Source organism: Nostoc sp. UIC 10890 (assembly GCF_054786515.1).
The window spans coordinates 2,030,686-2,088,356 of sequence record NZ_JBSGKF010000001.1 but is presented as its reverse complement, the minus strand read 5'-3'; the positions used below and the strand labels follow the sequence as shown (position 1 = coordinate 2,088,356).

At 41.2% G+C, this 57,671-nt stretch carries 50 protein-coding genes and 1 pseudogene (2 of these 51 only partly in view); 28 read left to right on the top strand and 23 right to left on the bottom strand.

Translation table 11 applies throughout. The annotated features are described in order from the left end of the window. The 3 genes from ACWATR_RS08350 to trpE form a co-directional block, all read left to right on the top strand. Window positions 1-40: the 3' end of a DICT sensory domain-containing protein gene (locus ACWATR_RS08350; protein WP_460331325.1), read on the top strand. 1,970 nt of this gene lie to the left of the window's left edge; the window shows 40 of its 2,010 coding nt (coding positions 1,971-2,010); its start codon lies beyond the left edge, outside the window; the stop codon is at window positions 38-40. Between the two features lie 222 nt (window positions 41-262). Beyond that, complete coding sequence (locus tag ACWATR_RS08345) at window positions 263-685, top strand: photosystem I reaction center subunit II PsaD (RefSeq protein ID WP_460331323.1); 423 nt, start codon at window positions 263-265, stop codon at window positions 683-685. A 216-nt stretch (window positions 686-901) separates the two neighbouring features. Next, window positions 902-2,431 carry an anthranilate synthase component I gene (gene trpE / locus ACWATR_RS08340; RefSeq protein ID WP_460331320.1) on the top strand — a complete coding sequence of 510 codons (1,530 nt, stop codon included), beginning with the start codon at window positions 902-904 and terminating at the stop codon, window positions 2,429-2,431. Between the two features lie 632 nt (window positions 2,432-3,063). Here trpE and ACWATR_RS08335 read toward each other — a convergent pair. Both ACWATR_RS08335 and ACWATR_RS08330 read right to left on the bottom strand, forming a co-directional pair. Then, on the bottom strand, window positions 3,064-3,300 hold the full coding sequence (locus tag ACWATR_RS08335; RefSeq protein WP_460331317.1) for a hypothetical protein: 237 nt from the start codon (window positions 3,298-3,300) through the stop codon (window positions 3,064-3,066). A gap of 65 nt (window positions 3,301-3,365) precedes the next feature. Continuing rightward, on the bottom strand, window positions 3,366-3,569 hold the full coding sequence (locus ACWATR_RS08330; RefSeq protein ID WP_460340289.1) for a high light inducible protein: 204 nt from the start codon (window positions 3,567-3,569) through the stop codon (window positions 3,366-3,368). 472 nt (window positions 3,570-4,041) lie between these two features. On the opposite strand from ACWATR_RS08330, the pseudogene ACWATR_RS40415 reads away from it, so the two are divergent. From ACWATR_RS40415 to ACWATR_RS08315, 4 genes and pseudogenes are all read left to right on the top strand, one after another. Next, window positions 4,042-4,203 (top strand): annotated as a pseudogene (locus ACWATR_RS40415) (hypothetical protein); the annotation flags it as partial. 116 nt (window positions 4,204-4,319) lie between these two features. Next, entirely contained in the window at window positions 4,320-5,282 is a 963-nt protein-coding gene (locus tag ACWATR_RS08325) for an orange carotenoid protein N-terminal domain-containing protein (RefSeq protein WP_460331315.1), read from the top strand. A gap of 302 nt (window positions 5,283-5,584) precedes the next feature. Then, window positions 5,585-6,205 (top strand): pentapeptide repeat-containing protein, encoded by a 621-nt coding sequence (locus ACWATR_RS08320; RefSeq protein ID WP_460340286.1) that lies wholly within the window; start codon window positions 5,585-5,587, stop codon window positions 6,203-6,205. Between the two features lie 291 nt (window positions 6,206-6,496). Next, the gene (locus tag ACWATR_RS08315) at window positions 6,497-7,084 is read left to right on the top strand and encodes a Uma2 family endonuclease (RefSeq protein ID WP_460331313.1); all 588 of its coding nucleotides are present in this window, start codon (window positions 6,497-6,499) and stop codon (window positions 7,082-7,084) included. A 2-nt stretch (window positions 7,085-7,086) separates the two neighbouring features. On the opposite strand, the gene ACWATR_RS08310 is transcribed toward ACWATR_RS08315, so the two are convergent. The 3 genes from ACWATR_RS08310 to purS all read right to left on the bottom strand — a co-directional run bounded on the left by ACWATR_RS08310 (window position 7,087) and on the right by purS (window position 10,338). Continuing rightward, on the bottom strand, window positions 7,087-9,021 hold the full coding sequence (locus tag ACWATR_RS08310; protein ID WP_460331310.1) for a hypothetical protein: 1,935 nt from the start codon (window positions 9,019-9,021) through the stop codon (window positions 7,087-7,089). A 260-nt stretch (window positions 9,022-9,281) separates the two neighbouring features. Beyond that, the gene (gene purQ / locus ACWATR_RS08305) at window positions 9,282-9,959 is read right to left on the bottom strand and encodes a phosphoribosylformylglycinamidine synthase subunit PurQ (RefSeq protein WP_460331308.1); all 678 of its coding nucleotides are present in this window, start codon (window positions 9,957-9,959) and stop codon (window positions 9,282-9,284) included. Between the two features lie 100 nt (window positions 9,960-10,059). Continuing rightward, a complete protein-coding gene (gene purS, locus ACWATR_RS08300) occupies window positions 10,060-10,338 on the bottom strand; it encodes a phosphoribosylformylglycinamidine synthase subunit PurS (RefSeq protein ID WP_181931074.1) in 279 nt (92 codons plus the stop codon). A 144-nt stretch (window positions 10,339-10,482) separates the two neighbouring features. Here purS and ACWATR_RS08295 point away from each other — a divergent pair, with 144 nt between their 5' ends. Next, window positions 10,483-10,887 carry a Fur family transcriptional regulator gene (locus ACWATR_RS08295; protein ID WP_069068179.1) on the top strand — a complete coding sequence of 135 codons (405 nt, stop codon included), beginning with the start codon at window positions 10,483-10,485 and terminating at the stop codon, window positions 10,885-10,887. A gap of 262 nt (window positions 10,888-11,149) precedes the next feature. Here the strand turns inward: ACWATR_RS08295 and ACWATR_RS08290 are convergent, their stop codons facing one another. The 3 genes from ACWATR_RS08290 to ACWATR_RS08280 form a co-directional block, all read right to left on the bottom strand. After that, entirely contained in the window at window positions 11,150-11,719 is a 570-nt protein-coding gene (locus tag ACWATR_RS08290; protein WP_460331304.1) for a Uma2 family endonuclease, read from the bottom strand. A gap of 133 nt (window positions 11,720-11,852) precedes the next feature. Then, window positions 11,853-12,860, bottom strand: a complete 1,008-nt coding sequence (locus ACWATR_RS08285) for an SPFH domain-containing protein (RefSeq protein WP_460331301.1) — start codon at window positions 12,858-12,860, stop codon at window positions 11,853-11,855. A gap of 98 nt (window positions 12,861-12,958) precedes the next feature. Continuing rightward, window positions 12,959-13,393, bottom strand: a complete 435-nt coding sequence (locus tag ACWATR_RS08280) for an NfeD family protein (protein ID WP_069068182.1) — start codon at window positions 13,391-13,393, stop codon at window positions 12,959-12,961. A gap of 232 nt (window positions 13,394-13,625) precedes the next feature. Here ACWATR_RS08280 and ACWATR_RS08275 point away from each other — a divergent pair, with 232 nt between their 5' ends. After that, on the top strand, window positions 13,626-15,629 hold the full coding sequence (locus ACWATR_RS08275; RefSeq protein WP_460331298.1) for a protein phosphatase 2C domain-containing protein: 2,004 nt from the start codon (window positions 13,626-13,628) through the stop codon (window positions 15,627-15,629). 15 nt (window positions 15,630-15,644) lie between these two features. On the opposite strand, the gene ACWATR_RS08270 is transcribed toward ACWATR_RS08275, so the two are convergent. Next, on the bottom strand, window positions 15,645-15,941 hold the full coding sequence (locus tag ACWATR_RS08270; RefSeq protein WP_460331295.1) for a hypothetical protein: 297 nt from the start codon (window positions 15,939-15,941) through the stop codon (window positions 15,645-15,647). A 417-nt stretch (window positions 15,942-16,358) separates the two neighbouring features. Between ACWATR_RS08270 and ACWATR_RS08265 the strand changes: the two genes are divergently transcribed. The 3 genes from ACWATR_RS08265 to ACWATR_RS08255 all read left to right on the top strand — a co-directional run bounded on the left by ACWATR_RS08265 (window position 16,359) and on the right by ACWATR_RS08255 (window position 21,074). Next, complete coding sequence (locus tag ACWATR_RS08265; RefSeq protein WP_460331293.1) at window positions 16,359-16,772, top strand: hypothetical protein; 414 nt, start codon at window positions 16,359-16,361, stop codon at window positions 16,770-16,772. A 2-nt stretch (window positions 16,773-16,774) separates the two neighbouring features. After that, window positions 16,775-20,290, top strand: coding sequence for a tetratricopeptide repeat protein (locus ACWATR_RS08260; protein ID WP_460331291.1), 3,516 nt, complete (start codon window positions 16,775-16,777; stop codon window positions 20,288-20,290). Between the two features lie 562 nt (window positions 20,291-20,852). Beyond that, on the top strand, window positions 20,853-21,074 hold the full coding sequence (locus ACWATR_RS08255; protein ID WP_069068195.1) for a ferredoxin-thioredoxin reductase variable chain: 222 nt from the start codon (window positions 20,853-20,855) through the stop codon (window positions 21,072-21,074). 5 nt (window positions 21,075-21,079) lie between these two features. Here the strand turns inward: ACWATR_RS08255 and ACWATR_RS08250 are convergent, their stop codons facing one another. The 6 genes from ACWATR_RS08250 to ACWATR_RS08225 all read right to left on the bottom strand — a co-directional run bounded on the left by ACWATR_RS08250 (window position 21,080) and on the right by ACWATR_RS08225 (window position 26,794). Further along, window positions 21,080-21,301 (bottom strand): hypothetical protein, encoded by a 222-nt coding sequence (locus tag ACWATR_RS08250; RefSeq protein WP_460331289.1) that lies wholly within the window; start codon window positions 21,299-21,301, stop codon window positions 21,080-21,082. Between the two features lie 350 nt (window positions 21,302-21,651). Further along, window positions 21,652-22,440 (bottom strand): YdcF family protein, encoded by a 789-nt coding sequence (locus tag ACWATR_RS08245; protein WP_460331286.1) that lies wholly within the window; start codon window positions 22,438-22,440, stop codon window positions 21,652-21,654. Between the two features lie 158 nt (window positions 22,441-22,598). Continuing rightward, window positions 22,599-23,105 (bottom strand): hypothetical protein, encoded by a 507-nt coding sequence (locus ACWATR_RS08240; RefSeq protein WP_460331283.1) that lies wholly within the window; start codon window positions 23,103-23,105, stop codon window positions 22,599-22,601. A gap of 13 nt (window positions 23,106-23,118) precedes the next feature. After that, window positions 23,119-24,663, bottom strand: coding sequence for a bifunctional aminoglycoside phosphotransferase/ATP-binding protein (locus ACWATR_RS08235; RefSeq protein ID WP_460331280.1), 1,545 nt, complete (start codon window positions 24,661-24,663; stop codon window positions 23,119-23,121). An 84-nt stretch (window positions 24,664-24,747) separates the two neighbouring features. Continuing rightward, entirely contained in the window at window positions 24,748-25,353 is a 606-nt protein-coding gene (locus ACWATR_RS08230; protein WP_460331278.1) for a 50S ribosomal protein L25/general stress protein Ctc, read from the bottom strand. Window positions 25,354-25,450: 97 nt separating this feature from the next. Then, a complete protein-coding gene (locus ACWATR_RS08225) occupies window positions 25,451-26,794 on the bottom strand; it encodes an adenylosuccinate synthase (protein WP_181931085.1) in 1,344 nt (447 codons plus the stop codon). A 262-nt stretch (window positions 26,795-27,056) separates the two neighbouring features. Here ACWATR_RS08225 and ACWATR_RS08220 point away from each other — a divergent pair, with 262 nt between their 5' ends. Continuing rightward, window positions 27,057-27,461, top strand: a complete 405-nt coding sequence (locus ACWATR_RS08220) for a response regulator (RefSeq protein ID WP_460340283.1) — start codon at window positions 27,057-27,059, stop codon at window positions 27,459-27,461. A 185-nt stretch (window positions 27,462-27,646) separates the two neighbouring features. On the opposite strand, the gene ACWATR_RS08215 is transcribed toward ACWATR_RS08220, so the two are convergent. The 3 genes from ACWATR_RS08215 to ACWATR_RS08205 form a co-directional block, all read right to left on the bottom strand. Then, a complete protein-coding gene (locus ACWATR_RS08215; protein ID WP_460331276.1) occupies window positions 27,647-28,483 on the bottom strand; it encodes an FkbM family methyltransferase in 837 nt (278 codons plus the stop codon). Between the two features lie 235 nt (window positions 28,484-28,718). Beyond that, window positions 28,719-31,136 carry a tetratricopeptide repeat protein gene (locus ACWATR_RS08210; RefSeq protein ID WP_460331275.1) on the bottom strand — a complete coding sequence of 806 codons (2,418 nt, stop codon included), beginning with the start codon at window positions 31,134-31,136 and terminating at the stop codon, window positions 28,719-28,721. A gap of 559 nt (window positions 31,137-31,695) precedes the next feature. After that, window positions 31,696-32,214 (bottom strand): hypothetical protein, encoded by a 519-nt coding sequence (locus tag ACWATR_RS08205; RefSeq protein ID WP_460331274.1) that lies wholly within the window; start codon window positions 32,212-32,214, stop codon window positions 31,696-31,698. A gap of 590 nt (window positions 32,215-32,804) precedes the next feature. On the opposite strand from ACWATR_RS08205, the gene ACWATR_RS08200 reads away from it, so the two are divergent. After that, window positions 32,805-36,032 (top strand): plasmid replication protein, CyRepA1 family, encoded by a 3,228-nt coding sequence (locus tag ACWATR_RS08200; protein WP_460331273.1) that lies wholly within the window; start codon window positions 32,805-32,807, stop codon window positions 36,030-36,032. 30 nt (window positions 36,033-36,062) lie between these two features. Here the strand turns inward: ACWATR_RS08200 and ACWATR_RS08195 are convergent, their stop codons facing one another. Then, window positions 36,063-36,377 (bottom strand): hypothetical protein, encoded by a 315-nt coding sequence (locus ACWATR_RS08195; protein ID WP_460331271.1) that lies wholly within the window; start codon window positions 36,375-36,377, stop codon window positions 36,063-36,065. A 164-nt stretch (window positions 36,378-36,541) separates the two neighbouring features. Here ACWATR_RS08195 and ACWATR_RS08190 point away from each other — a divergent pair, with 164 nt between their 5' ends. Beyond that, complete coding sequence (locus tag ACWATR_RS08190) at window positions 36,542-38,359, top strand: tetratricopeptide repeat protein (RefSeq protein ID WP_460331269.1); 1,818 nt, start codon at window positions 36,542-36,544, stop codon at window positions 38,357-38,359. A gap of 354 nt (window positions 38,360-38,713) precedes the next feature. Here the strand turns inward: ACWATR_RS08190 and ACWATR_RS08185 are convergent, their stop codons facing one another. Further along, entirely contained in the window at window positions 38,714-39,028 is a 315-nt protein-coding gene (locus tag ACWATR_RS08185) for a hypothetical protein (RefSeq protein WP_141699658.1), read from the bottom strand. Window positions 39,029-39,868: 840 nt separating this feature from the next. On the opposite strand from ACWATR_RS08185, the gene ACWATR_RS08180 reads away from it, so the two are divergent. Then, window positions 39,869-41,161 (top strand): thioredoxin domain-containing protein, encoded by a 1,293-nt coding sequence (locus tag ACWATR_RS08180; protein ID WP_460331266.1) that lies wholly within the window; start codon window positions 39,869-39,871, stop codon window positions 41,159-41,161. Window positions 41,162-41,432: 271 nt separating this feature from the next. Further along, window positions 41,433-41,594 (top strand): hypothetical protein, encoded by a 162-nt coding sequence (locus ACWATR_RS08175; protein ID WP_460331263.1) that lies wholly within the window; start codon window positions 41,433-41,435, stop codon window positions 41,592-41,594. 156 nt (window positions 41,595-41,750) lie between these two features. Here the strand turns inward: ACWATR_RS08175 and ACWATR_RS08170 are convergent, their stop codons facing one another. Further along, window positions 41,751-43,172, bottom strand: coding sequence for an eCIS core domain-containing protein (locus ACWATR_RS08170; protein WP_460331261.1), 1,422 nt, complete (start codon window positions 43,170-43,172; stop codon window positions 41,751-41,753). A 129-nt stretch (window positions 43,173-43,301) separates the two neighbouring features. Here ACWATR_RS08170 and ACWATR_RS08165 point away from each other — a divergent pair, with 129 nt between their 5' ends. The 6 genes from ACWATR_RS08165 (at window position 43,302) to ACWATR_RS08140 (ending at window position 50,351) form a co-directional block, all read left to right on the top strand. Further along, complete coding sequence (locus ACWATR_RS08165; RefSeq protein WP_435024696.1) at window positions 43,302-43,604, top strand: hypothetical protein; 303 nt, start codon at window positions 43,302-43,304, stop codon at window positions 43,602-43,604. Further along, entirely contained in the window at window positions 43,604-44,128 is a 525-nt protein-coding gene (locus ACWATR_RS08160; protein WP_181929863.1) for a phage tail protein, read from the top strand. The genes ACWATR_RS08165 and ACWATR_RS08160 overlap by 1 nt, the downstream gene beginning before the upstream one ends. A gap of 200 nt (window positions 44,129-44,328) precedes the next feature. Then, a complete protein-coding gene (locus tag ACWATR_RS08155; RefSeq protein ID WP_460331259.1) occupies window positions 44,329-47,454 on the top strand; it encodes a hypothetical protein in 3,126 nt (1,041 codons plus the stop codon). A 38-nt stretch (window positions 47,455-47,492) separates the two neighbouring features. After that, entirely contained in the window at window positions 47,493-48,047 is a 555-nt protein-coding gene (locus tag ACWATR_RS08150; RefSeq protein WP_460331256.1) for a CIS tube protein, read from the top strand. A gap of 43 nt (window positions 48,048-48,090) precedes the next feature. Beyond that, window positions 48,091-49,824 carry a VgrG-related protein gene (locus tag ACWATR_RS08145; protein WP_460331254.1) on the top strand — a complete coding sequence of 578 codons (1,734 nt, stop codon included), beginning with the start codon at window positions 48,091-48,093 and terminating at the stop codon, window positions 49,822-49,824. Window positions 49,825-49,853: 29 nt separating this feature from the next. Beyond that, window positions 49,854-50,351, top strand: coding sequence for a PAAR domain-containing protein (locus tag ACWATR_RS08140; RefSeq protein ID WP_460331253.1), 498 nt, complete (start codon window positions 49,854-49,856; stop codon window positions 50,349-50,351). 37 nt (window positions 50,352-50,388) lie between these two features. Here the strand turns inward: ACWATR_RS08140 and ACWATR_RS08135 are convergent, their stop codons facing one another. Then, entirely contained in the window at window positions 50,389-50,997 is a 609-nt protein-coding gene (locus ACWATR_RS08135; RefSeq protein ID WP_460331251.1) for a PEP-CTERM sorting domain-containing protein, read from the bottom strand. Between ACWATR_RS08135 and ACWATR_RS08130 the strand changes: the two genes are divergently transcribed. From ACWATR_RS08130 to ACWATR_RS08110, 5 genes are all read left to right on the top strand, one after another. After that, window positions 50,996-51,202 (top strand): hypothetical protein, encoded by a 207-nt coding sequence (locus tag ACWATR_RS08130; protein WP_460331248.1) that lies wholly within the window; start codon window positions 50,996-50,998, stop codon window positions 51,200-51,202. The genes ACWATR_RS08135 and ACWATR_RS08130 overlap by 2 nt on opposite strands. A gap of 57 nt (window positions 51,203-51,259) precedes the next feature. After that, window positions 51,260-51,673, top strand: a complete 414-nt coding sequence (locus tag ACWATR_RS08125) for a GPW/gp25 family protein (RefSeq protein ID WP_460340280.1) — start codon at window positions 51,260-51,262, stop codon at window positions 51,671-51,673. 97 nt (window positions 51,674-51,770) lie between these two features. Beyond that, the gene (locus ACWATR_RS08120) at window positions 51,771-53,969 is read left to right on the top strand and encodes a putative baseplate assembly protein (protein ID WP_460331246.1); all 2,199 of its coding nucleotides are present in this window, start codon (window positions 51,771-51,773) and stop codon (window positions 53,967-53,969) included. Window positions 53,970-54,097: 128 nt separating this feature from the next. After that, window positions 54,098-55,129 (top strand): phage tail protein, encoded by a 1,032-nt coding sequence (locus ACWATR_RS08115; RefSeq protein WP_460331244.1) that lies wholly within the window; start codon window positions 54,098-54,100, stop codon window positions 55,127-55,129. A gap of 70 nt (window positions 55,130-55,199) precedes the next feature. Next, window positions 55,200-56,399 carry a DUF4159 domain-containing protein gene (locus ACWATR_RS08110; RefSeq protein WP_460331242.1) on the top strand — a complete coding sequence of 400 codons (1,200 nt, stop codon included), beginning with the start codon at window positions 55,200-55,202 and terminating at the stop codon, window positions 56,397-56,399. Window positions 56,400-56,786: 387 nt separating this feature from the next. Here the strand turns inward: ACWATR_RS08110 and ACWATR_RS08105 are convergent, their stop codons facing one another. Next, on the bottom strand, window positions 56,787-57,671 hold the final stretch of the coding sequence (locus ACWATR_RS08105; RefSeq protein WP_460331241.1) for a trifunctional serine/threonine-protein kinase/ATP-binding protein/sensor histidine kinase. 4,554 nt of this gene lie beyond the right edge of the window; 885 of the gene's 5,439 nt are visible here — the last part of the coding sequence; its start codon lies beyond the right edge, outside the window; it ends in the stop codon at window positions 56,787-56,789.

The window sequence follows — 57,671 nt, the reverse complement described above, 5'->3', positions numbered from 1 at the left end:
TAGCCAAGAGGAAAAGCGGACAAAAGTTAAGAGTAAATAAGTATTAGGGACTGGGGATTGGGGATTGGGAATGGGGCATGGGGCATGGGGCATTGGGCATGGGGCATTGGGCATTGGTTTTTAACTAATGACTAATGACTAATGACTAATGACTAATGACCAATGACTAATGACTAAAAACTGTTACAGTCTATGACGCGATCGCAATATGATCCTGGTTGCGATGTTAGGATTCCCTAAAAACGTTGAGAGAATCGACTTTATGGCAGAAACACTCTCTGGACAAACCCCGCTATTTGCTGGCAGCACTGGTGGCTTGCTAAACAAAGCACAAGTTGAAGAAAAGTACGCTATCACTTGGACTAGCCCGAAAGAGCAAGTATTTGAATTGCCTACAGGTGGTGCTGCTATTATGCGGAAAGGTGAAAACCTGCTGTATATAGCTCGTAAAGAATATGGCATCTTCTTGGGCGGTCAGCAACTTCGTAAACTCAAAATCACAGATTACAAAGTTTACCGGATTTTACCCAACGGAGAAACTACTTTAATTCACCCAGCTGATGGTGTCTTCCCCGAAAAAGTAAATGAAGGCCGTGAAAAAGTGCGTTATGTCCCACGCAGCATTGGGCAAAACCCCAATCCATCACAACTCAAGTTTAGTGGTAAAGCTACCCACGACGTATAGGGACTAGGGACTGGGGACTGGAGAGCAGAGGAGCAGAAGAGCAGAGGAGCAGGGGGAAGTTACAGCAAATCTTTCCCCTCTGCCCCCTACACCCTCTGCACCTCTGCTTCTTGTACCCCATGCCCTTCAGGAATGCTGAGTTAGGAGTTATTATTTCTCCTCTGCTCCTCTGCCCCCCTGCCCCTCTGCTTCTTATGCCCCATCCCTAAGCAATTTATGGTATTCCCCGATTTCTCCGAATTTTCTCAGCTAGCTCTACAAGGTAACTTTGTTCCCGTGTATCAAGAATGGGTGGCGGATTTAGATACGCCCGTATCCGCTTGGTATAAAGTCTGTGCGGGTCAGCCTTATAGCTTTTTGTTGGAATCCATAGAAGGTGGGGAAAAACTAGGACGCTATAGTTTAGTGGGCTGTGATCCGGTATGGGTTTTGGAAGCAAGGGGCGATCGCACGACTCAGAAAAACCGCGATGGTTCACAGGTAGTTTTTGCTGGCGACCCTTTTACGGCTTTAGCTGAATGTTTAGCACCTTATCACCCAGTAAAATTACCGCAGCTACCGCCAGGAATTGGCGGTTTGTTTGGGTTTTGGGGCTATGAATTGATTCACTGGATTGAACCGCGTGTACCAATTTATCCACCAGATGAGCGAAATATTCCTGATGGATTGTGGATGCAGGTAGACCACCTATTGATTTTTGACCAGGTAAAGCGGAAAATTTGGGCGATCGCTTATGCTGATTTACGTGACCCGAATGTAGATTTAAAAGCAGCATATCAACAAGCTAGCGATCGCGTCACCCAAATGCTCGAAAAGCTATCTCTACCCCTATCGCCGGAAAAAACTCGATTGGAATGGAATCCGCCAGGGAGCAGAGGAGCAGAGGATCAGGGGAGTAGAGGCACAGAGGAGTATAAGAGTAATTTTACCCGCCCTGATTTTTGTGCCAGTGTCGAAAAGGCCAAAGATTACATTAAAGCAGGTGATATTTTCCAAGTTGTAATTTCTCAGCGACTATCAACAGCATACACAGGCGACCCATTTGCCCTTTACCGCTCCCTACGTCAGATAAATCCTTCGCCTTACATGGCTTACTTTAACTTCCAAGATTGGCAAATTATCGGTTCCAGTCCCGAAGTGATGGTGAAAGCCGAAACCGATGCAGATGGTGGAGTGATAGCAACGGTACGGCCAATTGCTGGGACACGTCCACGGGGTAAAACTACCCAGGAAGATGCAGCTTATGCTCAAGATTTACTCCAAGACCCCAAGGAAATAGCCGAACACGTAATGCTTGTGGATTTAGGGCGGAATGATTTAGGGCGTGTTTGTCAAAGTGGTAGCGTCAAAGTTGATGAGTTAATGGTAGTTGAGCGCTACTCCCATGTAATGCACATTGTCAGCAATGTTGTGGGTAAATTAGCGTTTGGTAAAACAGCATGGGATTTACTGAAAGCTTCCTTCCCAGCCGGTACGGTAAGCGGCGCACCCAAAATTAGGGCGATGGAGATTATCCACGAATTAGAGTCTAGTCGTCGGGGTGTTTATTCCGGTGTGTATGGATATTACGATTTTGAAGGACAATTAAATACTGCGATCGCAATTCGCACAATGGTAGTGCATGATAATACGGTGAGCGTACAAGCCGGCGCAGGTTTAGTGGCTGATTCTGAGCCAGAGAAAGAATACGAAGAGACGCTGAATAAAGCTAGAGGTCTATTAGAAGCGATTCGTTGTTTGCGTTGAATTGAAGAAGGGAATAGGGAATAGGGTATAGGGAATAGGGAATAGGGTATAGGGTATAGGGTATAGGGTACAGGTTATTCCTTGTTACCTGTCACCTCTCCCCTAATCCCCAATTCCTTTTATATAGGACTCATATTTGATTTCTAAAAAAACCTCAGTACAACTAAGAAGCCTTCTTGACTGTTGCCTATTGCCTATTGCCTACCTACGCAAATTAGTTCAAAAATCAAAGCGGATTCCTATAGTTATTTTCGCGTAAAATTAATTGCACACTGGTTTTTGTTAGTTAATTGTAAAACCGGACTTGATATCAGTACAGAAATAGTTCGATCTGCTGTATGAGAATCCAGACCAGACTTTAAAAGTTGATATATTAATATCCTTCTATTTTGAATTACATAGGTTTTACTTTGAACTGCAAGATATTTGGAAACAATTTGTGCTACTTCTAAACCCACGTATCCGCAATACCGAGACAAATTGGGAAGCTTTATAAATCCAATCAACATCAAACTTTTTCCAAAGCTAAACGGAGTTTTTTAGACCTATTGAAAACTGAAAAGAAGTCCTGGTATCCAAATCCAAGACCTCCGTTGAAGTTACCACTGACTAGAAATCAACAAACTTGCTCATCATAATTGGCTGAAGTAAATCGCCCAAAGAATTCCAGTTACTCCAATGGCAGTTAAAAGGTTAGTGAAAAATCTGCCAAATTCAACTTCTTGTCCCAATCCCTTGTCGTCTTGACCGGCAGTGAAAAACAATGACCAGGCTTGATTTGCATTGATAGTCTCAAAGTTGTTGAAATCAGGTCTAAAAACAACGGGCCCAATCAAATCTTTTTTGGGATAATCAAAATCAGTTTTCATAAGTTTGCCTCTAAATTGTTTTATTTGTCAACTGAAGAAAATTCGTAAATCTCAAGGTTTCTTCTCTAAAGGTTAGTTAGCCATCCAATCAAACCGTGTCCGGTGATCACTTCCAAAGCTATGAGTGAGACAAAACCAATCATTGCCAAACGACCATTGAGTTTTTCGGCATATTCGGTGAAGCCTGTCCGTGGGGTTTCATCAACATAAACCTTAGACTTCTTGCAGAAGTGGGTAAAGGGTAAAGGGGAAAGGGGAAAGGATGGAATTTTCCCTTTCCCTTTAACCTTTAACCTTTCCCCAACATCTTGCAAAAGTTACTTTTGCAAGATGTCTCTTGGGTTCAATCGCAAATCTGTTGAGTTGCCCACGTTCATTAATGCTAAAACCTTTACTTGTCATCTTTTACTACTTATTTTTGTTCTCTGTAAACAAACAATAACTATTGTAAATATTTTTTGCAACTACTTGACATGCTGCAAAAAGTAGTAAGAACCGTACTAAGAAAGTAGGGTATTCGGATTTGTGCGAGAAGTAGGCGATATCTATGGTCGGCTACGCCTACGCTCTTAGAAGTGAATACACACAACAGTACTAGTTGTGTTTAATAAAACTTATCTTTTATATAAACAGAAGTTATCAATGTATGGCTGAGAAAGTATTGCTTATTTGTAACGAACTTGTTATGTTTCTTTACATAAAGATACAAAATCAAATTCAATGCGTTAAACCACTGTTAATCAAGGCTTTCTAAATAACTATACAGTTGAGCCTGCAATTTTCTTTGCCGAGTATCCAAACTCAACGGCAACAGAATTGCTATGCCTAGCAATATCTACGACGGGTTGTGAGGCTTGTAATCCCACAGGGAAGCAAGCTATCGCAGACAAGACTCGATATTAGTGAGGCAAAAACAGCTAAGTGCCTTTGTTAACAGCTAAACGCATTTCTCCTTTGTCTTTGCACATTTGATTTTTCACATTCGATAGAACTGTAATTTTCTTTTTGGAATTTCTGCTATGTCTTTTACCATCCAGTCGGCTCAAAGTATTTTTCCCGGAACCCTAGTTGCTGACGTTGTTCCAACCGTTGTTGAATCCTTCTCTCAGCTGAATGCTGAAGATCAACTAGCGTTACTCTGGTTTGCCTATACCGAGATGGGTAGAAGTATTACAGTTGCGGCTCCTGGAGCAGCCAACATGATCCTCGCGCAAGGCTTACTCGAACAAATTAAGCAGATGCCTTTTGAGGCTCAAACGCAAGTCATGTACGATTTGGCTAACCGTGCTGATACTCCCCTCTGCCGTTCCTATGCATCCTTCACCGTGAACATCAAGTTGGGCTTCTGGTATCAGTTAGGAGAATGGATGGCCCAGGGAATCGTTGCTCCTATCCCAGAAGGCTACAAACTTTCTCCTAAAGCTGCCGACGTGTTGCAAGCAATCCGCAATGCTGATTCCGGTCAACAAATCACAATTCTACGCAATACCGTAATTAGCATGGGATTCGATCCGAACGCTCCTGGCAGTTACAAAAAAGTTTCAGAACCTGTGGCTCCTCCCACTGCACCAGCGTTTCGGACTAAAGTCACCATCGAGGGTGTAGACAATCCGACGGTGTTGGGCTATATCAACAACATGAATGCCAATGACTTTGATGCTGCGGTTTCTCTGTTTACCTCTGAAGGTGCTTTGCAACCTCCCTTTGAAAGACCGATTGTTGGTCAAGAGGCAATCCGGGCTTACATGCGTGAAGAATGCCAGGGATTGAAGATGATCCCAGAGCGCGGTGTATCTGAGCCAGTGGAAGATGGCTACACCCAACTTAAAATCACCGGTAAAGTCCAAACCCCTTGGTTCGGTGCCAGTGTGGGGATGAATATTGCATGGCGCTTTTTGCTAGATCCCCAAGGCAAAATTTTCTTTGTAGCAATTGACTTACTTGCTTCTCCTAAAGAGCTGCTCAACCTAGTACGTAAATAGAGGGCTAGTGGTCTGCCAATCCAAAAATGCTGGGTGAAGATTGGGAAAGGTTAAAGGTTAAAGGGGAAGGGATAAAACACCTTTAACCAGCCAACTTACCTTGGCGAACTACTAGATTAGTCGCTGCTTAAGCGTAGCCCTTCGTAGACATGCCGCTACGCTTAAGCAAAGCAAACTGATAATGGCTTCTTTAGCATATTCGTCCTGCGATCGTTGTTGAAGAATATACAGAATTCACAATTCAGAATCAATTGGATACTGTAATTTTCCGGTGAGAAATGGAGATTTGGGAGGCGGGCTGTATGGATGCTGATGAACTTCTCAAACGCTATTGTGCAGGAGAGAGAAATTTCACTCAAGTAAGCCTGCACTTAGTTAACCTCAGTGAGGTGTGTTTAGCTGGAATCAATTTGGATCGAGCTAACTTGGCTAACGCAACTTTATCACACGCCAACCTGCGCCAAGCAAACCTGATCGAAGCAAATTTGACTGCGGCGGCTCTCTGGAGAACCGATTTTAGTGGAGCAAATCTGATTTTAGCAAACCTCAAGGCTGCTAACTTGATACGGGCAACTCTCAGTTGGGTGAATTTGCATAAGGGAAGCCTTGTAAAAGCAGACCTGCGTTTAGCAGATTTGCATGATGCTGATCTCAGTAGTGCAAACTTGGCTGGAGCAGACTTGCGTTATACCAACCTCAGTGGGGCAAACTTGGCTGGGGCAAATCTCAGTGGTGCAAACCTGACTGGGGCAAATTTGAGCAATACAGACCTGAGTCATAGCAGTCTTGCTAAAGCTATTTTGTATAGAACTGATTTAAGTAACGTTGATTTCACGGAAGTAGACCTGACTGAGGTCGATCTGCACCACTGCTTATTTAACGGAGTTACCCTAACTGAAGGAAGCTTCATCAAAGCAGGTTGAGCGTTGCTGCTATCTCATTAAAAATCCAAAATTTAAAAATCAGTCTTTTTTCAAGGCAGTTTCAAATCTCTCTACTAATGAATGTCTCGAATTCTTGATTGCAAGAAGCAAATATATCCCAGTAAAGCTGCACCGAATGGGTAGACAAATTTATTTAATAGGTAAAGTGCGTAGGCGTAGCCCGTCGTAGACATCGCACTCCATCATCTCATGGCAGCGATGTCTACGACGGGCTACGCCTACGCACCCTACACAGCACTACACTAGAAAGTAAGATGCTCAAAATAGCCTATGAACGCTACAACAACCACTTTCCCTTCTACACTCAAATTGAAAATTGACTTGACTGATGAGCAATTTTTCCAGATGTGTCAGAAAAACCGCGATTATCGATTTGAGCGTACAGCATCAGGGGAAATATTAATTATGCCACCTACAGGTAGTGATACTGGCAACCGTAATTTTGATATGGTTGTTGAATTAGGAATCTGGAATAAACAGACTAAATTAGGCAAAGGTTTTGACTCTTCAACTGGTTTTACCCTACCCAATGGTGCAGAACGTTCTCCTGATGCTTCTTGGGTGAAAATTGAGCGTTGGAATGCTTTAACTCCAGAACAACAAGAAAAATTTGCCCCGATTTGTCCTGATTTTGTAGTAGAGTTGCGTTCTCGCACTGATTCTTTGAAAGAATTGCAAGAGAAAATGCAGGAATATATCGAAAATGGCGCTCAATTAGGCTGGTTAATTGATAGGAAAAACAAGCGAGTAGAAATTTATCGTCCAGGTAAAGATGTAGAGATATTAGACAATCCTGTTAGTTTATCAGGAGAAAATGTACTACCTGGATTTGTGTTAAATTTGCAGCAGATTATGTAGCTTTATCGATTGGGATATACATGGCGCATTTCAAAGCGACTTTGTTCCCAAAGTGGTAACAGAGCCTCTTTCGCAGCATTTAATTGAGCTTGCGAAAAAGAGATTTTCCCATTTTCTATAATCCAAATAAATGTCCGAGTTATTAAATCTGCATTGAAACTGTTCTCGTATTCACTATTATTTATTCTTGCTACTTGTTCATCTAAGCAATCTATAGCATATTTAAAAGTCAAGTTTTTCCAGTCTTTGAAATTGCTAGAATTTTCTTTTTGCGTATTTTTCCACTCAACTTTACGCAAGTTTCCTATAATATAGTCTATGCCTGTTATGGAAGAATCCGTATTACGCACCAAATTTGTATAGGCTTGGTAATATGGCTTCAAGAGCGAAGCAGCCATATTTTCCACATATATATGTAGCCAAGATTGTATGTCGCGAAGATAAGGTGCTAAATTTATGAGCTTATCAATTTCTGGAATCAGCATACGATCGCTTGTGTAATTTGTTATTTTTGCTAGCAATTCAGCTTCAGATAGCTGAGACTTATCTGAGTAATAATTAATAACTTTTGGAATATATTTCTCTAATAACCACTGTTTGGTATATCTAGCTGTCCAGGTTCCCCGTGCCCCTATATCTTGCTGCCACAAAGTTAATTTACCTGTTTCAATAGATTGAAAATTAAGATTATTTAGCTCGTAGATTATATTAATTTGATTATTAGACAATAAAGACAAGTCTATATCTAATTTTGGGAAGATAAATGTATGGTCGCGAATTCCTCGACTCACTCGAATTGATATACCTTCTCTATGGAATAGATGCCATTCTGACTTGCCTTTTGTATAATCAAATTCATTAGCAAACTGCTGCATTAACTCCCATAATTCTTGTCTTACAGAAAAAAGGATAAGACCTCGACTTTCTGAAAATTTTACGAATTCAAAATTCCATGTTTCTAAAGCATTTTCAAAATTGATTATTGAATTTTTATATTCTTGGCAAACTTCATCAACACACAAACACAAGTCTGCTACTTCTAACTTTGATAAAATAACTGTTGTTTGACCTAAAATTACTTTAAAATTATTTTTATCTAACTGTTTCAAAAACCGACGACATTCCCAATCTACCTGGGTGTACAATCCAGTCATTAATTGACCTAGAATCTCTTGATGATTTAAGTTAATTTTTAAACCTCTAAAAAGAATACTGCTGAATTGTATTTCACAATTACCTTCTGCAAAAGCTTTGGGTAAATTACATGCGATCGCAACTTTTGGTTTCACAACAACTAAGCGATAGCCTTCTCGCATTATGCAAGGCTCAAAATCACATTTTTCTAAAACATCCTGTAAATCTGGATGGCATCTGATAAACTTTTCTATTAAGTTATCTTTAGTATGTATTAAAAAACCTGCTGTATTTTTCTCAATATTTTTAACCACATTAAAGTTTAGTTTATTATAAAAACTTGAGGCAATATCATTATTTTTAAGCGCATCTATATTTATATCAAATACTAATTCTTCCCTATAGAAATTTAGGCGTTTAAAAATGTTTATTTTATATCCATTAGTGACAATAAAAAATAGTGATTTGAAATCATTACTATAAAATCTTGCTTTTTCAATAGCATCATTGAATTTAGTTTTATCTGGTTCTATGACTTGAATAAAAATAAGTGATGTATCTGGATTTTGCTCCTTAATATCATCTGTTGTAAAATAAATCTCAGCATTCTCATAATTTCTATCATAGTTTCCTGATTTATTTTTTGCCAAAGGGTATTCACGATGACATTTGTCTGGATAACAGAGATGCTTAAACATTGGAAAAATAAACTTTTCTTTTATATCATCTTCGTTTTGTAAAATATGATGGTCAAAACCTTGTATCCATGTAATGAATTGTTTAATTGACTCTGGAATAGTCATCAGATAATCTACCTGCTTGTATAAATTTGCTATGCCTTATTTTGTTCGTGTAACTAGCAATTTATCAAGTCAGTTTGGATAATATCGTGATTATAGATACTTTACTAAATTTAGAAATACCAGATATAGAAAAGTATTAGTATGAAAATCTAAATTATAAATTTAAGGGACAGGCAAAACGCCCATCCCACAAAATTATCAAAATCATTCTGCAAATATGCAACGCCCTTTGTTTGCTATCAGAGGCGCGAACATCAACTTTAAACCAACGCTGCCACCTTCTCTAGCAAGCCTTGAAACAACCTCAAGCCATCATTTCCCCCTAGCATTGCGTCTGACGCCCTTTCTGGGTGCGGCATCATCCCCAACACATTGCCCCGACGATCGCAAATCCCGGCAATATTGTTCAGCGAACCGTTGGGATTCTCTCCTTCATAACGAAACAAAACCTGCCCGTTATCTTCAATTTCTGCGAGAGTGGCTGCATCGGCGTAGAATCGCCCCTCCCCGTGGGCAATGGGTAAAGTGATAACTTCACCAGTGCTATAAGATTGAGTCCATGAGAGATTAGTACGCTCAACTTTCAAAGGGACGCGATCGCAGATAAAATGCAAATCACGATTTCTGGTTAACACTCCTGGCAAAAGTCCAGCTTCAGTTAATACCTGAAAACCATTGCAAATACCGAGGACAAACTTACCCTTTTGGGCGTGTTCAACAACCTGCTGCATCACAGGCGAAAAACGCGCGATCGCACCACAACGCAAATAATCCCCGTAACTAAAGCCACCAGGGATAATCACGACATCCAAATCAGCAATATCTGTTTCTTGATGCCAAACCATGCGGGTGGGTTGTAAAAGCAAATCTCTAGTTACATAAGCAACATCGCGATCGCAATTAGAACCGGGAAAAACAATAATACCGAATTTAGTCATTTGTCATTTGTCATTTGTCATTTGTCAATAGGAGCAGGGATTAGGGGTAAGCATATAACCAATCCCCAATCCCCAATCCCTAATCCCCAATCCCTAATCCCTAAAAGACCCCAGTTTGTGTTTCCACTTCAATCAAATCAAAGCGGTAATTTTCAATTACAGGATTTGATAACATTTGGTCACAAATGGTATCAAGGTCTTGACGTGCTTTCTTCTCATCACTTGAGGTGATGGTGAGTTCAATGTACTTGCCAATCCGCACCTGGTCAACGTTCTCGTATCCCAGTTGCTTAAGACCGGATTGTACAGCCACACCAGCGGGGTCTAAGACTGAAGGACGAAGGGTCACGAAAATTTTGGCTAGATACTTGGTTTGCACGGGCTTTTTCTGAATGCTGCGATCGCTATACTATAACTTTCTGCTCCAACTGAGTGAAAATAAGATTACGAAGCGGTTAAAGTTAATTGATTAATTAGCCCATCTAACAGCTTCAACTACAGTGGCATATTTAAATAATTGTCTATGAGAGCCATACGCACCCGCAGTCAAGAGCGTATTTTCAATCTACTGAAAACTATCAAAAAAGGCATTTCCGCCCAGGATATTTACGTAGAACTACGCAACACTAATCAGAGCATGGGTTTAGCGACAGTTTACCGTTCGCTAGAAGCCTTAAAACTCGAAGGCATGGTACAAGTGCGGAATTTGGCTAACGGTGAAGCGCTCTACAGCCTAGCGCAGCAAGACAAACACCACCTTACTTGTTTGCAATGCGGTGTCTCAATTCCAATTAATCAATGCCCCGTTCATGACCTAGAAAACCAGTTAGAATCCAGCCACAAGTTTAAAGTTTTTTACCACACCCTGGAGTTTTTTGGGTTGTGCAGCCAATGCCAAGTAAACCAAGCTACTGAGATTAGTCAATAGTCATACCGATTTTATGTGAGGTTGCACTTAATTTTCTCACAGACTAGAGCCAGTGACCATCAGAAAAAGCCTGCTTAGGCAGGCTCATGATGTGAATTTTCATAAATAAATGGTGTATTTTATTTGATCTTCAAGCCTAATTACAGGAGTAATGGAGTGTTGAGAATTAGCGTTGAAGAAGCAGCGATGAATTTAAAATCTCTCTTGGAACGAGTAGCTAGGGGAGAAGAAGTGAATTGGCGTCAGCTTACTGTTGCTTTATTCAAATAAAACTCAACCAGCTAAATACATCTGCAACTGTTAATTGCCAATTTTCCAAAACACTCAAAACGGGTAAGATATCTTGCTGTTCTTTTAATTCTGGTAATTTATTGGGTTCAAAAATCATGATTGACTCATCATCAGCATCGAGTAACCAACCTAGCTTTGCTCCATTTTGAATAGAAAATGTAATTTTGCGGATAACTCGGTTGGGTGATTGTTCCGGTGAAAGAATTTCGATTATCCAATCTGGGGGAATTTCAAATTTATTTGTAATTCTGCCTTTTGCATCAAGGGGAATTCTTTGCCATTCAAACACAGCAATATCTGGTACTATTGAACGACCTTGAAATGTACAGCGTAATTCAGGAAAAGCATAAGCACTTTTTTTCGGTTTACCAATCTCATTAATACCTGTGACTAAACTGCTTTGTAAGGTACTATGTTTTCCTTGCGGCATAGGTTTTTGGTAGATTTGCCCGTTAAAATACTCGCTTGCTGGCTTAGTTTCTGGTAGTTTTAAAAACTCTTCTACACTTAATGCTGTAGTTGGCTCAATAGATAAGGTCATAATTTAAAACTATCAAAGCTTGATTATTTTATCATTGGGCATGGGGATTATGAAAAAGGGTAAAGGGTAAAGGGGAAGGGGTTTGTTTCTTTATCCTTTTCCCTTTGTCCTCTCTACTCCCCACTCCCCATTTTTAACTAGGGCGGTTATGTTCTAATCCTGGGATTTGTTTAGAAAACAACTCGTTAGAGTCAAGCTGACCATTTGAGATAACGGAACGCATACCCTCAAAAGCAGCAGGGATAGTACGCGGATCTATAAATAAGACCTTGCTGCTATCGCTTCTACCAATTGTTGCACCCATATCTAGATAGCCCAAGGCAAACAGAACTTCCACTGCTTTATTGGCATTGGGATTCGTCTGGAGCTTTTGTGCAATAATTTCTGATGACTCTGCGATCGCTTGGGCTTTTAAAACTTGCTGCTGACGTTCCGCTTGAGCTTTCAAAACGATCGCCTTTTGTTCAGCTTCCGCTTGCAGAACTGTTGATTTTTGCCGAGCTTCTGCATCTAATATTTGCGCCTCTGCTTTACCTCTAGCACTATTGACAGCAGCTTCGCGTTCACCTTCAGAATTTAAAATTGCTGCCCGTTTGCGTCGTTCTGCCGACATTTGCAATTCCATCGATTCTCGCACCGCCTGAGATGGAACAATATCTCGCAGTTCTACCCGCGTCACTTTCACACCCCAAGGATCAGTGGCAATATCCAAATCTCTTAACAACAGTTCATTGATTTGGGAACGAGCAGTAAAGGTTTCATCCAACTCTAGTTGTCCCATCTCGGAACGAATTTGAGTCAGCACCATATTCACCATTGCCGACTGGAGATTTTCTACCTTATACCAGGCTTTTTCCATATCCACAATCCGCCAATAAAACACTGCATCTACCTCAATACCAACGTTGTCACGGGTGATGCATTTTTGGGGAGGAATATCTAAAACTTTTTCCCGGATGGTTTCTCTGTAAACGATTTTATCCAAAAAAGGAATTAAAAAATTCATTCCTGGTTCCAGCTTTTTGTTATAGCTACCCAATCTTTCCACCAAGGCTTCATTACCCTGATTGATGACTTTTACAGACCCCGCTACAGCAGAACCACCAAGGGCTAAAAAGACTAGTAAAAAGAACTGTTCCATTATAAATCTCCTGATTTTTTAAGTATCAAATGTAACTCAAAAGTAAAAGAAGTGGGGGAAGGGGAAAAAACTAATGACAAATGACAAATGACCAATAACTAATGACTCAATAAATTTTCTGGTATCACAATCAAAGTAGTGCCTTCTCTCCTCACTACATAAACTCTTTGATGGGGTGCTATGGTAAATTTGTCATCGTCGCATCGTGCTTGCCAGGAATTTCCCTCATACAGCACCCGCCCTGTTTTCCCAGGTGGGATTTCTGTTAAGGTTTCGGCTATAACTGCATCCTGAATTTTCGACTGGCGTCGTCGTGGTTGCAAAAACCGACGAGAAAGCACGATTAGTAATGTGGAAAGTAATAGCCAAACTAAAACTTGCAACCATACATTTCCCAAACCAACTCCAGACAGCAGCGCCACCACCAAAGCGCTTATTCCCATCATGAAGGCGACAAACGCCGATGGTAAAAATAGTTCTGTTAAACACAGAACCCCTCCTGCCAGAAGCCAGATTAAGGTAAAACTTGGCATAGCGCCATCCTAGTGTCTACATTGACGTAAATGCATTTCTACGATTAGATACAGCCAGACTAAGTTATTTACAGCAAGCAAAACTTGGTATTTATACCAATAATTTTGATTAATTTCAGTAACAAGGTGTAGCTAGCGGTACACAAATCCAGTCTATTCTAGCCTTCAAGTCATTGGCAGCTAAAATTAATCGAAGTTAATGAGTTGATTGTTTTTTTAAATTTATACTTTTATGATTTCTACTCAACTGATAATTTTTTGTATAAATCCACGTTGTAAGAGTCCCATTAATCCGATGGGAGATAGTGTTTGTGCCAGTTGCCAAACTCCTTTAGTTCACCGTTATCTTTGGGCGACTGGCTCATCGTCTGCTCAAATCCCACCAGGCACAAAGGTAGCAGACAGATATGAGGTAATTAGCTCCCAGATTTGGCTGGATACTCAACCGGGACTACCGCCAGATGTCCCTGAAGAATTGCCAACGCAAGTAATTCCTTATTTACAGTTATATCAAGAGCGGTTGCATCTCCCCCAGGCTTATGGGTTTGCTTGTTATGAGGAAAATACAACTGATATCCTCTTATTGGAAAATGTGCCGATAGATAAGACAGGAAATATTTATCCAACTATTGTTGAGGCATGGGAACAAGCAACAGCGGTACGACAAGTTTATTGGCTGTGGCAAATTCTCCAACTTTGGACACCTCTATCAGAGTTGGGACTTAGCCACAGTTTACTGGTAGTAGACAATTTGAGAGTTCAAGGTTGGTGTTTGCGACTGTTAGAACTTTATCAAACACCAGCAAATGAGAAATTGAGTTTACAAAATCTGGGAGAGTGTTGGCAGTTTTGGGTAGTTTCTGCAAAAACATCAGTAGCCAAAGGTTTACAAAACATCGTCCAGCAGATGTGTGAAACTGAGGTTGATGTAGAGACTATTAATATTCAACTCAATAATTTACTACTAGCATCTGCGGCAGAATTACCATTAATTTTAAAGGTGGCAGGCTCTACAGATATTGGCCCAATTATGGCGCAAAATGAAGACGCTTGCTATCCCAATGCTTTGATTGATTTAGATGAACCTTTATTGCACCACTTATCGATTGTTTGTGATGGCATTGGTGGACATGAAGGCGGCGAGGTTGCTAGTCAGTTGGCAGTACAGTCTGTAAAGTTGCAAATTCGCGTTTTACTAAAAGAGATTACAGAACAAACTGCACTTGTTCCACCTGAATTGTTGCAAGAACAATTAGAAGCAAGCTTGCGGGTGGTAAATAATCTGATTTGTGCCCGTAATAATGAGCAAAAACGCCAAGGCAGAGAACGCATGGCTACAACTATTGTTATGGCGTTGCAAGTTCCCCAACGAGTGCAAACAAGTACTGGGTGGCAATCAAATAATACCCATGAACTTTACTTGGCTAATGTTGGCGATAGCCGTGCCTATTGGATTACTCGCAATTATTGCCAGCTACTCACTGTAGATGATGATGTAGCAACGCGGGAAGTACGCTTTGCTAAAAGCTTGTATCGAAAGGCACTTTTAAGACAAGATGCTAGTGCTTTAACTCAAGCATTGGGGACAAGAGATTCAGAATCTTTGCGTCTCAAAGTTCAGCGATTCATTGTCGAAGAAGATGGCATTTTGTTACTGTGTTCTGATGGTTTGAGTGATAATAACTGGGTGGAACAATCTTGGCAGGATTATGCAATACCTGTGTTAGCAGGGCAAATGACAGTTGAAGATGCTGTCCGCAACTGGATTGACTTGGCAAACGAAAAAAATGGGCGTGATAATACGTCGGTTGTTCTCACTTATTGCCGTGTCTCCCCAGAATATTTAGTACCTGTGACTCCGACATTGCCAGAAGAGATTATAGAAGCAGAAATACAAGAAGAAGCAGAAATACAAGAAGAAGCAGAACAAGTAGAGGAAGAAGAGGAAGAGGAAGAATTAATTTCCTTTACAGAAAGTTCGCAAACGTTGCTAGATTTGGATCTAGAGTTGGATCTTTTAGAGGAACCACCTTTAAATCCAGAAATTCCACCAACCTTAATTACAAAACCTAGTCTAGGCAAACGTTTGGTAACGCTGGGAGGAGTTTTGGCTTTGCTTGTAGTGGGTACAAGTGTGGGATTATTTACTTGGTGGCAAGTCAATCCTCAAGGATTCCAGCAGATGTGTCGGCAACTTCCCCAAAGATTGCAGCAAGTGTGTCCGACTGAAAAATAGAGATTAGGGAATAGATTATACCGAAATATTGTAATGTTGATGAGAAATATTACAGTATTGATAAGGAATATTGTAATGTTGATGAGAAACATTAAAACATTGCTTATGAATATTGTAATGTTTGAGAGAAACGTTGCAGTATTGATAAGGAATATTGCAATGTTGATGAGAAATATCAAAATATTGCTTATGAATGTTGCAATGTTTGAGAGAAACGTTGCAATGTTTGCCAGAACGGCTTTTATATTCAGGATGATGGACAATAAAATTGCGATCGCTAAATGAGTCTAGATAAGTTAGCGATCGCACCACAAATAACTCTACATCACATCTTGCAACAGTATAAAAGCTAGTGGTCTATCGCATTAATTTTGTGAGGCTGCTAGATCCCCGACTTCTTCAAGAAGTCGGGGATCTGAACACGACTAACCTCTTAAAACTTTTGGGACAGACCACTAGTAGTTCGCCAAGTGAACTTGGCGGGGTAAAGGGTAAAGGGTAAGGGGGAAAGGTTTCAAATCCCTTACCCCTTACCCCTTCCCCTTTACCCAGCCATCACGCAGCATTTTTGGATTGCCAGACTACTAGCTTAATAAGACTGATAATTGATATCTTCGCAATTAGAAACTTTTTAAGCCCATTGTAAAATGTTCATGATTTTACTGAAAATCTGATAGACACCACGTAGGTCGTAGGATAATGGAAAAGTGGTGACTTTGAGGAATTGAGATGACTGATCCACTAACTACGATTGCAGCAGGGGCAATTCTCAACCTCGCATTTCAGGAGTTTGCTAAGTCGGGGGCCGGGGAAGTGGCGAAGAAGACTGTGGGCGGGGCAATTTCCTTGGCAAAGGAGCTACGAAATAAAATCACTGCTAAGTTTAAAGGAAATGTAAAAGCAGAAGCGGCGATCGCAGCAGTAGAAACTGACCATTCCCCAGCAGCGCTGAACAAGCTGGAAGTGTACTTAGATGATGCGATGGTCGATGATGCTGTGTTTGCAACAGACCTACGGCAGGTAGCCCAGCAAATTATTAATATTCAAAATCAAACCACCTCCAATCGAGACTATAAAAACTATGGGCGCGACCAAATCAATATTGAAAAAATTGAAGGTAATCCCAAAATTGGTGGTTCATAGGCATGGGAAAACGTGGTAGGCGCGGCTATGGCAACCGGGGACGCGACCAATTCAATATTGAGCAGGTGAATGGCAATGTACTGCTCAAGCCACAAGAAACAGTGCGCCCTAACGCCGAACAGAATTTGCTGGCAGAAGTTAGGAAATGGGTTCAATTAAGACTTGAGGGACAACTGCACCATGCCGTCAAGCTGAATTTGCAAAAGGAGACGCAGCCGCAGCAAGTGCGTCGTCCTTGGGGTATGGAGGTGAAAGTGGCGATCGCTCAACCAAGTCAGCTATTGTCACCAGAAACGACGATCAAGCAGGTATTTGACCAATGTGGAGAGCGGTTGCTGATTTTGGGTGAACCGGGGGCAGGTAAAACAACAAGCTTGCTGGACTTAGCTCTAGAACTCGTGGAAAAGGCAGAAAATGATCCGCAGCAGCGCATTCCCGTTGTAGTCGATCTTTCTGATTGGCAACCGACTGCATCTCAATCAAATTCTAGGCGGAGTCAAGGTACATCTAGATTACCAGGCTTTTCCAAGAAAAATCTCTCTGAGTCTCTTCCTGAAAAAGCGCCTGTTTGGTCAATTGCAAATTGGCTGGCTGGCAAGGTGCGAGAGAGATATGGCTTTTTGCCACACCAAATTAACCAATGGCTAGAGGAAAAAAGGTTAATACCTTTGCTGGATGGACTTGATGAGGTACGCCCAGAGTATCAGCAGGATTGTGTGCAGGCAATTAACCAGTGGTTAAAATCAGATTTGCGTCCGAGGCAGGTAGCGTTGTGCTGTCGGCGCGAACAGTATAACACTTATACTCAAAAGCTGGAACTCGATGGAGCCGTTTATCTCCAAGACTTGACGGATGAACAAATCCAGACTTTTTTGGCAGAGATGAACCGAGATGAACTCAAAGAAAGCTTGGTAGCAGATGAGAATTTCCTGGCGCTGATTCGCAGACCGTTGTTGCTGTCAGTGGCGGTACTTGCCTATAAGGAGCTAGATCCAACCCAGTGGCGGCGGGCGACTTCGGCAGGCGATCGCTTAAATTTACTGTTAGATGCCTATGTGCGACGGATGCTGACACAGGATACCCCTAGCCACGCCTATCGTCAGGGAAAGATTCCTAGCCCCGAACAGAGTCAGAAATGGCTAGAAATTCTGGCCTTAGAGCTTTTGCAAGAGTCAGAAACCGAGTTTTTGATTGAGCAAATTGGAACAACATGGCTGTCAACCCCCCTTCAAAAGTGGCTATTTACTGCTTTTGCCGTAATTGGTTGGGGACTAATCGTTGCCGTAATTTGTTGTGGGCTAATCGGAATTGTTCCTGTAATTTTTTGGGCGCTATTCTCTAGGTTGATCAATCTACATCGGATTGGGTTTAGCTCTCGTTTTTGGCTCGGATTGGTGATTGGCTCTTTGTATGGCTTGAAGCAGGGAATAGATGTCTTAATGAATTTGCCACAGATTGAATCAGTTGTGGGAGGCATCCAAATCTCATTCTCAAGTCTCAAACGACACAAAATATTACGCAAGCTGTCGTCTTGGAAGACTATATTAGTCCCTACTCAAATTAGCCTACTAATTAATAAATTGAATGAATTAAATATTCCAACATTGGACTTCACTTTTAATATTCCAACATTGGACTTTGACTTTGAAGAATGGCGCTTCAAAATTAAAACTTTATCAGTGCCAAATCAAGGAATTAAAAACTTGTGGCGAAATGCAATACTGATTACGATAATATTTGTGCCTTTGCATATCTTAATACTCTGTCTTGTACTACCTTCAACGATATCTCTTGTTAAGATTGTGCTAATTTCCCTGCCTATAGCTCCCCTACTATGGATTGTGATGGGAGGGGGATATGTCTGCATCAATCATTTTCTAGTGCGTTTATCTTTGTATCGCACTAACTCAATTTCTTGGGACTATGCTCGTTTTCTCAACTATGCTACAGAACGGCTATTGCTCCAGCGTGTTGGTGGTCGCTATCGCTTTATACATGACTTGTTAAGGCAGTCTCTTGCTCAACGTAGAATCGACACCCATCCACATCTAATTAGTTCTCAAGTTTTCTTTCGTTGCGGCGAAAGCTACCGCTCGATGGAACAGTATGATAAAGCATTGCAGCACTTAAATCGCGCCATTGAACTTTACCCCCGATATGTTGCGGCTATCGCAAGTCGAGGTTTGACCTATCACTTGATGAAGCGCTACGAAGAAGCGCTACAAGACTATGATCGCGCCATTGAACTTAACCCACAACATGAGCAGGTGATTGCAAATCGTGGCGAGACTTATCGCTTGATGGAACGCTACGAGGAAGCGCTGCAAGACTTCAATCGCGCTATTGAACTTAACCCCCAATATGTTGAGGCGATCGCAAATCGAGGCTTTACCTATCACTTGATGAAGCGCTACGAGGAAGCCCTGCAAGATTTCAATCATGCTATTGAACTTAACCCCCAATATGTTGAGGCGATCGCAAGTCGAGGTCTGACCCATTGCTCAATGGAACGCTACGAGGAAGCACTGCAAGATTTCAATCGTGCCATTGAACTTGACCCCCAATATGATTGGACGATCGTAAATCGAGGCTTTACTTACCGCTTGATGGAACGCTATAAGGAAGCGTTCCAAGATTTCAATCGCGCCATTGAACTCGATCCCAAACATAAGTGGCCGATCACACATCGAGGCATAACCTACTGCTTGATAGAACGCTACAAGGAAGCGTTGCAAGATTTCAATCGCGCTATTGAACTCGATCCTAAATATGATTGGGCGATTGTAAATCGAGGCTTTACTTACCGCTTGATGGAACGCTATAAGGAAGCGTTCCAAGATTTCAATTGCGCCATTGAACTCGATCCCAAACATAAGTGGCCGATCACACATCGAGGCATAACCTACTGCTTGATAGAACGCTACAAGGAAGCGTTGCAAGATTTCAATCGCGCTATTGAACTCGATCCTAAATATGATTGGGCGATCGCAAGTCGAGGCATAACCTATCGCTTGATGGAACGCTACGAAGAAGCACTGCAAGACTTGAACCGCGCCATTGAAATTAACCCCAAATATGATTGGGCGATCGCAAATCGAAGCCGTACCTATTGCTTGATGGAACGCTACGAGGAAGCCCTGGAAGACATTAACCGTGCCATTGAACTTGACCCTAAAGATGATTGCTACCGATACTTTCGTTCCCTTATCTACCTCGCCTTCCACCAAGCCGTGTCCGCCGAAGCTGATTTAAACATTGCCATCCAAATTGCCCAGCAAAAACACACCGAAAAACCCGACAATTGCCCAAACATCTTCAACCTAGCGCTTTATCACCTCGTTGCAGGCAATCTCTCAACCGCCCAAGAGTTATATCAGACTACACTTGAGCAGACCACTTCGCCAACCAAAATCCGAAATGCCATTCAAGATTTGAAGGATTTGCTGCGGGTGTTTCCTGAAAATACCTCTGCCCAGGAAGTAAAAGCAGTGCTGGAGAAAAAGCTGAAATTACATTAACGTGAATTCGACGGGGCTAAAAAATAGCAGGAGGTTAAGCAGGTAAGTCTTTTGGGTAAATGTCAAGAGATTGTTTTTTAGACAAATTAAGTATAAGCAGCCAACCCTGCTATAAAATTAACCAAAAAGTTAAACCTTTTAGGAGAGAGGCTTGGAGAGAAGTCAAAGTCTATCGCATACAAAAGAGCGATCGCAATAACAGCGCCTCTGACATACACGAAAATTGTTGAGAGAGTTGACCTGGGGAACATCCTGGAGTGAAGATAAAAGGGTTAGATATCTTGTCACAGTACTAAGCACATCTGATATCGGCTTATTTCCTTTCATTGCCCTACTTTTGGGGTAAAGATAGGGAGTAAGGGCGATAGATATTAACGCGGCAAAAAACTAAAAAAAGTACGCACGGATTGCTAATACGTGCCTGGGCGCAGAGGGTTAAATGCACCGTTGCACCCCGATGAAGCGTCAAGAAATAGCTGATTAAATCAAATTCAAAGCGATTTAATCATATATTTTGTAGCAGATACTTGTGGAAAAGAAAATGCTAGGTGTAAATGTTGTTATGAAAGTTGGCGATCGCGTCCGCGTTAAAGATTCGGTGGTAGTGTATCATCATCCTGAGCATCGGAATCAGGCTTTTGACATCAAAGGTACAGAAGGCGAAGTAATAGGTATTGCCACCCAATGGCAAGGCAGACCCGTAAGCGCTAATTTCCCAGTTGTAGTCCAGTTTAGTAAAAAGTTTAAAGCCCATTTACGTGAAAATGAGTTAGAAGTCATCTAAATGACTCATCGGCGGCGAAACCACTGAAAAATATTCAGTTCGCCGCGCATTCTTTTAAGCTCTTGGCGGTTCTGTTCTGCTGTTGTATAATACCATTCACAATAACGCTGAAACTCTGACCGTGACCGAACTTCGTGGTAGAAATGATGGGTTGTTTGGTAAGCGGCAAAAGCTTCCTCAACTTGGGGTTGAGGAGATGGCATAATATAAGGTAAATTTTTAGACATAAAGTTAATTTAGTTTGTCATTTGTCATTTGTCATTTGTCATTTGTCATTGGTCATTTGTCATTGGTAATTAAGAGTTTGAAATTCAGGCAATTAACGCACTTTATAATTAATAACTCATACCGTTTCTTTGTGAAGCTGCATATAATTCACCCCCTCTAACTCCCCCTTGCAAAGGGTGAGAACAGGATATTTCCCCCCTTTGCAAGGGGGGATTAAGGGGGGTAATTCGACTTGTGTATACACCGTAGCCTTGGTATCGGAGGGACTACAGGGGGGTATTATGATGTGCATCTTCATACAGAATTGGTATCATAACTCCTAACTCATAACTCATAACTCATAACTTGATTAAAGCCAACCGCGTAAGCGATAAACTAAAGAACCAATGTACTCTTTTAAAGCGGTGGTAAATTGGTGCAGGTTGTCGGTATCAGGTAATAAATTCAGTATAGCGGCTTTGGGAGTGCCACCAAGTTCTTGCAGTTCACCCTCACTAACAAGAAAGTCAGTCGGTGCAGGAATAGCATTGATTCCTTGACGCTGGAAAATCTGAAGCGATCGCGGCATGTGCATTGCAGAAGTAACTAATAATACCTGACTGATGCCACGAGACTCCAAAATTTTGCGGACATTCACTGCATTTTGATAAGTATTGAGTGAGTCGGGTTCCTGAACAATTGCCTCAGATGGAATGCCAATAGATGTGAGTATTGTTGCCATATCCGCCGATTCTGATGAACCGCTTCCCCGCCAATCAATGCGGCCCCCACTCAGTATGATTATAGGCGCTTTTTTTTGGCGATACAGTTGTGCAGCATAAATGACGCGATCGCCAGATTCACTCAAATCGACGGTAGGTCTTGGAGGAAAAGCTGATTTAGTTGCGCCACCCAAAACCACAATTGCTTCTGTATTAGGTATTTGACTTGGAAGATTTTGCCATTCTAGCGATCGCACTAATGATTTAGCGATCCAAGCATTACTGCAAAATAGCAATAAACTTAGGGCAAAAGCAATTGCGATCGCCGCAGTCCGAGGTCGTTTCCACAAAGTAACTAATGCTACTACCAAACTTACGCAAGCTAGTCCTAGTGGATAAAAAAATAGTGGCAGTAACTTGGAGAGATATAAAAACATATTGGGGATTGGGGATTGGGTACTGGGTAGTAGGGATTGGGTAGTAGGGATTGGGGATTAGGAAGAGGGGGGAGACAAGGGAAAGGCCTGTTGAAAATTCCCCCAGTCCCCAGTCCCCAGTCCCCAGTCCCCAGTCCCCAATCCCCAGCCCCCAACCCCTACCTTTCCCAAAACCTGAAATTGAAACTATTTCCAGGAGGGCGACGATAACGGCGGCCGGTTCTTCTTGTTTGCCGTTTGTTGATCCTCTCGTTTGTTGGTTCAACTTCAACCACTTCTGATTCTTCAACTGGCAACTGAGTTCTAATTTCTTCCTTACTTCCCCACCAAGCAGTAATCCAGCCTCCAGCTAAAGCGCCTATTCCACCCAGCAAGATACTCATGGGTGCGGGATACCCCAAATATACAAAACCAAGCATGAAAAATAACCAGTATTTCAGTCCTGTATCCACACCATCAGAGGAGGCTACAGCTGGGGCTTGGGGGCTATTACTAGTTACATTTGTGATCCAGCTTAAGATGAAACCGCCCAAGATACCTAAGAAGATGCTCAGGGGTGGTGCGGAGCCGGTCATGATTAATATAAATGTTAAAAATGCCCCAAATAACAGTTGAGAAAAGAAACTGGGAGAAATAGCAAAAAAATCGTTCTTTTTGTCTGCCATAGAGTCAAAAAAACTATTGAGAAATTACTGCTTTCAATTGTGCCTGTTGTGATTGAGTTGTATCCAAAATCTTTACGTAAGGTTCTTCTTCTGCCGTGAAAGATTCAGCTTGTTTGATTTGTGAAGCTAATAAATCGGCGGTGGCATCAGCAATATCACCAGTCCGATTGTTCAAACGCTCCTTTAGAACTTCAAGGGGTGCTGTGCATTGGATAATCTGAATGGGAAGTTGGTATTTCGTAGCTTGAGCGATCGCATCTTGCCGTAAATGCTGTTTATCATACTTGGCATCCAAAATCACCGAAAAACCTTGTTTAGCCAGTATAATTCCCAATTCCAATAGCCGTGTGTAAGTTTTTTCGGTCATCTCTGGTGTATACAAATCATCGCTACCCCGTTCCCACAGCGGAATTCCCCCTAAATGTTTCCGCACTGCATCTGAACGAAGCTGAATTGCTCCTAGCTCACGGGCTAAATACTTTGCTGTAGTACTTTTACCAGAACCCGACAACCCCGACATCAAAATCAGTTGTCCCAGCTTTGGTTTAGTGTAATCCCAAGCCTGTTTGTAATACTCAGCGGCAGTTTTTGTCGCTTCTTCCTTTACCGTCGCAGGTACACTCGGATCATCTAGCAAAAATGAAGTTACCTTTGCCCGGACATAAGCCTGACGACTTAAATACAAAGGCAATACCTGTAAGCCTTCCCAGTCTCCAGTTTGCTCTATATAGGCATTTAAAAACGCATTACCCAAGTCTTTGCGCTGGCGGGCTTCCAAATCCATCACCGTAAACGCCACATCGTACATTACATCGACAAAGCGAAACGGCTCATTAAACTCAATGCAATCAAACAGCAAGATTTTATCGTGCCACAGGGCAATATTTCTCAGGTGTAAATCCCCGTGACATTCACGAATGTAATTGTTGTGAATTCTGCTAGCAAATAATTCTGAACGTTCTGCAAAAAAGTTATCTGTATATTGCTTTGTTTCTGTAAATTGCGCCTGAGTCTGGGGGCCACCAATATAGTTCTCAGTTTGCTGATAATTCTCATCAAGAGCAGCCCGGACATTTGCTACTTCACCAAAAGTGCGAATATAATCATTCGTCTGTGCTTCGGCATGGTATTGAGCCACCACCCGTCCCAACTCTTCTAGGTGTGTCTCACTTAACTTACCGTGTTCAAAAAGTGTACTCAATAGTGACTCTTGAGGAAACTGGCGCATCTTCAGCACGTATTCTACAGCTTCGGCTGTTCCCCCTAACTGGTATTGCTCCCCTACCAAAGTTATGGGCAAAACTTCTAAATACAGTTCACTAGCACCCCGCTGATTTAACCGCAACTCTTCCTGACAAAAATGCTGCCGCTTATCTAAGGTAGAAAAGTCCAAAAAGCCAAAATTCACAGGTTTTTTCAGCTTATAAGCGTAATCCCCAGTTAACAGCACATAAGAAACGTGAGTTTGAATTAATTCAATGGGTTCTGTTACCGTATGGGGATAAAATCCAGGCTGCAACATTTGCTGAATTAGGACTGGAAGAGTTGCTTCTGTCATTTTTATTCCTCTGCGGTTCAAATACAGAAAAACCAGGAGTTATCCCCCTGGTGACATCAAAAATTATTACACAGTTTACCTAGCTTAAGAAGCTGTTTCAGTTTCAGTTTCAGTACCAGCATCTTCAGCGCTAATTTGTGGTGGCAAAACGCTGACAACAAGCCGCTCCAATTCCGCTAGAGGTGTTACACCTTCAGGAAAGGCTATATCACTAATACTTAAGCTGTCTCCAATTTGCAGGTTAGAGACATCGATTTCGATTACATCTGGGATATTTTCTGGTGCACAACTTACTTGCAATTCAGAAATTACGGTGTCTAAAACACCACCATCTTGTTTAACACCAATAGCAGTACCTACAAAACGCAGCCGAACTTCTACAGTTGTGTCGCCGTGGCCAGCAACCGCGAAAAAGCTGAGGTGGTAAGGTGTACCTTTGGCTGGATGGATCTGAAGTTCCCGCAGCAAAGTTTTGCCGCGCCAAGGTGCATCAGCAATATTCAACTCAATCAAGGTGTTGTTAACGGAAGCTCTTTTGAGCAAACGCTCAACAGTTTTGGCTTCAATGGTCAAAGAAATGGATTCTGTACCCTTATGACCATACAAATTGGCAGGTATCAGTCCAGCACGGCGCAAAGCTCTTGGCTTGCTGCCTTCTGGACGTTTTTGAGATTCGACTGTAATAGCCATAGAAGTTGTCCTTTGTCATTTGTCAGTTGTCATTTGTCATTTGTCAGTTGTCATTTGTCATTTGCTAATGACCAATGACTAATGACTAATGACCAATTTACGCACTTAGTAAGGTAGCAGGTGTGCCATCGGGGTGCAATAAAGCGCGTTTAGGCCCGTGGATGGGGTCTTCTACGATTATGGTTTGATCGCGGCTTGCTCCTAGTGAGACGATCGCAATCGGGACTTCCATCAATTCAGCGAGGAATTTTAGATAGTCTAGTGCTTGCTGTGGCAAGTCTTCCAGGGTGCGGCAGTGTGTTGTTGACACTTTCCAGCCTGGTAAGGTTTTGTAAATAGGGCGACATCTCGCAAATTGACGAGAACTGGTGGGGAAGTGTTCGCTGCGTTGACCATCGATGTCATAGGCGACACAAACTTGAATTTCCTCTAATTCATCCAGGACATCTAGTTTGGTGAGCGCCATACAATCCATGCCGTTAATCCGCACGGCATAGCGACCGATAACGGCATCAAACCAGCCACAGCGCCGTTTGCGTCCAGTAGTTGTGCCAAATTCGGCCCCGCGATCGCACAACAATTCTCCCAACTCTCCATCCAATTCCGTGGGAAATGGCCCTTCTCCCACACGGGTTGTATAGGCTTTCGACACCCCAATTACCCGGTCAATCATTGTCGGCCCTACCCCTGCACCAACGCAAGCCCCCCCCGCCACAGGATTGGAGGAGGTGACATAAGGATAAGTTCCGTGATCTAGGTCAAGGAGCGTGCCTTGTGCGCCTTCAAACAAAATATTGCGCCGTCGTTGAATCGCATCGGATATCTTTAACGATGTATCAATCACGTAAGGTCGCAAGCGTTCTGCATAACCCAAATACTGTTCAATCACCTCTTGTGCATCTAGAGGCGGCAAGTTGTAAAGCTTTTCTAAAATGACGTTTTTATAATTAATCGTCCACTCTAACTGCTCACGTAGTCCATCAGGGTTCATCAAGTCTAAAACCCGAATGCCTGTACGTTCAGATTTGTCAGCATAAGTCGGCCCAATGCCCCGACCTGTTGTGCCGATCTTATAGCTTCCCCGTCGTTCTTCAGATGCCTGGTCAATCAATCGATGATAAGGCATCGTTACGTGGGCTGTCTCAGATATCAGCAGGTGGTCAGTGGAAATATTTAATTCTTTTAGTTGGTCGAGTTCTGCGATCAAAATCTGTGGATCGATTACTGTTCCACAGCCGATAATGCAATCGGTATTTGGATACAAAATACCAGAGGGAATCAAGTGCAGCTTAAAGGTCTGACCTTTGACTACAATCGTGTGTCCAGCATTGACACCCCCTTGGTAACGCACCACAACATCTGCGGAACGGCTGAGTAAGTCAGTTATTTTACCTTTTCCTTCATCGCCCCATTGGGCACCTATGACAATGACGTTAGCCAAGAGCTTATATTAAGAAGTAAAGTTTCCACAAACTATTATTATTAACATATTGTTTGAATCATGTCAATCTAATTGCCTTGAATGAATAATAACTTTTGTTTATCAATAATCAGCCCCAAAATCAACCTGCCTCCTACCCAAATATGGGGTCTACTTGTGCAAAATGTTCTGGCAGTAGGAAAATAGATGAAGCGGTATGCCTCCTGCCCTCTGCCTTTCTTCGGTAAAAGTCACAGCAAGTAAGGATAAAACATCATTTATTATGCAACCTTCTGGAACTCTTGCCGGTTTAAATATCCTGGTAGTTGAGGATGATGATGATACTCGCTTCTTTATCGCTACTGTCTTGGAAATGGATGGAGCAAAAGTTATAGCAGTGATATCAGCAGCAGCGGCACGCGAAGTATTGTCTGAATTACAACCCGATGTTTTAGTTTGTGATATCGGGCTACCTGGAGAAGATGGATACACTTTCATCAACAAAATTCGTGCGCTCAAACCAATGAATGGTGGACGAATCCCGGCTATTGCTTTAACAGCCTATGCTGATAGTGAAGCTCGAATTCGTGCCTTGGAAGCTGGATTTGACACTCATGTATCTAAACCGATTGCTCCAGAAGAACTAGTTGAAATAGTGGCTTGTTTGGTTGCTTCTTGTAATTGGTAATTATTGTAATTAGTGGCTGCGTTGACAGTTGCGATCGCCCGCACTCCTCCTGTACCCAGGTCTAAGCCAACTACGATGTCAGTCAATTGCCCCTCCAAATTCTTAATCGTGACATATTCCTATACTGACTGCAAGGATTACAGTGTAGGCTTAAATGCAAGACAACTTATAAGAAAGAGGTCATTTCAGACTGTAAAAATAATATCGATATGATGAGTTTTTTGTTGCTCAAAGTAATTCATAATGGCAGGAATATCTCTGCTAAACTTAAGTAATCTACCACTTCTTTCAACTAAGGAAATATGATAACCAATATCTAAAATTAGCTCTAAAAAATCAGATGGTTCTATACCGCCGAATAATTTTAGATTTAAAGGTGCAAATTCTGCAAAGATAATCGGCTTATCTCGCTTAAGAATATTCAGCATACCCCGGATGGCATACGGTTCATGTCCTTCGATATCAATTTTGATTATATCTACTCTATTTTCTATTAAAAAAGTATCAAGTTGAACAGCCTCTATCTTTTTTAAGTATGCGTTTGGAGCAGAAATTAGAGATTTTAATAAATCTTCATTTTCAGAAGTAACCCTTGCTCCGGAATTAGATGTATTACCAAGATCAGAAATAATAATAGTTTTATTAGCGTCACTGACAGCAAAATTATATGCTTGGATAATTTCCTCAAATGCGTTATAGATAATACTCGTTTTCAAGAGTTTAAAATTGTTGTTATCAGGTTCAAAACTAAACACTTTACCACGGGGACATTGGCTGGCAGCTAGTAAACTGTAATAGCCTATATTAGCTCCAATATCTATAACACAAGAGTCTGGCTTGAGATATTTGACAAAAGTTTCTGATATGCTTTGTTCATAGCTACCTTTCATAAATAGTGGGCGGCCAATATATTTGTCTTGAATATTCAAAAGAATATAAAAGTTATAGGGTGTGATTTTCTTAAATACATTACTACAATTGGCAAAAGGCTTGAGCAAAATATCAGGAACACGTCCTAGCATTTCAACCCGTAGGTTCCGCAGTTTTGACTCCCAAGACTTAAACATAGATTTACATAGAAAATTTACCTCAGCATTATATGACTAGACCTAATGATACAGCAATAAGTTTTAGTACAAAATGAGGAATTTATCAATCTTGAAATTAGGTATGACTTTACGGTTGTTTTTATTACATGGATAAAATCATAATCCCTGCGGAGGGCTGTGCTTATGTACCTCTATCTATTGCAAAAACTTAGTGCGATCGCTTGTATTTTTCTAGCAATTGCGGCAAGTAATCATAACCGTCAACACCAATAAATTTAATGATGTTCGTTCGGGACTTTACTATTAATTGCTGTACAGCTTCATCTCCTAATTTACTCTGTAAAATTGTTAGTAAACCAGCCGCTTGCCGCCATTCAACCGCCGTAATTTGCTCTAATAAATACATCCCCAGACAGCTATTGTATACAGCTTTTTCATAATTATTCAGGTTGTAGTAACTTTCCGCCAAATACAAAAAGTTCACCCCTTGCAGATATTTATCACTAGAAAACTGCACCGCCTCAGTGCCTTTTTCGAGGTATTCTACAGCAGCTTGGGGTTTTTCTAAGGCGACGTGAGCAATACCAAGACTGATGTAACAAAGGGCTTGAGTTTGACGAGCAGCCAAGGTGATACCAAATCGTGAATCACTCAATTTTTCTGACAATTCCAAACCTCGGCGCAAGTATTCTATTGCTTGTTCATAGACATCTGGTTCTACGCGTTCTATCTGCTGCGCTGCAAACACTTCGCTATAGCCTAAAGTTGCCAAGGCGTGAGCTTCTCCCAAGCGATTGCCTGCTTGACGAGCCAAAATTAATGCTCTCTGGCTGTAGTTAATCGCCTGAGAATAATCTTTTTGAGCAACGCAAACACGGCTACTGTGGTTGAGATTGGCAATTTCACAGGGTTGATCTCCGGCTTGGCGGGCAATTTCTAAGGCTTCCTGGTGAAATGAGTTCGCCTCTGGATATTTACCTAAAATAAACTGGGAATAGCCCAACAGCGTTAATATCCGCGCTTTTTCTTGGGTACCTTCCACTTCTTTGAGTGGTGTATTCAAATAAGCGATCGCATCTTGCAGCGAATCTCTACCGAAAAAGGCAAACGCCCCACCGTAAAGGGGAAAGTATTCACGATGGGCAAAAGTTCTGAGAATTTGTAAGACGATCTGAAAACAGGCTTTCGCTAATTCTTCGCCTTTGCTGCGGAAACCATTAGATAACTCACACCAAACTACAGCGAAACTGAGAAAAGTGGCAATGGACGCAGATGTACCCCATTTGGAATCATAAGGTTGTCTTTCAAACCAAGTCACCAAACCTTGCTGCATTCTTTGCAGAATTACTGTCAATTCCACCCAGTCTTTCATATTTATATCTGACTGGTGAACAACTATCTCTGTTGCAGAACCGCCATCTGCCAATGTAGAAAATAATAGTTTTGGCAAGGGACTGTTGACTTTTAGTGCCCATGAAGCCCAAGGATCTTGTTTTGATCTGGACTCTTTCAATCCTAATGGAGTTGCTTTTGGCTCGTAAATCCAACTGACAAGAGAACCTTCCAATTGCTGATAGGATTCTACGCCGTTAGCAATGCCGATCGCTAGTTGTTGTATTTCTTGTTTTCGGTGGAGATCCTCGTGTGAAGATGCGGCTTCCTTTAACTCTTGCGCCAGCTGTTGTAATTGACTTTGGCTGAAAACTTGGTTTTGGTTAGGGTCAATAATTTGTAACAAGACTGAAAAGCGAGAAGCTTCTGAGGCTGTGAGAATTTGTTGCACAGCTGCGGTGACTGCGGCTTGATTCCGTTTTTGTTTTTGGACTCGTTCCCATTCCCCTTGAATACTTTGTAATGCCTTTAGGGTACGATTTAAACGAGCTTTTTTTAACTCAGGAGTCTCTTTTTGGAACAAACTCGGAGAATTTATCACCTGATCTAGTTCAGATTGCGTGGAATGCAAGCGATCGCTCAAACAGCGTTCAAAGATTTCACCATTACCACTGCTCACATTTTCTACTAATTGGCGATGTATATACTCTTTGGAACTGATTTGACCTTTGAGAGCGGTATCAACAATTTCCTCAATTAACTTGTGGTATGAGTCAGATAATAAATTAAATGCTGCGGCTGGCGTAGATTCTGCTGCTAGATTATTTGTTTCCGAAGTAGAGGAATCGGATATTTCTTCTTTATTTGGCGTTACTAAAGTTTCTTCAGAAGTAGGGGAATCGGATATTTCTTCTTTAGTTGGTGTTGCTAAAGTTTTCCGAGAATTTGTCGGTGACGCATTTGCTTTAGAATTAGATAAGTAATAATCTGCTAAGGAGCCGCAGAGAAACTCTTCACGAAAGCGGTTTATTTTGGCACGTGACTGGATTTTGCGGTAACGACGTTTCTGATACCATAAACCAGAAATGAGTAAGCCTGCGATCGCTCCGATGCCAACTCCTACCATCGCAACCTTGGCATCTTCTAAAGCTTGATTTTGTTGTCCAGGTTCAACAGTCGGATTGGAAGATGCACTTTCAGCAATAGCATAGTCACTCCCTGAACTTAGCTGTACGCTAGTTGCGATCGCTGCAACCGATAGTATAAATCTAAATATTAACTTTGATTTCCACATAATTTGAATAGTTAAAAAATATGTTAACGATTTCTCAGTTGCTTCTAATTTAATGGAGACATCAGACAAAACAGAGTTTTTCGGAGACTAAGCGCCTCCCCAAAGAGTGAATAGTCAAGGAACAAGCTAACTAGATCCCTCTTTTACCAAGGAAGTTCCTCTCCACTCACTATAGAAAATAAACTTTGTCAACAGCAATTTCCGGAAGATGTTCTTATTTTTTAACATTATTTCTGCGTCTATGAATCTTGACAAAGCCATATATTAGTACTATTTCTCCAAGTATCTGTATCAGGTATTTTTTCAGGAGGCAGAAGGCAGGAGGCAGGAGGACAGGAAGCAGAAGGAATCCCCATAAATAAATTTAGGGGATTTAATAAGGACGCTGTATTTCTTGCGCTGTGCGTCTCGAAATAGATATTTTTTTGTTTTTCATAAATAAATTTACTTGCTCTAAACCCGCTTGACAGAGGTCAAAAATATATTTTCTTCCTCCTACCCTCTGCCTCTCCTGATAAAATTTCAACTTTAAGAGACTTGTACGGAGTTTCTAGCTACCTTACTCTTCAATTTCTCTGTGTGCAGTTCTATTTATAGAATAGGTACTTCCCCGAAAGCTCAATTTATGGGTAACAGGAGTTATGGTGACTCCATCTGATTTGGCATTGGGGTCAGCACAAACAAAATAGGTACATCCTCGAAAGCTCAGTTTATGGGTTACAGGAGTTATGGTAACTCCATCTGATTTGGCATTGGGGTCAGCACGATAGCAAGCCCCACGGTAGATTAAGTTATAATCTGGTTCCGATTTGGGAACAGGCTGTTGTGGATATTGTGTTTCCCTGCTGACTATTTTGCTTGTATAGTATTCGTAGCTTGTACTGATAAGAATAAGAATTAATAGTAGAAGTAAAATCTGCCAAGGAGCTAACATTAAACCCAAAATCAGACTGATAGCTGCAAATACAGCTATTAAATGTGAAATTTCATTATTATTTCTTTTTAATAAAAAATAGCCAGTGATGAAAAAAGCACACGGTATAATCAAAAGATACAAAGCCATATTTTCTAAATTCATAACTAAAAGCAAAGGATTTATAAAGCAGATTGAACTTATTTGAAAAGCTGTTGTTTATTTTACCTCCAATCAGCTTTAGTCGTTACCGTGTTACTTGAGTAAAAGTGTTACGTCAAGTTATCTGTATTAGCTGCGATCGCAAAGAAAAATTAACAGTTAAGGCTATCTCAAACCTTAGTTAGCAAACCTTTGGAGTGAGGTTAAAGGATTCTGTAGAGTGAGGGGTTTTGTCTCTATTCATTCAGAGAGGTGACAATCTCACACATGAAGCGTGGTACAGGTGGATGCTCAGTGTAAAGCCTTTGCTGAACTTGATGAAGATATTACCTCATAGCGATGTCATGCAGCGATCGCATTCCTGAACGCAGAAATTTACTGATAAATAAAAATTAAAAGCGAACAAATATCACAATACAAAATTATTACTTTGGGGATCTAATAGGCAGAATAACCCACTAGAGCCTTAACCGATGTGCTTCTTGCAACGAAGTAAAAAAAGCATCATAAAAGCCTCGCAATCTCGCGTATTAAAAAAAAGCAGATGCATGTTACTGTTTTAATCTCATTGTCTTCCCTTCGCGCCTTTCCCTATGCATCTGCACTATTTACACCCCCAACACCTTGAAGAATTAGTCAAGAGTAGTGGTATAGACTTACACTTAGTGCATCTCAATTTTAGGTCGCTCCAAGGTGTAACAGCTTATGAGTACCTGTTGATTTCTGAGCTACTCCCCCGCACGAATACCGGAATGGTGAAAGCCGCATGGTTGCAGCGTTACGCTCACATCACAGAAGGTGGTTGGTGGTGTTCGGGACTAGACCCTTTGAATAATTGGCAAATGATGGAATGGGGATGCTTTAAGCCAAACCAACCCCGACAAAACCACAATGGCAAATCCATCAAGTACGAGCATCCCCCCAGCACGCCAACGCGGGTATTTTGTTTGCGGGTAACGTTGCAAGTGTGGCAGCAAGTCGCTGGGCGTTACAATCTGGTCATGCCCGACAATATCACCATTACTGCTGATGGTGAAGCTAAAGGCTTTTGGCAATGGGTGATGCAACAGAACATTCCCCTCGTCATCTGCGAGGGTGTAAAGAAAGCAGCTACCTTGTTGACGCAAGGATATGTAGCTATTGCCATTCCCGGAATTACCAGTGGTTATCGGGTTGTAAAAGATGAATTTGGTAAAGTTACCCGTCGTCAGCTAATTCCTGATTTAGCAGCATTTACGCTTACAAACCGCAGCTTTTATATTTGCTTTGATTTTGAAACTCAACCCAAGACAATTGCTGCTGTAAATAATGCCATTTCTCAACTTGGTTGTTTATTCCAGCAAAAAAATTGCCCTGTGAAAGTCATCGAACTTCCAGGAATAGAAAAAGGGGTTGATGAATTTATTATTGCTAAGGGTGCAAGTAGTTTCGAGAAAGTTTATCGCCAAAGTATTGATTTAGAAATTTATCTTGCTCAAACTAAACCCCACACCGAGTTAAGCATTCCTGCGGCACTTACCTTTAACCGTCCTTATATAGGTGAAATACCTTTCCCCACTTCTGGATTAGTAGGAGTCAAATCAGCGAAAGGAACGGGGAAAACGACAGCATTGCAAGGTGTTGTTCAGCAAGCAAAAAGTAGAAATCAACCCGTTTTATTAATTACTCATAGAATCCTACTTGGACGATTTTTATGTGAAAAAATTGGTATTCAATGGGGAACACATAAAGAAGATGGCGAGAAAAGGATTAATAAAACACTTACTCCTGCTCCTCCGATTCTTCGCTCTCTTTTTCCTCAGCCTTCCCTCGGCTTGTGCGTTGATTCTATTTGGAAACTTAACCCGGAAAATTGGCGCGGGGCAATAGTAATTTTAGATGAAGTAGAGCAATCTTTATGGCATCTGTTAAATAGTAATACTTGTAAGCATAAGCGGGTAAAAATCTTAAAGTTATTCCAGCAACTTATTGCAACAGTTTTAACTAGTGGAGGGTTAGTCATTGCCCAAGATGCTGATTTATCAGATGTTTCACTTGAATATTTGCAGGGATTGGCAGGAATTAAATTAACACCTTGGGTAGTTCTCAACCAGTGGAAACCTCAGCATGGTTGGGATGTGACTTTTTATGATTCACCAAACCCAACACCGCTAATTCATCAATTGGAATTGGATTTACTTGCGGGACGTAAATGTTACGTTACTACCGATAGTCGGGCTGGGCGTTACAGTTGTGAAACAATTGAACGTTATCTGAAAGAACGGCTACAAAAATTACGGCGACAATTTCCTAAAACTCTGGTAGTTAGTAGTCACACTACAAACACACCTGGTCACGCAGCAGTTGATTTTATTGCAGCCATTAATCAAAAAATATCCGAATATGACGGCGTTTTTGTTACCCCTAGCCTTGGTACAGGGATTAGTATTGATGTCCAACATTTTGATCGAGTTTATGGCATTTTTCAAGGGGTAATTCCTGACTCGGAAGCAAGACAAGCTTTAGCAAGAGTTAGGGATGATGTACCGCGTGTTGTCTGGTGCGCTAAACGAGGTATTGGTTTAATTGGTAGCGGGAGTACAAATTATCGCTTGCTATCTGATTGGTATCAGGAAAATCAAAAGGAAAACTTAGCTTTGCTGAGTCCATTGCATAAAATAGATGTAGATTTACCTTTAGTTTATGACCCAATTCATTTGCGAACTTGGGCGAAGTTATCTGCAAGGGTAAATGCTTCTATTCGCCTCTATCGGCAATCGATGCAAGATGGTCTAGTTGCTGATGGACATCAAATTCAGGTGCGGAGTAATGCAGTTCACAATAATATTATTCGAGATTTACGCCTAGCCTTTTTGGCAACTGATGCTGATGATTTAGCTACCCGCAGAAGATTAATTTTAGAAATTGTCAAGGTTCAAAAAGATTGGGCACAAAGTCGTCAAAAAGCTAAAGAAATTAAACGCAAAATTAAAGAGATTAAGCAGCAAAATCAACTATCGGTAGCATCTGCTGTAGCCAATGCTAAAGATATCGATTCTGTAGAATATGAGCAGATGTTAGTTAAGCATTCCCTAACGGATGGAGAACGCAACCAAATTAATAAATATGTTCTTAGACAAAGATATGGTGTACAAATTACTCCTTGGCTGAAATTACAGGATGAACAAGGATATTATCGTCAGTTGTTAATTCACTATTATTTAACTCACGAAAGCGAGTATTTTCACGTTAGAGATGAGCAAGAATGGCATCAGCAATTGTCTTGGGGTGAAGGGAAAGTTTTTCTCCCAGATTTAAAAACTTACACGCTCAAAGTTGAAGCGATGAGAGCATTAGGAATGCTTCAGTTTCTCGAAGAAAAACGAGAGTTTTCTGAAAATGAGCCAGATTTGATATTGCTAAAAAATGTTGCTTTTCAGCATAGTAAGCATATCAAAAGAGCGCTTGGAATTAATTTAGTTGGCGAGAAAGAGCAGGTTTCGGCAATAAAAATACTCAGCCGATTGTTAAATTTGTTGGGTTTGAAGTTGAAGCGAGTCAATGAGGCTTACCAAATTGATTTAGAAACGCTATATGATGGCAGAGAGAAAATATTTGCTGTTTGGCATCAACGAGATGAGTTGATGTTGGCTCAAGTTAAGAGTGTTGGTTATGAGTTACCTGATTATTCTTCAGACTGCAAGTTTGAAATTATGCAACCGCAGTCTGAAAAGGTAGACGATAAATTATCTACGTCTACTCTGTCTTTATCGGGAGCATCCACTTTTGGAAGAAACACCGGGCGATTGGAAATCGCGGCTATACAGACTAAACCCGCCTGAAGAACTTTTCAAGAGGGGTTTTGTAATAGCCTACTCCATTGGATCGTCTCTGCCAATGCCAAGCGATCGCAACTGCACTCTCACACTATCCCAATCTTGCCCGCAGTAGTAGTATTTTTTTTGGCGTAAGTCTGCTAGATAGTAGCCAATTTTTCCGCCATTAATCCGAAATAACTCAACAACAACTTTCTTTTTAGTTGTGCCAAACATGAATTCGATATCGCCATCTGGTAAATTTAATGGGTTGTAAAAAGTTTTACCTGTTATAAACTGCCAGTAAGACCTTTCGGGTGTGATTTTGCGCTCAATGACTCGAAACCTAATGGGGTGAATTATGCTGTTCATAACTTTTAATCTTTAATTGGACTTTCAAATAAATGAAACTCATTCGCGCAATTGAAACAAAAAATCCTAGCAACCGGCACAATAGTAGTTGGAATAATTTTGAAAACATATCGTTAACAATCCCGATGCTTTAGGCTAGAGAATGTCAAAAGCAAAAAAATTATATGAATGCGGAAGATTTTTTTAACCAAGGATTAAACCAAAATTTGCAAGGAGACTATCAAGCCGCGATCGCAGCTTACACCCAAGCAATCAAGCTAAATCCTGACTATGCCGAAGCTTACCACAATTTAGGGCTGATTTTAAGTGGTCAACTCAAAGATTATCGCAGTGCGATCGCTAACTTCAATCGCGCCATCGAAATCAATCCCAATTTTGCCATCGCCTATTACAACCGGGCTAATGCTCGTTACTTTTTAGCTGATTATCAAGAAGCGATCGCAGATCATAACGTCGCATTACAAATCGATCCGAATCTGGCGCAATCTTACCACAGCCGCGGCAATGCCTACTTTGCTTTGGAAAACTACGACCAAGCGATCGCAGATTATATTCAAACAATCGAAATGAGTACCCAATTAGCTGATAATATCAATATTGATATTGCCAATGCTTACCATAATCGGGGCGTAACTCGTTTTGAACGTGGCGACCATCAAGGAGCGATCGCAGATTTTCAGCAAGTTTTACAATGGCATCCCCATTTTGCCGCAGCTTACAGCAATCGCGGCAATATTCACCATATCTTAGGAAATTATCACGAAGCGATCGCTGACCACAACCAAGCATTACAATTAGATCCTAACTTGGCAGAGGCTTATCATAACCGAGGTAATGCCTACTACGCTTTAGCAGATTATCAAAGTGCGATTGCAGATTACAACCGTGCCTTAGAAATCAATCCCAGCTTTGCCGGAGCGTACTATAATCGGGGTCTTGTGCTTGCTCACCTCAAAAACTATCACGAAGCAATTGAAGACTTTAACCAAGCATTAAAGCTGAATCCTGATGATGTGCAAGCTTATTGTGAGCGTGGTTTGGTTCGTAGTAATCTTGAAGATTACGAGGGTGCGATCGCAGATTATGACCAAGCGTTACAAGAAAATCCCACTCTAGCTTTAGTATACGGCTTTCGGGCTAATGCTCGTCGCCGATTGGGAGACTATCAAGGTGCAATTGAAGATAGCAATCGCCTATTACAACTCAATCCTAATTTAGCAGAAGGATATTGCGATCGCGCAGCGGCTCGTCGTTCTGTAGGAGATCATAAAGGCGCAATTAAAGATTATGATCGAGCATTGCAAATTAATGATAATTTAGCCGCAGCTTATTATGGTCGGAGTATTGCCCGTGAAGCTCTGCAAGATTTACAGGGTGCAATTGATGATAACACTCAAGCTATAGAACTTGTTCCTAATTTTTCTCAAGCCTATTGTAATCGGGGAAATGCGCGTCGTCTTTTAGGAGATGAACAAGGAGCGATCGCAGATTATAATCAAGCATTAAAAATTAATCCTGATTTAATTGAAGCATATTACAACCGGGGTTCTACCCACTATGCTTTAGAAGAATATGAAAGTGCGATCGCAGATTACACCCAAGCATTACAATTTAATCCCCAATCTGCTGCATTTTACAGCGATCGGGCTAATGCTCGCTATGCCCTAGAAGATTATCAAGGGGCAATAGAAGATTACAGTCGAGCGATCGCGATCGACCCCAGCTTTGCCGAAGACTGGTACAATCGGGGTCGTAGTCGTTCTCTGTTGGGAGATTTACAAGGAGCGCTTGCAGACTTAAACCAAGCTTTACAGCGTCAGCCTAATTGGGCTTCAGCTTACATCCTTCGGGCAGATGTCTACCGCAATCTGGGAGACTCTCAAGGAGCAATTGCCGATTTCCAGAAATCCGCAGACTTGTATTATCAAGAAGGAAATATCCAGTATTATCAACAAATTATTGAGCTAATTGAACAGCTTTGAAGAACCCCATCCCGCCAAAGCTGTGCTTTGTCTCCCCTCCCCAAGAATAAGGCTACAGTGTACACATAAGCCTGAAATAAGTTTACTCACCTGTTTTTTCGCGTCAGTTATACCCCACCCTAACCCTCTTTCAAGGGTAGGGGTTTAAAAATCTCGAAAATAGTTGAGAATTTTCTCAACTGTTTAACATGGTTTGGTCGTTTCAGGATTTAAGCGTCGGCTGAAATAGTCAAAAAATGACCAAATGCAAAATACCTACCCTTGAAAGCCCTAACCCTCCCCTTAGAAAGAGCTACACACAAATCTTGAGAATCCTTTTAGGAGGGAGGCAAAAATATATTGGATTGGCGCTAATTATTGCTGCATTGAAGGTGTGCGAAAGATTCTGCTGAATATAGGAACCCTTGGTTCAGGCTTAGTTGCAGTTATATTTGTAGTAGCAGTAGAAGAATTATCAGCTGCCTCAGAGAGGATAGGTGGTTTGCTATTAGTAGAATCAGCAAAATCACTCAATTGGATAGCTGAAGATGAATTTGAAGATACGGAAGTAGTATTATCAGTATTTTGACTGTTGGGCTTGACCGGAGTTTGAGCTTGAGATGGAGTAACGATGAAAGTCGAACTTGTTCCTAATACCAGTATGAGCAAATGAGAAATATATTGTTTCATGGAGATTGGTAAAATGGGTTGATAAATATTCAAATCTTGAAGAAGTTGTGTTTGTTATTAGTTGGAAATAAAATCGCAATTTTCCAATATAAATCATGACGCTGTTGTACAATCAAGCTTGATCGCAGTGATTGACCAACGGATAGACTACTAGCGCTTAGTACATTAATTCCCTAACAACAACCGAAGCTCCTTGAATTACCTTTACTACAAGGCAAGGGGAAGGTAAACTTCTCTTTAGTAAAAAGAGAGCGGTTATTTTACAGCAGATTGCAAGTTAATGAAGTACAAAAATACCCCACCCTAACCCTCCCCTTGCAAAGGGGAGGGAACTGGATTTTCGGTTTCCCCCATTTGCAAGGGGGGATTAAGAGGGGTAAAAGATGTACTTCATTTAGATGCAAAATGCTGTAAGACTATGAATCAGTCTGATAGAGAGTTGGCAAATAGATACACCTGGAATAATTGACGTTTTTTCATCAACTAAGCCAGCACAACCATTAATATCTTAGTTATATTTAACCTATTAATAGAAGAGGGATGTTACGGAAATTTGTAAAAAGGCAGATTTATATAGAGCAACTCTTAATTAGCATATTTAACTAGCTCAAGCAAAAAGTATATAAACTTTTAACAAAACCTGAGTTTGATGAAGTAGATTTAGTTAATAAATATATATTTGATTTCTGAAAAAACTCAGTACAACTAAGAACCCTTCTTTCCTATTGCCTATTGCCTATTGCCTATTGCCTTTCAGAACAGATAAGATTCTTACAAGTTAAACTAGACTTCTCTATTTAGTGATGGCGACACCCGCATCTCCTATTTTTCTGAAAATATATGAAATTTAGAACCTTAAAATATCCTTTTGCACTAATGCTAGTCAGCTTCAGTTTTTTGCAGACAGCTGATGCTCAAACTGCTGTCGCTGATATTTCCCAGCTATCTCAAGAAGTTTCTGTGCTTCGGAAACAGGGCCCAACAGGGTTACAAGTATTTCTCAAATCCCATGCCAATACGCTAAATACCGATTCTTCTGGTGCAGTTATACCTTCCCCTGCACTCCGGATTGCTTTAGATGAACTTTGCCAACAACGCGACTGTTACGCCTCTCGTCTGTACTGGTATACTGACATAGAACAAGCCAAAGCTGCTGCTAGAACCAGTGGTAAACCCATTCTATCTCTGCGGTTATTGGGAAGGCTGGATCAGGATTTGAGTTGTGCTAATAGTAGATTCTTTAGGGTAGCGCTGTATCCGAATGTTGAGATTTCTAAACTACTTCAAGACCGCTTCATTTTGCACTGGCAATCAGTGCGACCTGTACCTAAAGTAACTATTGATTTTGGCGACGGACGCAAGTTAGAGCGAACGATTACAGGCAATAGCATTCATTATATATTGGACGCATCGGGGCATCCAATTGATGCAATTCCAGGGTTATACAGTCCCAAAGCATTTTTGCGTCAGCTACAGCAGGCTGAAGTAGTAGTAAAAAACTACAGTAAACTTACCCCAAGCGATCGCGAGTCTTATTTAAGAAAATACCACAGCGATCGCCTAAATTCTATCCAAGCTCAATGGGTTGCAGATTTATCTCGCCTGGGTATCCAGTCTCCCCCTAAGTTGGTGGAAACTCCGAACAATCCCAGTCAGCCACCTACAGCAGAAATAGCAAGCTCTCTAGCAGTTTCTAAGATGATAGTTGAAAGGCCAATGCTAACTGCTCTCCAGTCTGATGCTGAACGAAATCAAAACGCTTTAGCTGAAATAACCGACCAGGAAGTTTGGAACAAAATTGCTCAACTCTATGCCGCCGATGTCAAGCTAGATCAAAACAGTATCTCTCTAATCAAAGCTAAAAAGTCTCAGTCTGCAAACACTCAGGAAGATAATTTGCCGATAATAGTGAAAAAATTTGAAGCCACAATGGCTTTAGATACAGTCAGAAATGAATATATGCTGCACAGCCAAATTCATCAATGGTTTATGCAGGGTAAGCAAACAAGCAGTGTGGAAACACTCAATGAACAGGTATACGCCCAACTATTTTTAACTCCTAGTTCTGACCCTTGGTTGGGGCTTTTCCCCAGTGACGGCTACAGCGCCATTGATAATGATGGCATCCGTTAAGTTTGCTCTAGCCCTGATATAAGCACTTTAGTGCTTAATACAAAAGTCTTTAAGCTGTGAAAAGCTTGAAGTCAGTAAAAAGGAGTGACGAGATTTTATAGTATTGACACCTCACCCATCACTCCTTATAACTTGCGCGTTGATTAGCTGTTACGCATTGTTAAATTACACCAGCTGACTACTTCATTTATCCTCTAACTAAAGAGGCGGATAATTATTAAGTTAGTTTGTGCTTTTCTATACAAAAATTTGTAAATGATTAATATCTATTATGCAATTCTATAGGATTACTACTTTTGCGATCGCACTCATCAAGCAATTCACCTTTTTGACATCCTCACCGCCGTGTTCGCCCTTGGCGTTCCCGTTCGCGCAGCGTCTCCGTCAGGAGAAGGGTACGCACGGTGATTCTGGAGTAATGAGTAATAATTAATGAGTAAATACCCATTTTTCATCCACTATGAAACTCATTACTCCTTACTCATTACTTTAAAGCCGTGCTTCCAGCACGGGGTTTTAAACCCATTTTTCGGATAATATCGGTATATAGGGTGAGTTCGCGACAGCGTAACGCACCGCACCACACTGTTTATACATCCGTCCAATTAAGAGAGCCGAGAGAAGCTGGCGACACCTTGGCTTCGAGTGCATTTTTGAATTTCCCATCGAGTTCGTTTGCCGAGTTCTGGTTAATGAAGCCGAGCATTTTTGACAACTGGTAAACTATATTTATTCCGGTACCTTGATAGCTGTTCTGCTTGCGACCATCGTCGGTCAGCATATCCCCCGACACCCAAACACTGTCTAGTTTTTTAAGGTCGTACTCCGCATAATATTTCATATTAGACAACCAAGTTCGGTTTGGAACTTCCCCATCGATCGCTATTAGTCCAAAGACATAACCTTGGTTTCCGAGATCCTCCCAGTCTCGATCATTTGTGTTTTTGCTTGCTTCTATTCCCTTTGCTTCGAGTTGTGCAAGCGATTGGAGGCTTTCATACTTTTGGGTTGTGTAGTGTCTAAAAGTCCATTTTTTGTCCAAATGTTTCTTCCCAAATTTAGGGTCTGGTTGAGATGTCAAGTCTTCGATCTTGAACTCTTTTTGATTCCGGGCTTTAACAAAATCCACCAAAGCACGGGCAAAGTTAGGGTCATTGCGATCGGATTCGTCCAGTTGTTTCAAACCGTCAATTATTTGCTCTTTTTTAAGCTTGCCCTCGACCATGACCGTTTCTAGGCTGTTGACCAATTCTGTTACCTCTTTGCGTTGAATGATACCTCTGGTGAGGACTCCATTTTGCTGCACAACGTGGGTCAACTCATGCGCCAACAACTCCTGACCACCCCGACTTCCTGGGTTATATTCTCCCTGTCGAAAGAACACATCCTGTCCCGTTGTGAAAGCCCGCGCCTGAATTGACCGATTCAACTGATCGGATTGACCATCCGTGTGAACCTTCACCCCACTGAAATCTGCGCCAAACGCCTGTTCCATCGGTTCGCGGATATTGTCTGCCATGATTTGTCCACCACCCCGTGCTTGGTTAATGGATGCTTCCAAGTCAGGCGCAGCAGCCATCCCAGCCTCAGACTGACGCTGCACCATCGGCTTCATCTGTAATTCTTCCTCATCCTCTGGCAATGTTTCTCGTTGCAGTGTGCTATTGTCCAGAGATTTCATTTGCAATTCTTCCTCATCCTCTGGCAATGCTTCTCGTTGGATAGACTGACGATTTACAGGTTGCGCCATTCTTTGCATTACCTGCTGTGCGACGCTATCAGCTTCCTGTTCGTAAATGTCTCCAGGCTGGCTAATTGAGAGTTTTGCTTGGCTACGTAGTGGTATGCGACTTATATCGTGAGTAAGTGGCTTATCGAGTGGTTGTATTTTTGGTACCGCTTGGCGTGAAATTGCCGACGACTCTAAACCAAAGCCGGGTGTCGGGTGTTTCAGGGATGGAATTGAGAAGCCTGTAGTAGTTTTTTTCTGTCGGCTAACCTGTTCTCTCATTTTCTTCTCCTGATACCCAAGCAGTAGCTAGATGAATATTTTCCTGTTACCAATACCTAGATTACTGCGATCGCACTTTTAACACAATTGCTCAAAAGTCTGAATCTAGGCAAAGGGCAAGTTCGACTTTTGGCTACTTTTGATTCTGACGCAGTACCTTTAGCCTTGATTTTAGGAGAGGTTTTTTTATTTATGGACTCAAATCAGCAACCAAGTTTTTTCACATTCGATGGAGATGTTGGTGGTACTGCTGGATATGCTGGGGTTTCGGCGGCATCTGATGCCAGCAAGGCAGCTATTGCTGCGGGTAAATACCTCAATGACTCACGGCTTTTGAACCAACTCACAGAACACGTATATAAACTTTTGCTAGAAGACTTGCGATCGCAGCGAGAAAGACTTGGTAATTATAATTCCCAAAGGTGGTTGTGATGGCTACAGGCGCTAATAACGGCAACATTACTCACGAATTAAATTATGTCACTACTAATCGTTTTTACGTCGAGATAGACAGTTCTATTGCTGCATCTTTCGCCGAATGTACAGGATTAAGTATTCAAATTAAGAAAAATGTTTTTCAAGAAGGTGGTGTCAACGACCAGCAAAGAATTTATTTAGGTCATACAGAATTTGCAGACATCACTCTTAAACGTGGAGTTACCGATCATCCAGGTTTTTGGAACTGGATGAATGCAGTTTTTGATGAACAAAAGAAAACATCTCGACGCAATGTCAATATTTTGATTTTCAATCAAGCTGGTGAAACGATGATGAGTTGGACTTTGATTGGTGCTATTCCTATAACCTGGAAAACACCAGCACTCCAAGCAGATGGGAAAGCCGTTGCCATTGAAGAATTAACTTTAGCTTATGAAGGTTTACAAGTAGCAAGAGCAACAGGAGGAGGAACTTCTGTACAACGAAATCAAAAAACAGGATATTTCGTTTCTAGTTAATTGGCTCTTTTGAAACTATAACTATGCAAATTATTCAATCTCCACTGGGAAACAATATTCATCCACTTGGAATAATATCATCTTTATCTAATTCTCATAGAATGTTATTGAGAAAAGAGTCTCATTCTCTGAATCTACGAAGTAATTTTATCAGTCCCATACAAACTAAACTACCATTAGTAACATCCTCTAAATTTTTCTTGTCTCGTGAATATGAACCATCGATACAACCATTAATCGGTTGGGATAGTTGGGATACTCAGGATATAAATAGTGAGTTTTCATTACTTGAGTTTGATTCTTCTGATTCGATAATTCCTCCAGAAAATAGTAATGAACCAATAAAAGACAGTATTCCAGAGATAATGCCAACTCGCATTGAGAAAAATACGAGTAATGATGCGTTATCAGAAATAAATATTAAAGGTAAATCTAAATCAAAAAAAACAAATAAATCTCAACAGCCACCAGAAAAAAAGTCAAAACAAAAATCTAAGACTAAAAAAGCAGTTAGATCATCAGCGGCTAAGAATGTTGAGCAATTTGTTGAGAAAAGTAACCTTCCTATTAGTTTTAATGAAAATAGCTTATTAGCATCAGATGAGCCTAATTCGGAACTCGAACCTTTACAACTTGATATTGCTTCGGAACATACTACAACTGGCAATGACTCTGTTAATAATATAACGACATCTATTTCATCTAATATTGAAGATAAATCGATTTTCCTCAAGAATATTACTAATGAAAGTCAGCAATTAAACTCTGAGTTACCATATAGTTCGCCTAGTGCAGAGTCGTCTGTCACAGAAAGTATTTTGATATCACCAAAAGAGATTAATTTGGATGATACTATAAGTGACATAGGAGAGACTTCACCTATAGAATTAACTTTACCTAATAATTTAGAGCAACCAGTTGTCCCATATATTAACTTTAGCAATAATGAACAAGAAATAATCACTGAACCATCAAAATCAGCTAATATCTCAGATATCCCAGTCAGCCCAACGCCACCACAACAGGATATTAAATATCAAGTTCCTTCTATAGTCGAGAATCAAAGCACCACTTCCCAAACAAATTTAATCCAGAAAAAAGAGGTGTCACCAACCGTAAATTCTTCATCGCAGCCAGAAGAATTACCACATACAAATATAAATTTTGAGGCAATTCCAGCCATTGAACCAGACTTAAGATCAGAAAGTAGCACAAATGATTTTGTCAAAGATAATGCTGTGGCTGATAATTTTCTAGAAAATGCGGCTTTATCTTCAAAACTTATCTCATTTGATGTTGATGACACAGTTCATTCTTTAGCGAATGATGAAAATATTATAGGGGCGGATAGCTTTGCACCCAGAGCAGATGTTGCTCTACCTAATTCTGAATCTTCAGCCGCTTTATCGTCAGCATTTACTTCACCTGATGTTGATGACACAGTTCATTCTTTAGCGAATGATGAAAATATTATAGGGACGGATAGCTTTGCGCCCAAAGCAGATGTTGCTCTACCTAATACTGAGTCTTCAGTTATAAAAAGCCCTATTACATTACAACAAGAAATTGATTCTAGTGTTACGAGTGAGTCTCTAGTCAGTGCGCCTGTTCAGTTAACACCTACCTCCGCTAATATTGAAAATATACCTAGTTTATTCAAAAACTCTGATAGTCATGAACAGTTAGTCACTTCAGAGTCACAATCTGCTATAGCGGTTAATGTTTCAGATGTCTCAGAAAATATGAATTCACTGGAACATGACAGCAATATTGAGAATACTACCAGCGAGTCTACAGAAAATCAGCCCATATTAGCGCTACCTGAGATTGTTGAAACACCAGTAGTTAACACCACATCGCCTGAGATTGTTGAAACACAAGTACTTAGGGCAACATCGCCTGAACTTGTTGAAACAGCAGTAGTTAACGCCACATCGCCTGAGATTGTTGAAACACAAGTACTTAGGGCAACATCGCCTGAACTTGTTGAAACAGCAGTAGTTAACACCACATCGCCTGAGATTGCTGAAACAGCAGTAGTTAACGCCACATCGCCTGAAGTTGCTGAAACACTAACAATTACCACCACATCGCCTGAGATTGTTGAAGCAGAAAGAATTAGTGCTACATCACCTGAGATTGCTGAAACTGCAATATCTAACGACAAGCCGCTAGGCGTCTACGCACCAGTAGTTAATGCCACATCACCTGAAATCGTTGAAACTGAGAGTATTTTCAGGAAGATTATTGACAATGAACAACCAGTAGAATCAGAATTTCCCTTTGCAATAACAAATCCTGAAATATCAACCTTTGTTGATACCTCAGATAATCCAGATATCCTAGAAAAACCAACTTCCTCACAAAATGAGGTAAGCACAGCACCTAAAGTTGAGCAAAATGCGATCGCAGAAAATTTGCCCGCACCTAAAGGTTATGCTACTGGTGGTCATGTTACAGACTCCCACGTTGAAAATCGCCAACAGATAGCACCCTCGGATACTGTACCAGCAATGCTTACGCCTGGGGAGTTTGTGATTAATACCAGGGATGCACAGAAGAATTTACCTCTACTGCATCACATCAATACGGGTGGAACACCGCAGGATATTATCCTTCCAAGTTTACAGACACCCAATTTTAAAGAACCAGAAGAAACAACTTCTCCAGAGACTCCGACTAAAGTCGATTCTTTTCCAGACACTTCATTACAGCTAAAAATCACTGAGACTAACTCATCTCAAATATCTAATCCTTTAATTCCTTCTTCCTTGGGGTTAGATATTGGAAAACAGAAACTTTCGATACTCAATTCTCCACAGCTTAATCCTCTTCAAAACGAAACGATTCATCTGGGTGAAACTTCGCCCCAATACTCATCACCTCCCCTGATTTTCCGAAAAACAAATTCTACCACTAATACATCTTCCCAATGGTCAAATACACCTTCTCAATGGTCAAGTGTGGAAGATTTACTCAATGAAAATAATGATGAGTTCACTAGCTTCAACTTTAATGATGGTGAATCTAATAGCCAAAATTCTGAATTTTCTCATGTCTCAGAATCGCCACAAATTTTTGCTAAACACATTCCTACATTTAGAGGCTTTGCTGATGGTGGAGAGGTCACTCCACCCGATATATCTAGAGAAATAGAACCGATAACTGAGACGATAGAGAACGCATCCTCGCCTTCCGAAGAAGGTGATAAAGATGATCCGGCTGATCTTGAAGCTCTAGCCCGTGAAATTTATAACAGATTACGACAACGGATAGAAATTGAGCGAGAGCGTCATGGCGGTTACTCAGGTAGATTACCTTGGTAAATTCCTATTAAATAATTAATTTTTGGAGAAATACTCAAATGGCAAGTCCTGCAATTATTGTTATTCAAAAGCGTCAACCACAACTTGAAAAAGCCAAACTTGTAGCTTATAACGGGGAAGCGCCAGATATTGAATTAATGTTTAATCCCACAGACATTAGTTTTGCTCGGACTGTTAAGTGGGAAAGTAAGCAAGGAAATAGAGGAACTACTTTACTTCCAAAAGTGAATTTTTCTGGCGTTGAACCTTACAAATTTACACTTAAACAGTTACTCTATGATACTTATGAAACGAAAGAGTCGGTGATGAAAAAGTATATAGATAATATCAAAAAAGGTGTAGAAACTATTAATAGAACAACTGATAAACGTCCACCTGTTTATATATTAACATGGGGAACAGAGTATTTTTATTGTGTAATCACGAGTTTAACTTACACTTTAAATATGTTTTTGAGTGATGGCACACCAGTCAGGGCGCTGGTAGATATAGCCTTACAAGAAGTAGATAAAAACAACCTTCCTGGAGGACGCGAATCTGCTTCTAAAGGCGCAAGTCGCAAGCCAAACGCCAAGCTGGGAAAAACTACTTAATCGAAAGATTTTTTAAACGTTTTAAATTTAAATATTACTACTTATGCCTCCTAAAAAAAGCCTTTATCTAAGCGAACCTAAAATCCAAATAGACGGGCAACCTGCTTCTCCTGAATTAATGAAAGATTTGTTGCAAATCACAGTTGAAGAAAGCCTGCATTTGCCAGCAATGTTTACGCTAGTTATACATAATAGCTATATACCCACATCTGACCGAGCAGAAAACAGGGCTTGGCGACATGAGCAGTTGTTTAAAATTGGCAAAAAAGTAAAGTTGGGTTTTACTTCGAGTACTACTCAAGATAATAATTTTCAAGATGAGGTAGAAAAATTCTTAATTGAAGGCGAAATTACAGCGATGGAAGTTCACTTCAATGAAAAATCTGAGGCTGATATCATTGTTCGCGGTTATGATATTTCCCATCGTCTGCACAGAGGTCGCTATAATCGTTCTTTTTTAAATGAAGCTGATAGCGATATCGTTAAAAAAATAGTTGCAGAAGTAGGCATCAGACCTGGTAATATCGAGACAACTGGCGAAGTTCATAAATATGTTTTTCAAGAAAATCAAACTAATATGGAGTTTCTGCGAGAAAGGGCTGCCCGTATTGGTTTTGAACTATTTATTACAGAAGAAAAACTAAATTTTTGTAAGCCAAAAACTCAGGGAGATTTACCACTAGAATGGCTAGTTGATATTAGTAAATTTAGTACTCGCGTCACCAGTTCTGAACAGGTGAGTTCTGTGGAAGTACGCGCCTGGGACTATACCCAGAAAAAATTGATTAGCGGAACAGCCAAGAAAGAGAAGCAAGTAACCGAGACAGGAAATCAGCTAGGAAGTAGTACCAGTAATGCATTTTCCAATCTTAAGTCACCGAAAATGATTGTTGTCGATAAACCAGTTGCTAGCAAAAAACAAGCAGAGACGATGGCTCAGGCTTTGTGTGATGAACTGGGAGGAGAATTTGTTTATGCAGATGCCAAAGCATCAGGGAATCCTGAGATTCGTCCTGGACGAGTTGTTAAGCTTCAGGGTATGGGCGATCGCTATAGTGGTAAGTATTATGTTACAGAAACCCGCCATTTCTTTAATCAGCGCGTTTATGAAACTGATTTCAGTGTCCGGGGACTACGTTCTGGTAACTTATTCACAACTCTATCCCCAGAAAAACGCCTCCAGCCTTCTGAGACTTTATTAGTGGGGATTGTCACTGATAACAAAGACCCAGAAGCATGGGGTAGGGTGAAGGTTAAGTTTCCCACTCTCACAGAAGACCATACAAGTGACTGGGCGAGAGTTGTAGCTGTGGGAGCAGGCCCTAACAGAGGTTTCGACTGTTTACCGGAGGTAAACGATGAAGTGTTGGTAGGTTTTGAACATGGCGATATCCACCGTCCCTACGTCATTGGCGGGGTATGGAATGGCAAGGATGCACCACCGGAAAAGGTAAGGGATTCAGTTACAAATGGTGTAAGATTACGCACCATTAAAACCCGTGTTGGTCATACTCTACAGTTTGTTGAAGAGGATAAAGGAAGTAGTAAAAAAGGTATTCGCGTAGAAACTGAATACGGTCACAAAATATATCTCAATGACAGTCAAAGGTGCATAGAGATTGAAACCAAGGGCGGCCATAAAATCAAAATGGACGATATGGGTAAATCTGTTTCAGTGAAATCAACAGGCAATATGTCATTAGATGCTGCTGGAAATATAGACATTTCAGCCAACGGTACGATTACAGTCAAAGGTGCGTTGATTCGACTTAATTAATTCGTAATTCGTAATTATAGGAGGTTGTCGTGGGTAGACCAGCAGCAAGAATTACCGACAATGTGGCGCACCCCTTACCCCCAGTTTTAACAGGAGGACCGGGTAGTCCCAATGTGTTGATTGGGTCTTTACCTGCGTGGCGGGGCGTACTTGCAGCAGCAGTACCAGGTTTGCAGTCTGCTAAAACATCTTCTGATATAGCTATCAAAGCGGCTGAGGCTGCTACCCTAGCGGCGGCTGGTACGCCAGGGGCACCTGCTGCTTTAGCTGCCGAACAAACTACAAAGACAACGGCAGCTGCTACTATGGGTAGTGCGATCGCAGCAGCTGCTGCTGGTGCTGATATTCATAATTGCGCGACACCCTTGCCTGTGCCTCCTCACGGCCCTGGGGTTGTGATTGATGGTAGTCAAACTGTGCTGATTAACAATCTGCCTGCATCTCGGATGGGCGACACTGTTTTAGAAGCATTAGGGCCACCGAATAAAATTATCAAAGGTAATCCCACTGTTTTGATTGGCGGCTGAGTACATTGAAGGTGGGGACTTCCGCAGGGCTATTTTACTAGATTATTTTTTCTGTTTTGTCAGTGAATTTAGATGACTTATTACGTTTGAGTGCTGAAAGTGCGCCCAGAGTACTTAAAGCAAGTAAGCTAACAATAGAGGTGTGTTCGGGGACGGTAACTATAGTTGCAAAAAAACTAATGGGTAACTCACTATCTTCTAGTCCGAAATTTTCAAAACCTGGTATAAATGGCGGTGCGGAAAAAACCTCTAAATAACCTGGTGTCGGCAAAAAACTAGCGAAAAATGGACTAGAGTAATTTCCAAGAGAAGTGGAATAGCCAAAACCGTCACCCGTTAACTGTTGAGTATTAAGACTAATTAGATTGTCAACATTAAAAGGTTCGTTTCCTGGTATCGGAGTTCCGGCAGGTTGCAGACTAGTAATTGTTTCACCATTTCGTGTACCAGTAATTTCCAGAATTTGGTAAAAACCTAAATCGTCAGGACTGTCATTAGTGGTGAAAGTACCGCCGGCCGTGATGTCAGTAACAGTATTAGAATAATTCCAGTTCCAATTTAGAGCAGAGGCGGCTTGCATTGTCCCAAAAACTAATCCAGATGTAGCAGCAATAGCTGTCGCAGATAGTAAAGCTAGATTTTTCATGGAGATTGTTAGTGCAATTGCTTTCCAAAGGCGAACCCGATTCTTGGAAGTTGAGTTAAGCTACAGCGCAACCCAAAACCAATGGCAGTTTAGCACCAAAAATACAGCATATAGCAAAGTGCTGAGTGAGGAGTTAAAAGTTTTTCTCCCTGTGCCACCCATTTTTCCGAGGATGTCAACCTCGACCTTTGGCGAATATGCTTAAACCTTCTGTGCCGATATCTTTGAAGATATCCATGTAAGAACTGTATAAGTGCCAGATATGGTTTATGGTCGTGAACGAGCCTATTTGGGAACAGGTTGGGCTTATCCACTGCATTTAAGTGTGCAAGGTGGGATACAACTTAGCCGTGAAGATCAAAAAGTTAAAGAATCTATTTGGATTATCCTCCGCACGGGAGTAGGTGAGCGGGTTTATCGGCCTACCTTTGGTTCACGCTTGTCAGAACTGGCGTTTGCACCTATGAATAGCGATACCCTACTGCGAATCCGTCTTTATGTCTTGGAAGCTTTAGAAGTTTGGGAACCACGCATTACTATCAATGAAGTTCTGACTGATCCTGACCCTATGCGTGGCAGAGTAGACATAATCATCAATTATCGACTCAAAGACGGCCCCGATATTTATAGTTTTGTTTATCCTTATTATTTGGTTTCAACTGGGGAGGAATCGTGAACCAATTAAAAATTAAAAATTAAAAATTAAAAATTGAGAAGTTAAATTTCGTCTCGGTTTCTAGGTTGTATCTGTCACATTCTTTCTTAAAATTGGTATGAACTTTGATTTTTTACCGAAATTACCTTCTTCCAACTTAGACGATCGCGCCTTTGATGATTTGGTGCAAGAATGTATCATGCGTATTCCTCGCTATTGTCCAGAATGGACTGACCACAATCTCAGCGACCCAGGAATTACGCTAATTGAGTTATTTGCTTGGTTAACTGACCAAATGTTGCTCAGATTCAACCAAGTACCTCGAAAAAATTATGTTGCTTTTTTAGAATTACTAGGTATTCGTCTCCAACCACCCGCCCCAGCCCGCACGGAACTAACTTTTTATTTAAGCGCTGCACTACCTGAAGCCTATACGATTCCCGCAGGATTAGAAGCCTCAACTATCCGCACTGAGACTACAGAAGCGATTACCTTCAGCACAGATTCTCCTCTAATTATCGGCAAACCCCGCATCCAACACTTTTTAACTGCCCAAACTACCGAAGATATTCCCCAATCTCTGCGCGAAAGAGTCACAACTTCATGGACTCGTCAATCGAACGGTTTCTGGACAGGTAATGAACAACCGATTTTTGAAGAGGAACCTCAGCCTGGTAACTGCTTTTATTTAGCAATTAATTCTGATGATCCAATAGACGCTAATGTTTTAGAAATTATTTTCCAAGGGGCGGCGGCGACTCCTGCTGGGATTAACCCCAATCAACCACCCCGCAAATGGGAAGCCTGGGATGGGGAAAATTGGCAACCAGTTTTATTGCAAGAGTCGGATGATAAAACTCGCGGTTTCAGTTTTTATGAAATGGCTCAACAGGGTGGAAATCCGTCTCAAGGTGCAGAGGTACGTTTGCATCTACCTCAAATTTGGCCTGTGGCTAATTTTACCTCTTACCGGGGTCGCTGGCTTCGCTGTAGCTTTGTTTCCACAGAAGCCAATGAAACTGGTTACAATCGTCCACCACGAATTATTGGTTTAGCAGTGCAGTCAATTGGTGGAACTGTTAGGGCTAGTCATAGTACGCTGATTCAAGATGAGCGATTGGGAATTAGTGATGGTACACCCGGTCAAAGTTTCCAGTTACAAACAGCACCAATTTTAGAACGCCGAGAAAACGAATATATTTTAGTTACTCCCGCTGGTGGTTTGCCGCAAAAGTGGACTGAGGTGAGAGATTTTGCTGATTCTGGGCCGCATAACTTTCATTACACCATCGATTCCATCACTGGTACAATCCAATTCGGGCCGCTGATTCGGGAACCTAGCCAACTTAAACAGCAAACCCAGGTAAGAACGCGAATTCAGCAACCGTCACTAGATGACACATCTGTACAAGTTCTGGAAAATAACCAGTCGGAACACCAGTACGGGGCGATTCCTCCCCGTGGTTCAGAAATTAGGATAGTTGCTTATCGTACAGGCGGTGGTAGAGAAGGCAATGTTCAAACTGGGGCAATCCAGTTTTTGAAATCTGCATATCCATATATTGCTAGTGTTGTCAATCGTGTACCTGCAATCAATGGAGCAGATGCCGAATCGCTGGAGCAAGCTGTGATGAAGGCTCCCCGCATCCTCCGTACACGCGATCGCGCCGTCACGGCTGAAGATTTTGAAGTTTTAACTCAACAGGCGGGTGCTGGTGCGATCGCTCGCGTCCGTTGTTTGCCAGCAAATTCTCGGAGACAAGCTGGTATAGTTAGTTTGCTGGTAGTTCCTTATGCAAACACAGATGCGATCGCTCAAGGCGATGGCATGACACCAGAAGAATTTGCCCTTAGTAATGCTCTGCAAGAACAAATTTTGAGTTACTTAGATGAAAGACGCTTATTAGGGGTACAAGTAGAGTTACAAGAGCCGAATTACGTGGGTGTTTCGGTACAAACAGAAGTTGCTTTAGAGCCAGCATACAATAATCCTTTTGCCAGCGAAGAAATTCGCCGGAATTTAAGGCGATCGCTATATAAATATTTAAATCCCTTAACTGGAGGAATCGACGGCAAAGGTTGGCCATTTGGGCGGCCAGTTTATACATCAGATATTGTGGCATTACTGCAACAAACCCCAGGTGTACGTCATTTAGGCCCTGTTTTGCTATTTCCCATCCGCAAGCAAGGAGAAAATTGGCGACGACAACCATCACCAGAACAATTAATTGACCCAGGCTCAGAAGGTTTGATATGTTCTTGGGCTGATACAAATCTGCGTTCAAATCACGACATTCAAATAATTCGTAATTCGTAATTCGTAATTCGTAATTTGTTATTGGTCATTTGTCATTTGTCAGTAGTTATTCTCGCCCCATTCCCCATTCCCCATTCCCCATTCCCCATTCCCCATTCCCCATTCCCCACTCCCCACTCCCCACTCCTATGGTTCAAAGTCGCTCTAGTCCAGCTGTAAGCATTCAATTAACGCCAATGCAAATTCCCGAAGCTTTACCTGTGGCGGGTTTAGCATTTGCAAATGCAGAAAACATTGATGTCGCTGGACGTAGTTTGCTCTTGCATCCTGGACATCCCAGCGAGATGATTGTGCAAGTGCAAAACTTAGAACAACGTCCTTTACGGGTAAGATTAAGCGTTGAAGGAAACTTCCCATCCCAATGGTGTCAAATTGGCACAGAAGGTAGTGAAATACCGCCTCGTGGACAGATGGATGCTGTTCTCTACTTCTCAATTCCTGACACATTTTTTGAAGATCAAGAAGCAATTTATCCTGGAAAAAAAGACAAACTAACGCTCAATTTTCGCAGCCTAATTACTCTACATATAGATCCAGGCACAGACAACGAACAAATCGAAAGAAGCGAGTATTTCGATTTATACATCCGTCCCTACACTGCCTACATGGAATTCTTGCCAATTTTGTATCGGGAAGTGGACTTTATTGGTCGCTTCATGAAAATATTTGAGCAAGCTTTTCAACCAATAGTTAATAGTTACAATGTCATGTGGGCAAACCTCGATCCCTTGACAGCACCGCAAGCACTACTACCCTTTATGGCTCATTGGGTTGCTTGGCAAGTAGATTCAGTTTGGGATCTCCAACAACAACGGCGTTTAATTCGCCGGGCTGTAGAACTTTATCGCTGGCGGGGAACTCGTAAAGGATTACGTCTCTATTTACATCTTTATACTGGTTTACCGCTAGATGAGCATTTACCTAATGAAGCTGATAAACATATTAGTATTACAGAACCTTTTGGCCCAAGTTTCATTATAGGAGACGCACAATTAGGAAATGCTGTTTTAGCAGGTGGACAACCATATCATTTTATAGTGCGTTTGCGTTCCAATATTTCTAGTGGCATTATCAACGAAGAACTTATCCAAAGAATAATAGAGCAAGAAAAACCCGCTTTTTGCACTTATGAATTATCTATCGAAAATCCACCTAATTAAATGATTCTTAATTTGTAATTAAATAAAATTAAATAGACTTTTAATCTAAAATACAAAATCTAAAATTACTATGTCCCATCCTTTCCCACCCCCACCAATTAAATCTTTTGAACGCTTGCAAGCCGCAGACGGTTTATTAATTAATGCGGAACGCTGGCGCACAGCCCATGAATATCACCGGAATCGGCAAAATGCTCAATATCAAAGTTTAAACCAACCGGGAATTGTCTGTGGTTTAGGCGTGCGAGATGTGACTGCCCCAAGCCAAGTTGAAGCGAGATATCGAGATGGACGTTGGGTGCAAATTCAACCTGGGATTGCAATTGATTTAGCAGGTAATCTAATTGTTGTGCCGACTTCTTATGATTTTCCCATTGATATAGAAGTAGTAAGTTCTGAACCGCTCATGATCTACTTAGTAGTTAGCTATGTAGACCCTGACGAATTGCGGCGCGGACAGCAAAGAGATATTGTCCAAGAAACTTATCGAATTGACCAAAGAAACTCTACACCAGCCAGTTCAGAAATAGAAATATGTCGGATACTTCTACAACCAGGACATACTGAAATTACGCAACCTGCGGATGCTTTCTTTCCTGGATATAACAATATTGATTTGCGTTATCGTCGTCAGGCACAAATGCGTCCCCAAGCACTTGTTTGTATGGCGCAGGCGAATCATAGTGATCCCGAATGTGCGCGTAATTTTTTCAGCCTTTCGTATTTGTTACAAGCAGTAGAACCTTTATATCCAAGTTTGCGAGGGGCTGATGAACCAGGTCAGGTTTCTTTAGCAGAAAATATCCAAGACTATGACATACTTTATCTCACAGGTGGACAAGCCATATCTTTAAATAGTCTCGAATTTGAATCCCTTAGAAATTACTTAAATTTAGGTGGTGTTCTTTTAGTTGATGCACCAACAAATGCTAATCCTCTGATTGAGAGTACTCAAGCCTTAGCACAACAGTTAGAGAGTCCTTTAAGACCTTTAGAAGAATTGCAACGCAGTCATCCTTTAAGGACAAAACCTTTCTTATTTGCTGCCTTGCCAATGGTTAATCAACAGCAAATTAAGCTGTTAATCGGTGGAGGAATTATTTTAGCAATTGGAGATTTAGCAACTGCTTGGGGACTGGATAGAGATTTGAGTTTACCCAGATTGACTATTCGTACAGCTCAGGAATTAGGGATTAATATTCTTCACTATGCTTGGAAGCGGCGACAGTTAATTGGTTTGCAACAAGAAGATAATTCAGGACAGTGGTAAAACACAAGTCAAATTACCCCCCCTAATCCCCCCGATGCATTGCTACGGTGTACACACAAGTCCTAAAAACCTAGCTTGATAAGACTTTCCTCGTTCCCAGTCTCCGACTGGGAATGCATTCATTGAGTCAGAGACTCAATGCCAGATTGGAGGCAGAGCCTCCACGAGGAGCATTCCCATGTAGAACATGGGAACGAGATAAAAACGAGGTAAACGAGATAAACGAGAGAAGAATGGAAAATCAAGCTTTTTTCGACTTGTGTGTACACCGTAGCTTAAAAAGTGGGGGGTTAGGGGAGATCGAAAAGTGCCTAAAGTCATAGTGAAACACTTTTCAAACAACCTGTGAGGGGAACCTTGGGAATCAAGAGTGCTTTCAATAGCAGATCAGGAATTTGCAAAAGTATCAACATTTACCGCTTCATGTCGAACTGGAATTAAGATCACAAATTCTGTACCACGCTCTGTAGAAGAATTGCATTCGATTGAACCACCATGTTTTTCTACTATAATTTGTCGAGCGATCGCTAATCCTAATCCCGTTCCTTTCCCAACACTTTTAGTGGTAAATAAGTGGTCAAATATTTTTTGTCTAACTGATTCATTCATGCCTTTCCCATTATCAGCAATTTTCACCTCAACTTGGTTTTCTTTTAAAGAAGTGATAATTTTAATTCTGTTTAGATTAATTTTTATTTCCTCAAAACTCCGGCCTATATTTGATTCATCTAATGCATCAATAGCATTTGCTAAAATATTCATAAATACTTGATTCAATTGTCCTGGAAAACATTCGATTTGAGGGAATTCACCATACTCAGTAACTACTTCAATTGCCGGACGGCTATCATTGGCTTTGAGACGATGTTTTAAAATTAGAATTGTACTATCAATGCCTTCATGGATGTTAAATGGTACTTTGTAATCTCTATCGGCACGAGAGAAAGTACGTAAACTGGTGCTAATATTTTTGAGCCTGTCACACGCTATCGTCATCGAATCAATCATCTTGGGCAAATCTTCTAAGCTATATTCCAAATCGATTTCTTCGGCATGGGTAAGAATTTCATCTCCAGGAATAGGAAACATTTGTTCATATAGTTTCAAGTGTTTAGTAATATCAATCAATGTTGGTTTAGCTTGTTGGAGACTGGCAGCAATAAAACCAAGAGGATTATTCATTTCATGAGCTACCCCAGCAACTAAGTTACCCAATGCAGACATCTTTTCACTTTGCACAATTTGTAATTGAGCTTGTTGCAAATCTTGTAA

Coding starts and splice junctions, on each gene's coding strand:
- ACWATR_RS08130 (WP_460331248.1), top strand. CDS start 50,996: ATGGAGATTGTTAGTGCAATTGCTTTCCAAAGGCGAACCCGATTCTTG.
- ACWATR_RS08125 (WP_460340280.1), top strand. CDS start 51,260: ATGGTTTATGGTCGTGAACGAGCCTATTTGGGAACAGGTTGGGCTTAT.
- purQ (WP_460331308.1), bottom strand. CDS start 9,959: ATGACTAAATTCGGTATTATTGTTTTTCCCGGTTCTAATTGCGATCGC.
- ACWATR_RS08110 (WP_460331242.1), top strand. CDS start 55,200: ATGTCCCATCCTTTCCCACCCCCACCAATTAAATCTTTTGAACGCTTG.
- ACWATR_RS08320 (WP_460340286.1), top strand. CDS start 5,585: ATGGATGCTGATGAACTTCTCAAACGCTATTGTGCAGGAGAGAGAAAT.
- ACWATR_RS08150 (WP_460331256.1), top strand. CDS start 47,493: ATGGCAAGTCCTGCAATTATTGTTATTCAAAAGCGTCAACCACAACTT.
- ACWATR_RS08145 (WP_460331254.1), top strand. CDS start 48,091: ATGCCTCCTAAAAAAAGCCTTTATCTAAGCGAACCTAAAATCCAAATA.
- ACWATR_RS08325 (WP_460331315.1), top strand. CDS start 4,320: ATGTCTTTTACCATCCAGTCGGCTCAAAGTATTTTTCCCGGAACCCTA.
- ACWATR_RS08250 (WP_460331289.1), bottom strand. CDS start 21,301: ATGTCTAAAAATTTACCTTATATTATGCCATCTCCTCAACCCCAAGTT.
- ACWATR_RS08175 (WP_460331263.1), top strand. CDS start 41,433: ATGCAATTCTATAGGATTACTACTTTTGCGATCGCACTCATCAAGCAA.
- ACWATR_RS08120 (WP_460331246.1), top strand. CDS start 51,771: ATGAACTTTGATTTTTTACCGAAATTACCTTCTTCCAACTTAGACGAT.
- ACWATR_RS08195 (WP_460331271.1), bottom strand. CDS start 36,377: ATGAACAGCATAATTCACCCCATTAGGTTTCGAGTCATTGAGCGCAAA.
- ACWATR_RS08240 (WP_460331283.1), bottom strand. CDS start 23,105: ATGGCAGACAAAAAGAACGATTTTTTTGCTATTTCTCCCAGTTTCTTT.
- ACWATR_RS08295 (WP_069068179.1), top strand. CDS start 10,483: ATGAGAGCCATACGCACCCGCAGTCAAGAGCGTATTTTCAATCTACTG.
- ACWATR_RS08180 (WP_460331266.1), top strand. CDS start 39,869: ATGAAATTTAGAACCTTAAAATATCCTTTTGCACTAATGCTAGTCAGC.
- ACWATR_RS08235 (WP_460331280.1), bottom strand. CDS start 24,663: ATGACAGAAGCAACTCTTCCAGTCCTAATTCAGCAAATGTTGCAGCCT.
- ACWATR_RS08335 (WP_460331317.1), bottom strand. CDS start 3,300: ATGAAAACTGATTTTGATTATCCCAAAAAAGATTTGATTGGGCCCGTT.
- ACWATR_RS08190 (WP_460331269.1), top strand. CDS start 36,542: ATGAATGCGGAAGATTTTTTTAACCAAGGATTAAACCAAAATTTGCAA.
- ACWATR_RS08280 (WP_069068182.1), bottom strand. CDS start 13,393: ATGCCAAGTTTTACCTTAATCTGGCTTCTGGCAGGAGGGGTTCTGTGT.
- ACWATR_RS08215 (WP_460331276.1), bottom strand. CDS start 28,483: ATGCTAGGACGTGTTCCTGATATTTTGCTCAAGCCTTTTGCCAATTGT.
- ACWATR_RS08185 (WP_141699658.1), bottom strand. CDS start 39,028: ATGAAACAATATATTTCTCATTTGCTCATACTGGTATTAGGAACAAGT.
- ACWATR_RS08260 (WP_460331291.1), top strand. CDS start 16,775: ATGGGAAAACGTGGTAGGCGCGGCTATGGCAACCGGGGACGCGACCAA.
- ACWATR_RS08310 (WP_460331310.1), bottom strand. CDS start 9,021: ATGACTATTCCAGAGTCAATTAAACAATTCATTACATGGATACAAGGT.
- ACWATR_RS08315 (WP_460331313.1), top strand. CDS start 6,497: ATGAACGCTACAACAACCACTTTCCCTTCTACACTCAAATTGAAAATT.
- ACWATR_RS08160 (WP_181929863.1), top strand. CDS start 43,604: ATGGCTACAGGCGCTAATAACGGCAACATTACTCACGAATTAAATTAT.
- ACWATR_RS08230 (WP_460331278.1), bottom strand. CDS start 25,353: ATGGCTATTACAGTCGAATCTCAAAAACGTCCAGAAGGCAGCAAGCCA.
- ACWATR_RS08200 (WP_460331273.1), top strand. CDS start 32,805: ATGCATCTGCACTATTTACACCCCCAACACCTTGAAGAATTAGTCAAG.
- trpE (WP_460331320.1), top strand. CDS start 902: ATGGTATTCCCCGATTTCTCCGAATTTTCTCAGCTAGCTCTACAAGGT.
- ACWATR_RS08170 (WP_460331261.1), bottom strand. CDS start 43,172: ATGAGAGAACAGGTTAGCCGACAGAAAAAAACTACTACAGGCTTCTCA.
- ACWATR_RS08345 (WP_460331323.1), top strand. CDS start 263: ATGGCAGAAACACTCTCTGGACAAACCCCGCTATTTGCTGGCAGCACT.
- ACWATR_RS08210 (WP_460331275.1), bottom strand. CDS start 31,136: ATGTGGAAATCAAAGTTAATATTTAGATTTATACTATCGGTTGCAGCG.
- ACWATR_RS08285 (WP_460331301.1), bottom strand. CDS start 12,860: ATGGAACAGTTCTTTTTACTAGTCTTTTTAGCCCTTGGTGGTTCTGCT.
- ACWATR_RS08245 (WP_460331286.1), bottom strand. CDS start 22,440: ATGTTTTTATATCTCTCCAAGTTACTGCCACTATTTTTTTATCCACTA.
- ACWATR_RS08275 (WP_460331298.1), top strand. CDS start 13,626: ATGATTTCTACTCAACTGATAATTTTTTGTATAAATCCACGTTGTAAG.
- ACWATR_RS08205 (WP_460331274.1), bottom strand. CDS start 32,214: ATGAATTTAGAAAATATGGCTTTGTATCTTTTGATTATACCGTGTGCT.
- ACWATR_RS08115 (WP_460331244.1), top strand. CDS start 54,098: ATGGTTCAAAGTCGCTCTAGTCCAGCTGTAAGCATTCAATTAACGCCA.
- ACWATR_RS08290 (WP_460331304.1), bottom strand. CDS start 11,719: ATGACCTTATCTATTGAGCCAACTACAGCATTAAGTGTAGAAGAGTTT.
- ACWATR_RS08265 (WP_460331293.1), top strand. CDS start 16,359: ATGACTGATCCACTAACTACGATTGCAGCAGGGGCAATTCTCAACCTC.
- ACWATR_RS08220 (WP_460340283.1), top strand. CDS start 27,057: ATGCAACCTTCTGGAACTCTTGCCGGTTTAAATATCCTGGTAGTTGAG.
- ACWATR_RS08255 (WP_069068195.1), top strand. CDS start 20,853: ATGAAAGTTGGCGATCGCGTCCGCGTTAAAGATTCGGTGGTAGTGTAT.
- ACWATR_RS08135 (WP_460331251.1), bottom strand. CDS start 50,997: ATGAAAAATCTAGCTTTACTATCTGCGACAGCTATTGCTGCTACATCT.